Raw genomic sequence first — 56933 nt, forward strand, 5'->3', positions numbered from 1 at the left:
TCTTGGCGCAGTCCAGGGCCTTGTCCATACCGTCGCAGGCGGCGGCCAGGGGAAGGGCCAGGAGCAGCGAGAGCGCGGCGACCAGCGGGCGCGTCAACCTCTGGGGCATGTACGGGACTCCTCCCCGAGGGGCACGGCGAACTGCCCCGACCACTCTTGCACCGCTCACCTCGAACGGTACTCACGTCCGGGTTCCGAACGGCCGGAACGGGACATCTGCCGCCGCGACCCCTCAGGCACTCCCCTCGGCGATGAGGTCGTCCTCGGAGCTGCCGCGCTTCCAGTACCCCGTGAAGGTGATCGCCCGCCGGTTGATGCCGCGCTCGGACACCAGGTGGCGACGGAGCGCCTTGACCGTCCCCGACTCGCCCGCGATCCAGGCGTACGGCGTGCTCCCCGGCAGTTCCGCGGCGCGCACCGCCTCCAGGACGGGCGGCGCGTCGTCACCGATGAGCCAGGTCACCACGGTGTCGGCCCGGCTGGGCAGTTCGCGGCGGTCGTCCGCGTGCGGGATCTCGATCCAGACCTTCGCCGGCAGCTCGGGCGACAGCCGGGCCAGGATGCCTTCGACGGCCGGCAGAGCGGTGGCGTCGGCGGTGAGGACGATCGAGTCGGTGCCGGGCGGCGGCCGGAAGTCGACGCCCCCGTTGTCCTCCTCGACCGGACCGAGGATGGTGACGCGGTCGCCGGGGCGGGCGGTTTGCGCCCAACTGGAGGCCGGTCCGAGGTCACCGTGCAGGGCGAAGTCCACGTCCAGTTCGGCGGTCGCGTCCCCCGCGGCCCGCAGTTCCCGGACGGTGTAGGTGCGCATGATGCCGCGGACCGCCGGATCGAGGGCGCGCCAGGCCGCGAACCAGTCGGGGTCGGACGGGTCGGGCATGACGGGGGCGTCCTGGTCGCGCTGCGGCAGGAACAGCTTGAACCGCTGGTCCCGGCCGCCGGAGACGAGCAGGGTCGGCTCCGTGCCGCCGAAGGTGACCCGGACGAAGGTCGGTCCGATCCGGGCCGTCCGCAGGACCCGCAGCGCGAAGAAGCGGAAGGGCAGCGCGCTCACGCGACCTTCGCCGCCTTCTCGACCGCGGCGGCCAGCCGCTCGATCAGCGGGGCGGCGCCGGCGTAGGAGAAGCGCGGCTCGCTCGCCCACGGGGTGACCTGGCCGGCCTTGACGGCGGGGAGCTGGGCCCAGGTGGGCTTCGCGGCGAGGTCCTCGGGCTGCAGCGCGGACGAGCGGTCGTCGAGCAGGATCAGGTCGGCGGGGTACTTGTCGGCGTTCTCCCAGCTGAGGTTCTCGAAGAAGCCGCCGGTGACCTTGCCGGGCGTGATGACGTCCACACCGAGGGAGCGGAAGTAACTCAGGTCCGCGTAGACGCCGGGGGTCGAGACGTACAGCAGGTCGGCGCTGCCGGAGGCGGCGAGGACCTTGAGGCCGCCCTTGGCCTTGGCCGCGCGGCGCAGGGTCTCGGATGCCCTCTCGAAACGCGCCTTGGCGTCGGTGACCTTCGCGGCCTTCAGGTCGGCGCCGAGGGACGCGGCGAGTTCGGCGTAGCGCCGGATCGGCTCCGTGAGCGAGACGTCGGCGACGGTGAAGGCGATGCCGGGGGCCAGCGAGAGGATCTTCTTCTTGCTGTCGTCCGGCACGTACCACAGGGCGCCGGGCTGATACATGTTGGTGACCAGCAGGTCGGGGGCGAGCGCCGCGTACTTCTCGACGTTGAACTCGCCCCAGACGTTGCCCAGGACGGTGACCTTGGCGATGTCGATGTCCCCGGCCTGGGGGTCCGCCGTGCCGTCCTTGAGCTTGGTGGGTCCGAAGACCCCGACGCACTCGATGCCGAAGTCGTGCAGCGCGGCCGCGGCGGCGGTGAAGGCCACCACGCGTGCGGGAGTGCGGTCCGACTTCGCCGTCGTCCCGCGGTCGTCCGTGAAGCTCCACGGGCCCTTGGCGCCGGCCGGCTCCGAGGACGTCTTCCCGCCGCTCCCGCAGGCGGCGACGAGCGCTCCGAGGCCGAGGGCGCCTCCCGCGGTGAGCAGGGCGCGGCGGGACGGTGACGAGGAGCGGGGGGTGTGCATGACGAGGCAGCTTCTCTCTCGGGGAGGCGATGTGAGGTTAGGCTAACCTAACTACATGTTGGTAGACAGCCCCGCCCACGCACCGGCGGCCGAGAGGGCCGCGCCCCGGCGCCGTGACGCGACCCGCGCCGCCGGCCTGCTCGCGGCGACCGGCGTCCTGGCGCTGATCGCCCTCGCGAGCATCGCGACCGGCGCCAAACCGATCCCCCTCGACCAGGTCTGGCACGGGCTGTTCCACAGCACCGGCACGAGTACCGACGTCGTCATCCGTGATCTGCGAGTGCCGCGCACCCTGCTCGGTCTGCTGGTCGGCGCCGGGCTCGGGTTGGCGGGCGCCGTCATGCAGGCGCTGACCCGCAACCCGCTGGCCGACCCGGGCCTGCTCGGTGTCAATGCCGGCGCCTCCGCCGCCGTCGTCTCGGCCATCAGCTTCCTGGGCGTCACCTCACTGACGGGGTACGTCTGGTTCGCCTTCCTCGGCGCCGCGGCGGTGTCGGTCCTGGTGTACGCGCTCGGCGGCAGCCGCGGCGCGACCCCGGTGCGCCTGGCGCTGGCCGGCACCGCGCTCACCGCCGCGCTCTACGGCTACGTCAACGCCGTCGAGCTGCTGGACAGCGCGGCGCTGGACACCATGCGCTTCTGGACGGTCGGTTCCCTCGCGTCCGCGACGATGACCGTGGTCGGACAGGTCGCGCCGTTCATCGGCGCCGGAGTGCTACTCGCCCTCGCCCTGGCCCGCCCGCTCAACGCCGTCGCTCTCGGCGACGACACCGCGCGGGCCCTGGGCGCCTCGCTGACCCGTACCCGTGTGCTGGCGATGGCCGCCGTCACCCTGCTGTGCGGGGCGGCGACCGCCGCCTGCGGGCCGATCGTGTTCATCGGCCTGATGGTGCCGCACCTCGTCCGCTCGATCACCGGGCCCGACCTGCGCTGGACGCTTCCGTACGCGGCGGTCCTGTCGCCCGTGCTGCTGCTCGGCGCGGACATCGCCGGCCGGTTCGTCGCCCGGCCCGGCGAGTTGCAGGCCGGCATCATCACCGCCCTCATCGGCGGCCCCGTCTTCATCCACCTCGTACGCCGCCGAAGGATGGCCCAGCTGTGAGAGGTTCCGTACTGCGTACCCGGGGCGGTCTTTCGATCCGCCTCGACACCCGGGCCGCCGCCGTGGTGCTGCTGCTCCTCGCCGTCGCGGCGGTGCTCTCGGTGGCACTCATCGGCACCGGGGACTACCCGATGCCACCGGCCAGGTGCTCGCCACCCTGGCCGGTGGCGGCACCGCCGCCCAGGAGTTCATCGTCCACGACGTGCGGCTGCCGCGCGTCCTGGTCGGGCTGCTCGTCGGCGCCGCGCTGGCCACCGCCGGCGCGGTCTTCCAGAGCGTCTCCCGCAACCCCCTGGGCAGCCCCGACGTGATCGGCCTCGGTCAGGGCTCCGCCGCCGGCGCGCTCAGCGTCATCGTGCTCTTCCACGGCGGGACCTACGCCGTCACGGGCGGAGCCGCCGCCGGAGCGCTGGCCTCCGGGACCGCCGTCTACCTGCTGGCGTGGAGGCGCGGCATCCACGGCTACCGGCTCGTCCTCGTCGGCATCGGCGCGGCCGCCATGCTCGGCGCCGTCAACAGCTATCTGCTCACCCGGGCCGATTACGTCGACGCCGCCCGCGCCGTGGTCTGGCTGACCGGGTCGCTCGAAGGGCGCGACTGGAACCAGGTCTGGCCACTGGCCGTCGCCTGCGCGGTCCTCCTCCCGCTGGTCCTCGGCCACGGCCGGGCCCTGCGCATGATCGAGATGGGCGACGACGCCGCGTACGCGCTGGGAGTGCGGGTGGAACGCACCCGGCTGGTCCTGATGCTCGCCGCCGTCCTGCTCACCGCGGCCGCCACCGCCGCGGCGGGCCCGGTCGCCTTCGTCGCCCTCACCGCACCCCAGCTCGCCCGCCGGCTCACCCGCTCCCCCGGCCCCCATCTGCTGCCCGCCGCCTGCATGGGCGCCGTCCTGCTGGTCGGCGCCGACTGGGCCGCCCAGCGGCTGTTCGGCGACAGCGTGCTGCCGGCGGGTGTGGTGACCGGGATGCTCGGTGGCGGCTACCTGCTGTGGCTGCTGGTCAACGAACGCAAGGCGGGCCGGATATGACCCCCACGAAGAGCCCCGCCGACCGCCCCACAGGAAAGGACCCCATGCGGCACCGTGCCGGAGCCCCGCGGCTCACCGCCGAGGACCTCACCCTCGCCTACGACGAGCGCGTCATCGCCGAGCACCTCTCGGTCGCGATCCCCGACAGCTCCTTCACCGTCATCGTCGGCCCGAACGCCTGCGGCAAGTCCACCCTGTTGCGTGCGCTGTCGCGCATGCTCAAGCCCACCGCCGGCTCCGTACTCCTCGACGGGCAGGCGATCGGATCGCTCCCCGCGAAGAAGGCCGCGCGGATCCTCGGACTGCTGCCCCAGACCTCGGTCGCACCCGACGGCATCACCGTCGCCGACCTCGTCGCGCGTGGCCGCTATCCGCACCAGGGGCTGCTGCGGCAGTGGTCGCGGGAGGACGAGCGCGTCGTCGAGGAGTCGATGGCAGCCACCGCGGTCGGTGAGCTCGCCGACCGCTACGTCGACGAGCTCTCCGGCGGTCAGCGCCAACGCGTCTGGATCGCCATGGCACTCGCCCAGCAGACACCGCTGCTGCTGCTCGACGAACCGACGACGTACCTCGACATCCAGCACCAGATCGAGATCCTCGACCTCTGCGCCGATCTGCACGAGCAGCAGGGCCGCACACTCGTCGCCGTCCTGCACGACCTCAACCACGCCGCCCGCTACGCCACCCACCTGATCGCGCTGCGGGACGGTGAGGTCGTGGCCGAGGGCGCGCCGCGGGACATCGTCACCGCGGAACTGGTGGAACGGGTCTTCGGGCTGCGCTGCCAGGTCATCGACGACCCGGAGACCGGCACCCCCCTCGTCGTCCCCGCCGCGCGCCGCACCCGTAGGGCGGGTGCGGCGGTGAGCGGTTGAGTCAGCAGGGGTCGCTCCGCGGTGTCACTCGTCCGCGATCCAGCTGCCGTGGAAGCCGAGTGGCACCCGGGCCGGCAGATGGATTCGGGCGAGCGGCTTCCCGGTGAAGTCCTGCGCCGACAGGATCACCAGGTCGGACGCCCCGCGATCCGGATTGTGCACGTACGCCAGCGTGTAGCCGTCGTCCTCGGCCGCCGTCGGATGCGGGTCGCAGCCGTGCCGGGAGACGAAGACCGCCTCACTGGCCGCGGCGTTCTTCGGCAGCCGGTGCACTTGTGAGGTGCCCCGGAGCAGGTCCTGCTTGATGAGCGCGTTGCTGAAGGACTCGTCGGGCGGGACGCCGTCGACCGTCTCGTAGGCCGTGAACATCTCGGCGGCGGCGGCCGAGTATCCGTACCGGTGGCGCCGGGCGACCAGCGCTTCGTTGATCCGGGGGAACTCCTGCGGACGGTCGTCGAGCAGGGCGAACCGCACCTGGCCGCGCGTCAGGTCGATGGTCCACCGGTTCAGCGACGGTGTGCCGAACGACGAGGGGCCGCCGGTGCCCCGACCGCCGACGGAGAAGGGGGCCGGGAAGGTGGTGATGTCCACGACCACCGAGTCGCCTTCGTCGTACGCGTTGAGGGTGTGCGAGTAGAAGTACGGCGGCACCTCGAACCAGCGGATCCGCCCGCCGTCGCGCGGCAGCACCCCCACCCGTGACGGGTGGTCGTCGTTCCAGACGTACGGCACCAGCGCGCCCGCCTCGGCCGCCGCCGGGTCGAACGTGACGGGGATGTCGAAGACGATCACGTACTTCCTGGTGAGCGCGAAGTCGTGCATCATCGGGCTGTCCGCCACCGGGATCCGGGTGGTCCTGACGACACGTCCCGCGGGGTCGACGACGAGGTGCCGGACGTGGTCCCACGTCGGGTAGTACGTGATGGCGTGCAGTTCACCGGCGTGCGCGTCGTACTTGGTGTGTGCGGTGTACGGGCCGGTGAGCGTCCCGCCGAAGTCGTACGTGCCGACGGTGTTCAGCTCCTCGTCGAGCTCGTACGGCAGCGGTCCGCTCTCCTGCAGCGCCAGGACGCGGCCCCGGTGCGCGATCACGTGCGTGTTGTTCGCGAAGTCGTCCGGCGGCACCGGCCCGTGGTACGGCTCGCCCAGCTTCTTCGCCACGCCCGACGAGCGGATCCACCGGTTGCGGTACCACTCGGCGCGGCCGTCGCGCAGTCTGACACCGTGCACCATGCCCTCCCCGAGCATGTAGTGGTGCGCGCGGGGGTCCTCCAGACCCAGCACGTTCGGACCGTTCCGCAGGTAGCGGCCGTTCAGTTCGCGGGGGATGCGGCCGGTGACCGGCAGGTCGAAGGCCGTCACCTCCTTGGTCACCGGCGCGAAGGCCCCGTGCAGGAACGGGAACCGGTGGTCCCCGCCGCCCCCGCCCGTGGCCGCGCCGGCCGGTGTCAGGCCGGCGGCCCCGCCGCCCACCATCTGCGCCGCGAACCCTCCCGCGGCCACGATCGCCGCGCTGCGCACTACTTCCCGTCGCGTGTGACCCGTCATCGCTGAACTCCCCGTGCTCCGTCGGTACGAACTGGCATGCACGAGTCTGCGACGGGAGGGACGGCCAGGTCAGTGGGGTTGGGCACCCGGCGATGGTGGTGCCAGGCCCCCTATCGGGGAGGGCGGCCGGTCACGCGCCGCCGTGGGCGCGCAGGTCCCGCTTCGAAACCTTGCCGATGCCGGTCTGCGGGAACGCGTCGACGAACTCGACGTGGTCGGGGACGGCGCCGGTGACCAAAGCCGTACGGCCGGCCAGTTCTTGATACTGCACGGGTCGCTCCCCACCCCGCCCGACCAATGCTGAGGCCTCCATAGATGATGTGGGGCCCGGGTGGGCGCCTGCGGACGGAACGCGGGACCGCGATCAGGCGGCGCGGCCGGGTGGGACCGTCGCCCGGTCCCGCGGCACCGCGGGCGCGACATCGGACGGCTGCAGCGACCGGGTGCCCAGGATGTCGGCGACGACGTCCACGGACGACCGCATGACGTCGGCGGTGAACCGGCCGCGCCGCACGCCGAGATGGCGCAGCGCCGGACCGTGGTCCCAGACGACGACGGCGGTGGCGCCGAGCAGCAGCAGCCGCCAGCCGGCCAGGACCAGGACGCGCAGCGCCCCGGGCAGCGCGCCGAGCGCCTCCCGCAGCCGCAGGCAGTGGAAGGGGACGTGCCGCCGCTCGTCGGCCAGGATCCGCGCCGCGACCTCGCTCACCAGCGGGTCCTCGGTGCCCTCGGCGACAGCCCGGTAGTACCGCAGGGCCACCACCTCGGCGATCATCAGGACCAGCAACTCCAAGCGCAGGCCGAGCAGCCGGCGCAGCCGCACGAAGGCCGAGTCGCTCCAGTGGGCCGCGATGGTCGGCATCCCGCCCGCGCCGAGCAGCAGCGCGAGCAGCCGGGCGTGGTTCTGCTCCTCGGCCACGAACAGCCGGACCGCCGCGGCGTACTCCGGGTCTCCGGCCTCGTCGGCCTTGCGGATCAGGTTCGCACCGTCGCCGTCCTCACCGACCTGGAAGCGCTGCAGACTGCGGGCGAGGGGGCCCGCCAGGCGCGCACCGCCCGCCCAGTCCGGCTCGCCCCGCGCGCTCCGGCGCCCGACCTCGGCCTCGAACGCCCGTGTCCAGCCGGCGAATGTGTGCATGCTCATGCCGCCCCCACCTCGTACGTGTCCCTGGTGCGATGACGGAGAACATAACATTGAACGTGTTCAAATCCTATGCCCGCGCAACGGACGCGCCCGGGCCCGGCCGCATGTCGGCGGCCGGGCCCGGGGAGGCGACCACCGGGGGGAGGTGGTCGCCGAGGAGGGAGAGCGGATCAGGTGCCGTAGACCTCGAACTCGTAGATACGGGTGGCGGTGTCGGTGTTCTGGGTGGGCGTGATGACGGCGAGACGGGCGTAGCGGGCGGTGGCGGTGAACGAGTCGCTGGTGACGTCGGAGGTGTTGCCGCGCACCTGCGCCACCGTGGACCAGGTGGTGCCGTCCGTGGAGACCTGCAGATCGAAGTCCTTGGTGTCCCAGCCGGCCGACTCCCCGCCCGCGCCGGCGTGCCGCACGGTGATGGAGCTGAGCGCGTGCGACGCGCCGAGGTCGACCTGGAGGGTCTTGGTCCCGGCGGCGCCCGAGCACCACTTGTCGGTGTTGCCCCCGGAGACGCTGCCGTTGACCGCCTTGTCAGGTGTCTCGGTGGTGGTGCAGGAAGCGGATCCGGTGGCGGGCCGGTTCAGCGCCAGGTTGCTCGGACCGCCGCTGCCGCCCCCGTAGACCTCCAGTTCGTAGATGCGCGTCGCGGTCGCCCCGGTGTTCCCCGGCGTGTTGACGGTGAGCCGGACGTAGCGCGCCTGCCGGGCGGAGACGGCGTTGTACGTCCTGCTGGACCGGGAGCCGGTGACGGTCGCCGCGGCGGTCCACGTCGTGCCGTCGGTGCTGGTCTGGATCGTGTAGGCACCGGTGTTCCAGCCGGTGTTCTCACCGCCGAGACCGGCGTGCTTGACGACGAAGGAGTCGACCGACTGCGCGGAGCCGAGATCGACCTGCACCGTCGGCGGCGCCGTGTTGGTGCACCACTTGCTGTTGGTCCGCAGCGTGCCGTCGACGGCCTTGTCCGCCGACTCCGCCGCCGCGCAGGGGGTCGCGGAGGTGGTCACCGGCTTGCCCAGGGCGAGATTCGCGCCCAGTTCGGGAGCGGCCGGCACCGAGGTCCCGCCGTCCTGGAACGACGGCGGCACGTCGCCCGCGCCGGTGCCGTAGGTGGCGCTCGGCGTGCCGCCCATCGTGTAGTTCAGCGTCCCGCCCCCCGCCACGTCCGGGTAGCGCAGGTAGCTGTGACTGGTGGCGGCGCCGTTGACACTCAGGCCCTGGACGTAGCTGCCGGAGCCCGAGGAGTTGATGGTGATGTCCCCGGCGGCCCGCTGGATCGTGATCGAGGGGAACGTCGGACCGTGCACGGCGAGCGTGTCGGCGCCCGGGGTGGCGGGGTACATGCCGAGCGCGGCCCAGACGTACCAGGCGGAGGTCGCGCCCAGGTCGTCGTTGCCGGGCAGTCCGCCCGGTCCCGTGGTGAACGACTCGGTCATCACCTTGCGCACCGCGTCCGAGGCGCCGGACGGGTGCCGGGCGAAGTCGTACGCCCACGGCACACCGTGCTCCGGCTCGTTGCCGATGTAGTAGTACGGCCGGCTCTGCCCGGCGTTGACCTCGGTGAAGTGGTGGTCCAGACGCTGTACGGCGGTCTGCCGGCCGCCCATCGAGTTGATGAGGTCGGCGAAGTCGTAGGTGACCATCCACGTGTACTGGGCGGCGTTGCCCTCGGTGAAGGTGGACTGGCTGGCCGGGTCCAGCGGCCAGGGCCAGCTGCCGTCGCTGTTGCGCGGGTGCACGAAGGCCGACTCGGTGTTGTACGTGTTGCGCCACCACTGGGCGCGCGTCATGTGCGTGTTGTAGCTGCTCGTGTTGCCCAGCGACTTGGCGAACTGCGCCGTGGCGAAGTCGGAGGCCGAGTACTCCAGCGAGTCCGACGGGTCCCCGTTGATGTAGTGCAGGCTGGTGAACGTGGACTGCCGGCCGCGGATCGCGGTGCCCTGGATGGTGCCGCCGTTGGAGGACTTCTCCATCAGCGTCAGCGCGGCGGCGGTGTCGAAGTCCCGCGCGCCGAACGCGTACATGCTGCTCACGATGATCGGGCCGGGATCGCCCGTCATCACGAAGTCCTCGTTGGTCTGCTGCGACCACTTGGGCAGCAGACCGCCCTGCTGGCCGTCGAGGACCATGGACTTGGCGATGTCACTCGCCTCGGTCGGCGCGATGAGCGCGATCAGCGCCGCCCAGGAGCGGTAGATGTCCCAGCCGGAGTAGTTCTGGTAGACCGGGCGGGTGGAGTTGTGCACCGCACCGTCGAAGCCGCGGTAGTCGCCGTTGACGTCGCTGGAGATGTTCGGGCTCTGGAAGACGTGGTAGAGCGCGGTGTAGAACTTCAGCAGCTCGGTGGCTCCGCCGCTGGGGATCTGGACCCGGTTCAGGATCTGGTTCCAGGAGGTGTCCGCCGCGGTGCGCACGGCGTTGAAGTCCCAGCCGTTGTTCTCGGTGGTGAGGTTGGTCTTCGCGTTCGCGACGCTGACGTAGGACAGCGCGACCTTGAACTGCACGCTCTGGGCGGCCGTGGTGTCGAAGGTGACGTAGGCGCCGGTGTTGGTGCCGTTGGCGCTCGCCGAGCCTGCGGTCACCGTGCCGCCGCTCCAGGTGCCGAAGCCGGTGGGCGCCTTGTCGAAGCGGATGTCGAAGTAGATCTGGTACGTCTTCGACGAGCCGCAGAAGCCGCCCGCGGTGACGCTGCCGGAGACTTCCGAGCCGCTGATCTGGACTGACCCGCTGCGGTTGCCGGTGGCGCTGCGACTGGTGTTGATCAGCAGCTTCGAGGCGGTGCCGGCGGGGTAGGTGAGCTTACCCATGCCGGTGCGGGTGGTCGCGGTCAGCTCGACGTTGGTGGCGTACTTGTCCAGCCGGGTCTTGTAGTAGCCGGGCGCCGCGGACTCGTTCGCCTTGGTGTAGCCGGACGCGTAACCGGTCCAGCCGGTGCCCGGCGAGGTACCCAGCGTGCCCGTGACCGGGAGCATCGGCAGGTCCTCGTTGTTCGAGCAGCCCGCACCGTCGAAGTGGGTCGCGCTGAAGTCCTCGATGGTGGTGTCGGAGGCGCGGTAGCCGGACGGCGAGGCGGTCGGGGTGTCCGGGCTCAGCTGGACCCCGCCGAACGGGACCACCGCGCCCGGATAGGTGCTCCCGCCGGCGCCGCCCGGCACCGGGTTGGGCGCGGTGCTGTCATCGGTGCCGATGAACGGATCGACGTACTGGGTCGGGTTGGACACCGCCGCGTGCGCGGGGGGTGCGGCGAGGGCGACCGCGCCCACCGCGGTCAGCAGCAGACAGGAGAGGGCCACACCGAGTCTCGGCAACGGGGCAGCCGAGCGGGGAGGCGGATGGACGGCGGGGGCACCGCGGTGCCGGACGGAATGCGATCGGAGCACGGAGGACCACCTTGTCGTGGGGGAGGCCGCTCGCCCGCGAGGCCAGCGTCCTGAAGGCACGGAGGATGCTCGAAGTGCATGTGAACGTTATCAATCGAAACAGGATTCTTGAGGTGTCCCTGACTGCCTGTCAAGAGTGCCCGCAGAGCCGCGGAACCCGGGATTTCCCGGCCCTGGACGGCTGAAAGGCGGCCTTGCGCGGAGTATTGACACATCATCAGGCCAGGCCCACAATCCGGGAATCGCTGCGAACGTTACCAAGGCACGGGGAGGTTTCCCGATGGCAGAACCACTCCTGGAGGCGCGGGGGGTGACCAAGCACTTCGGTCATGTTCAGGCCCTCCAGGGTGCTGATTTCACCGCCTGGCCCGGTGAGGTCGTCGCACTCATCGGCGACAACGGCGCCGGAAAGAGCACTCTGGTCAAGACGTTGTCCGGCACCATCAGACCGGACGGCGGGCAGATCCTGGTGGACGGCGCGCCGGTGCGGCTGACCAGCCCCCTGGACGCACGCCGGTACGGCATCGAGACCGTCTACCAGGACCTGGCGCTCGCGCCGGATCTGGACGCGGCGGCCAATCTGCATCTGGGCCGGGAACTGTTCCGCGGCGGCCTGCTCGGACGGCTCCACGTGCTCGACCGGGGGGCGATGCGCCGCTCGGCCGTCCGGGCCTTCGCCGAACTCGGGGTCGATCTGCAGGACGTGGACGTCCCCGTCGCCTCCCTGTCGGGCGGGCAGCGCCAGTCGGTCGCAGTGGCCCGGGCGGTCGCCTTCGCCAATCGGATCATCTTCATGGACGAGCCCACCGCCGCACTGGGGGTGGTGCAGCGCGGGCGGGTGCTCGACACCATCCGGCGCGTCCGGGACCGCGGTATCGCCGTCGTCCTGATCAGCCACAACATGCCCGAGGTGCTGTCGGTGGCCGACCGCGTCGAGGTACTGCGGCTGGGCCGCCGGGTCGCGCGGTTCACCGCCGCGCAGTCCTCGGTCGAGGAACTGGTCGGTGCGATGACCGGGGCACTGGACCCGGCGGTGAACGGGGGCGGGGCGTGAAGCGGGAGACGGCGGGTCAGGACGTGGCGGGACGCGACATGACGGAACCGGACGGGCCGCGGCTGGAGAAGGCGGCGGCGGACCCGGTACCCGCTCCGGACGCCTCGCCCGCTCGGACGCGGATCACCCTGCCGGGATGGGCCAGGCGCGTCGCGGCGGTCAACGAGGCCTGGACGTTCGGCGTCCTGGTCATCCTGGTCGCCTTCTTCACCATCGCCGCGCCGAACACCTTCCTCACCACGTACGACATCACCCAGATAGCCACCAACGCCGCGATCTACCTGGTGCTCGGCGTCGGCATGACCTTCGTCATCATCGTCGCCGGGATCGACCTGTCCGTCGGCTCGGTGCTCGTCCTGGCCGCCGTGCTGTCCGGCGAGTACACCGTGCACCACGGGGGTGCCGCGTCGGGCTGGGGCACCATCACCGTCAGCGCGCTGATAGCGCTGGCCACCGGCCTGGTGTGGGGCGCCGTGCAGGGGCTGTTGGTGGCCAAGGCCAAGGTGCCCCCGCTGATCGTCACGCTCGGCGGTTTCGGCGCGGCCCTGGGCCTCGCCCAGATCATCACCGGGGGGCAGGACCTCACGGGGGCCGTCTCGGGCAAGCTGCAACGCTCCATTGGGTTCGGCAAGCTCTTCGGGCAGATCCCCTGGCTCGTGGTCATCGCGTTCGGTGCCACCGTCCTGTTCGGGCCTGGTGCTCGCCTACACCCGGTTCGGCCGCTACACGTACGCGATCGGCTCCAACGCGGAGGGTGCCCGCCGGGTGGGCATCGCGGTGGACCGCCACCTCGTCCTGGTCTACGCCCTGGCCGGGCTGCTGGCGGGGCTCGGCAGCGTGATGTGGTTGGCCTACTTCGGCACCACGTCCATCGCCGGCCACTCCACGGACAACCTCAAGGTCATCACCGCGGTGGTGCTCGGCGGCGCCAGCCTCTTCGGTGGCCGCGGATCGGTACTCGGCACGGTGATCGGTGTCTTCATCCCGGCGGTCCTGACCACCGGCCTGATCATCATCGGCGTCCAGCAGTACTGGCAGGACGTCGCCATCGGCGTGGTCCTGGTCCTCGCCGTCTACCTCGACCAGTTCCGCAGGCGCAGCCGCGACCGCGGCTGACCGCGACCCCCACGTACGCCCTCCGCTCCCCCGCTCGGGCCGAACCCTCACAGAAGGATCTCCGCCATGCACAGAGCCACGAAGTTCGCCGGATGCTGCGCGGTGCTGGCCGTGTTGGCCACCACCGCCGGCTGCAGCGACGACAACGGGTCAGCCGGTTCCGGGAAGAAGACCCTCCAACTGATCACCGGCGTCAAGAGCGACCCCTTCTACATCACGATGGCGTGCGCCGCCCAGGCCGAGGCCGCGAAGGTCGGCGTCAACCTCAAGATCAACGGTTCGGCGCAGTGGGACGTCGCGGTGCAGCGGCCGATCATCGACTCCGTCGCCGCCACCCACCCGGACGGCCTGCTGATATCCCCGGTCGACAGCACCGCGCTGACCCCTTCGCTCCAGCAGATCCAGGGCGCGGGCACCAAGGTCGTGCTGGTGGACACCTCGGTCACCGAGGCCTCGGTGGGCGTCTCCAGGATCTCCTCCGACAACGAGGCCGGTGGAAAGGTCGCGGCCAAGGCCCTCGCCCAGCTGATGGGCGACAAGGGCTCGGCCATCGTCATCAGCGTCAAGCCCGGTGTCTCCACCACCGACGCCCGCATCAAGGGCTTCACCGAGGAGATACGGAGCAACCACTCCGGGATCACGCTGCTCCCCGTGCTGTACGACAACGACCTGCCCGCCACGGCCGCGTCGCAGATCCAGGCGACCCTCGCCGCCCACCCCGACCTCGGCGGCGTCTTCGCCGGCAACACCAACACCGCCCAGGGGGTCTCCACCGGACTGCAGGCCGCCGGCAAGCAGGGCAAGGTCAAGGTCGCCGCGTTCGACGCCGAACCCGACGAGATCACGGCGCTGCAGAACGGCACCCTGGACGTCCTGGTCGCTCAGGACCCGGGCGGCATCGGCACCCAGGGCGTCGACCAGGTGCTGGCCGCGATCGACGGCAAGAAAGTGACCGCGCAGATCGGCACCCCCATGGTCGCCATCACCAAGGCGAACATGACCGACCCGGCCATCACCAAGTACTTCTACAAGTCCGCCTGCTGACCGCCGGGCCGGGAGCGGGCGCGACGGTGACGACCGGGTCGAGCCCGGTCCCGCCCCCGGCCCGGACGGCAGGGGTGGGTAACGTTGGCGCCGCCGGTGCCCGGACCGCACGCGGGGAGTGCGGAGGGTCCCGCCGGCCATCAACCACGCGTCGGATACCGGCACCGCACCGGGACCCGTCGATGAGGAGGCCCGTGAAGCGCCCGACGATGAAGGACGTGGCCCGCGCCGCGGGAGTGAGCCCCATGACGGTCTCCCGTGTCATATCCGGCGAGTCGGCCGTGTCCCCGGACACCACGGCGCGGGTCGAGCAGGCGGTGCGGAAGCTGGGCTACCAACGCAACGACAACGCCCGGAACCTGCGGTCGAAGAACCTGGGGACGTCCACCATCGGACTGGTGGTGGACGATCTGGCGAACCCGTTCTACGCCCTGATGGCCCGCTCCGTGGAGGACGAGGCACACCGGCGCGGCTATCTGGTCCTGGTCGGCAGCACCAACGACGAGCCGCGCAGGGAGCAGGAGGTCGTCGCGGCGTTCTGCGCGCGGCAGGTCGACGGGCTGATCCTCGTGCCGACCATCGGCAGTCACGGATTCCTCAAGCAGCCCATGGAAGGCGGCACCCGGGTCGTGTGCGTCGACCGCCCGGCCAAGGGCCTGGCGGTCGACACCGTCACCGTCGACAACCGTGACGGGGCGAACCGGGCCGTCACCCATCTGCTGGACCACGGGCACACCCGGATCGCCTACCTCGGCGACCGGTTGGGCATCTGGACCCAGCGCGAGCGCTACACCGGCTACCGGGAGGCCCTGGCGGCCCGGGGCGTGGCGGAGGACCCCGAACTGGTCCGGCACGAGCTGCGCTCCCAGCCCGACGCGGCCGCGGCACTGGCGCAGCTGCGTGCCCTGAGCCGGCCGCCGACCGCGCTGTTCACCAGCAACGACCTGATCACCATCGGCGTCATGGACGGTCTCGGTCAGGCCGAGGGCAGTCTCTTCGAACGGATCGCGATCGTCGGCTTCGACGACTTCCCGCTCGCCGAGCGGCTCAGCCCACCGCTGACCGTGGTGAGTCAGGATCCGGTGGCACTCGGCAGCACCGCGGCCAACCTGCTGTTCTCGCGGATCGACGGCGACCGCTCCGCACCGCGTTCGGTGATCCTGCTGACCCGTTTCATCGTCCGCGGTTCCGGCGAGACGCCGGGGGCCGGGGCCGACTGACCTATCGGGTGGGCAGCGGGGCCGGCTCCGCCGGGCGGAACCCCCTGGCCACGAGCCAGACCGCCAGGCTCATCTCGTAGAGGAACACCGGAAGCGCGCACGCCGCTCCCCAGACGGAGAGCTGCTCGTACACACCGAACACCACCAGCACCGCCGAGCCGAGGATCAGCGGTCCCGCAACGATGCCCAGGGCCCCGATCCAGCGCGGGACGAGTCGCGACCGGTACAGGAACCAGCCCATCATCAGCGTGCTCGGGCCCAGCGCCAGATTGGGCCCGAAGAGGAACGTCCAGTCGTGCTGCGCCACCAGCAGTCTGCTCGCGGTCAGATACGCGGCGGTGTCGGGTGACTCGGCTTCCGCGAATTCCTGATGCAGCGTCACCACCGAGAGCAGGCTGATGATGCCGATGATGATGATCGCGGCTTCGAGCAGGCGGAAGCAGACGTATCCGAGCGCCGCGACCTCACTGCGCCTGCGCACGATGGGGAACATGAGGATCGCGATGCCGATGACGGAGAAGGCACACGTCACCTCGAGCACCGCCCCCGACGCCACCCTGGCCGTCTGCGCGGACCCCTCGATGACGTATCCGGTGTGATCCAGGATCGGTGCGTACTGCAGAAGGCCGATGATGGACGTGACCGCCGCCAGGATGAACAGCACCCCGGTCGCCGTCGCCGTCCGTCTGTACGTACTCATATGCCCACTCCTCGGCCGCATGGCTGTTTCGGTATGGGCAACACTGCTGTCACCCCGCGCCGCGAACCTCCCCTCCGGGTCCCGAGGCCCTCCACCCCGGGGTGGAGACGAACGAGCCTTTCGGGGGGTCCGCGGTCGCCGAAGGGCCCCTACTCTGAGCCCATGACCACACCACCGCCCCCACGGCAGGACCAGGCGAAGGTACGCCCGCGCTTCGGTCCGCGGGCCCCGGTATGGCGGTTCCTGCTCGCGGCAGGCCTCGGAGGCGCCGCCTGGATCACGCAGGCCGCCGTGCTGCTGTCCGAGCCGCTGAGCCCGGCGCGCACGGACCGCGTGGGCGCCGCGCTCTTCCTGGACCTCCTGCTGGGCGCGGTGGCGCTGGCACTGCTGCCGCTGCGGCGCCGGTACCCGCCGGCGGTCGCGTGCCTGCTGGTCGCCCTGGCGCCGCTCTCGGTGTCCGGTCTGGGGGCGATGACGATGGCCGTCGTCTCGATGGCCACCTTCCGGCGGCGGGGATGGATCGCTCTGGTCGGGGCGCTCGCGGCGGTCGGCGCGGCGGTGGCCGCGGGCCTGTACCGCCCCTGGCTGTCCCCTGCCGTGGACAGCGGCGCGTACTCCGTGGCGGGCAACGTCGTGGTGACCCTGCTGATCTTCGCGGCCGCCGTGGCCACCGGGTACTACGCCGCGGCCCGGCGCGAGCTCCTCGCGTCACTGCGCGAGCGGGCGCTGACCGCGGAACGGGAGCGGGCGCTGGCCGCACAGGCGGCCCGCGACGCCGAACGGACCCGGATCGCCCGCGAGATGCACGACGATCTGGCGCACCGGATCTCGCTGGTGGCCCTGCACGCGGGGGCACTGACGTTCCGCGAGGACCTCAGCCGGGCCGAGACCGCGGCCACCGCCCAGACCATCCAGACCAACGCGCAGCTGGCTCTGACCGAGCTGCGGCAGGTGCTGGGTGTGCTGCGGTCCGGGCAGTCGACGGGCGCCGAGCGGTCCCAGCCGACGCTCGCCGAGTTGCCGGCGCTGCTGGCCGACGCCCGGGAGGCCGGCTCGGTCGTCCAACTCGACACCTCGGGGCTGCCCGGGGGGACCGGCCCCGACCTGTCCGCCATCACGGGTTCGCTGTCGCTCACGTCCTTCCGGATCGTGCAGGAGGCCCTGACCAACGCCCGTAAGCACGCCCCGGGCGCGCCGGTCGCCGTGCGGCTGGCGGGGATGCCCGGCGAGCAGTTGCGCATCGAGGTCCGCAATCCGGTCGGGCTCCCGGCCGGCGCACCGCTGCCCTCGGCCGGGGTCGGCCTGGTGGGCCTGGGCGAGCGCGCCGAGCTGGTGGGCGGGGCGCTGCGCTTCGGGGTCGAGGAGGGCGGGGACTTCGCCGTCCGGGCGAGGCTCCCGTGGCCGGCGTGAGCACGGTGCGGACCAGGGTGCTGATCGTGGACGACGATCCGCTGGTGCGGGCCGGCCTGCGGATGATCCTGGGCGGAGCGCCGGACCTGGAACTGGTCGCGGAGGCCGCCGACGGGCAGGAGGCGCTCGACGCGGTCGCCCGGGAGCTGCCCGACGTCGTCCTGATGGACATCCGGATGCCGCGGATGGACGGGCTGGCCGCCACCCGCAGGCTGCGGGAGCTGGGCAGCGGCGCGCGAATCGTCATCCTGACCACGTTCGACACCGACGAGATGGTCCTGACGGCGTTGCGGCACGGCGCCGTGGGGTTCCTGCTGAAGGACACCCCGCCGGCCGAGCTGGTACTCGCGGTCCGGCGGGTCGCCCGTGGGGAGCCGAGCCTGTCCGCCAGCGTGACCACCCGCCTCATCGCCGCCGTCACCACGGCGCCGGACGACTCCCGGCAGCGTGCCGCGCTCGCCCTGCTGCAACGGCTGACCGCCCGCGAACGGGAGGTGGCGATGGCGGTCAGTGAGGGCCTGACGAACACGGAGATCGCGCGAGCGCTCTACATGGGCGTGGCCACCGTCAAGACCCACGTCGGCAGCGTGTTCGCCAAGCTGGAGGTCTCCAACCGGGTCCAGGTCGCGCGCTGTGTGCACGATGCGGGGGCGGGGCCGGGAACGGACCCCGGATCATCCGGCCCCGGGCCCGGCTAGGCCGTGTCTGACACATCCCGCCTGGCCCTCCGGGCGGACGCCGGTATGTGTCAGACACGGCCTAGGACTCGTGGGTGTAGAAGACGTAGTACGAGGCGGCGGTGGCCGCCGCCGCGAAGCAGAGGCCCACTCCGGCGCACCTGAGGACGCTCTCGTCGGTCAGACTGTGCAGGAAGCCCGCCGAGGTCCCCGCCAGCACCCCGTAGGCCGCGGCCCGCAGCTCTCGGGGCAGCGCCTGCTGCGTCCTGCCGAGCAGGAAGGACAGCGCCGCCATCACGGCACCGGCGATCACACCGAGCCAGATCTGGGCGGCGGTGAGCTCCCCGCTGTCGCGTGCGGCGAAGCCCGCCCAGAAGCCGTAGATCACGCCCAGCGTCAAGGGCAGCGCGAGCCCGAGCGAGCCGTGGTGCCGTGCCTGTACCGGCATCGCTGAGGAAGTGGCCATGACGGAACTCCTTCCGCTGTCTCCTTCCAGGTCACACCCGCGCACTCCGCACGGCAAGTGGATCTCAGGGCTGTCCCGTAATCCCTGGTGGATCAGCGCGCGGCGTCAGGTGCGGTGCATCGCACGGCGGGGGAGCGCCCGCATACTGGACGTATGCGGGCGTTCAGACGACGCGGCGAGGTGCCGTAACTGTCGTCGGGCGCCCGCCAGGGATTGCCGGACAGCCCTTAGGGCCTGTCCGTGTCGTCCTTACGCGCCGGCCGGCGCCGGCGCGTGCGCGGCCGGGTTGCGCTCCCGGCCGCCCGGGTGGCGGTGCCGCCAGACGGTGAAGACCGTCACGGCCGCCAGACTCCAGGCGGCGAGCACCAGGTACGGGAAGACGGACTGGTCTCCCCCGAAGTAGATGGCGTTGTGCTGAGCGTTGACCGAGGCGCCCGGTGGCAGCCACCGGCCGATGTGCCCGAGCGGGGACGGCAGCAGGGGCCAGGACACCGCGCCTCCCGACGACGGGTTGCCGAGCAGCACCATCAACCCCCAGGTCGGGATCATCGCCCAGCGGCCGAAGAGCGTGTTGAACATGGTGAAGACCATGCCCGAGGTGAACATCGTCAGGGCGAGGATCATCCAGGACTGCACGAACGGCAGGTCGAGCACGCCGAGCAGCCAGTCCACCACCGCGCAGATGACGAAGCCGCCGAAGACCGAGTAGACCACCGTGAAGGCGATCCGTTCCCCCGCGTTGAGTGCCCTGGCGTGCACGCTCAGCTGGATCGCCCCGACGAAGCCGATGATGACCGCGGCCAGCGAGATGTAGAACAGCGCGAGCCCCTGCGGGTCGGTGGGCTGCAGGGGTTTGATGTCCCGCACCGCGACCGGGATGTGCAGCGCGGCGCCGACCTTCGGCGCGGCCGTCGTCAGCACCCGGGCGACCGACGCACCGGCCGCCCCCGCCGTGTTGAGCCGCACCGCGGTGGGACCGAGTTCAATGATCGCGAAGGCCTGCTGGTCGTCGATTGCCTCGACCGCCCGGTCGTACGTCGGATAGCGCCGCACGACGAGCGAGGCGCCGAGCGCCTTCTCCATCCCGGCCACGAACGCCTCACCCTGGTCGGAGTCCCCCGTCACCGCCGTGGGGATCCGGTGCGGAGTGGGGTTGGCCATGGCATAGCAGTAGGAGCCCGCGAAGAGGCCGGCCGCCGCACCGAGGATGAGGACCAGCACCACGGCGGGCAGGAAGGGCGACTGCTTGAACGCCCCCCAGTGCTCCGAAGGTGAACGCCGCCTGACGTGGGCACCGTGCTGGTCTGCCATACCGCCACGCTAGGCGCGACCGGCACCGGACCACCCGCTGGAGTGGGCCATGCGGAGTCTCCGTCACACGGGCGCGCGGCGCAGCCGGTGGAACGGGCGCGGTAGGCCGTTCGGGTCACCGCCGGCGGGTGGGGTGCGCCGCAACGGCCGCGGCCTGCGAACCCCGCCTACAGCACGCTCTTCCCCTCGTGCCAGCCCGGCAGGGCGGAGCCGGCCGCCCACGTCGAGTGCGTCCCGCTGGAGATCCGTTCCGGCAGCCGTACCCGGGCGATCGGCCCGTCGGTGACGCGTGCGGCGTCGAAGACCAGGCACTCGGAACGGTCGGCGTTCATGTCGGTCGTGAGCGTGACGAGGTAGCCGTCGTCCTCCGCGGTCGCGCCGGGGCGCGGGGCCATGGCGGTCTCGCTGCCGTACACCCCTTCCGGCAGCGCGTACCGCTGCTCGCCGCCGGTGCGCAGATCGTGCTTGACGATGCCGTCGAAGAGGAACCAGCCGGGGCGCTGGGTGGCGGCGTACGTGTACCGGTACGGCTGTCCGCCGAGGTTCGGGTTGATCATCCCGAACTCGGTGAACCGCTCGCTGAGCCGTTCCTCCTTCACCTGCCCGGTGACCAGGTTCAGCCGCCAGCGGTGCAGCCGGGTTTCCATCCGTTCCAGCGCCAGGAAGCGGAACATCCGCTGGTGGACGCCCTGCCCGCGGGGGTCGGCCGGTTCGGGGCAGCCCTGGTGGAAGCCGTCGACGACGATCTCGTCGCCGTCCTCGTAGGCGTTGACGAAGTGCAGGACGTACGTCGGGTCGGCCTCGAACCAGCGGACCTCGCTGCCGTGGCGGGGGACGACCCCGAAGCGGCTCGGCAGGTCGCGGTGGAAGCGCGAGGCGTACTTGCCCTGGGCGATCAGGGCCGGGTCCCAGAACAGCGGGAAGTCGTTGAGGATGGCGTAGTTCTCGGTGAACGCCATGTCGTGCGGCAGCCGCGGGCCGGGCAGCGGGATGTCGGTGAGGTGCCTGAGTCGGTTGTCCGGGCCGACCACCCCGTAGCGCAGATAGGGCGCCTCGGTGGAGTAGCTGAAGAAGAGCAGTTCGCCGGTGCGGTCGTCGACCTTGGTGTGCGCGGAGACACCCCAGTCCGGCGCCCAGGGTGATGTGCCGAGGGTCTCCAGGGTGAGCGGGTCCAGCCGGTAGAGGTCCCCGCACTGCCAGAAGCTGCTCAGCGCCTGGCCTGCGTGGACGACGATGTCGGTGCTGGAGGCGTCCTTCATCCGGGTCCGCGCGCCCCAGCCGTCGGCGCGCCGGGACAGCGCGGGCCGCTCGGCGATGCCCGCCCACAGCGCCTTTCCTGCCTCCTGTTCGGCGGTGAAGCCGGCGGTGCGCACGAAGCGGTTGCGGTAGAAGGCCTTTCCGTCCCGGAAGCCCACCACGTGGATCATGCCGTCGCCGTCGAAGGGGTGGTACAGCGAGATCGCCGGATGTACCGGGTTCTCCGTGTTGCGCAGGTAGACGCCTTCGAGGTCGGCCGGGATCTCACCGGTCACCTCCAGGTCGTCCGCCCGCCATTCGGTGGTCTGCGGGCGCCAGGGGCCGGTGCGGTACGGATGGTCGTCGTCCTCCGGCAGCGTCGACAGGGCGCGTCCGACGATCTCAACGTCCATGGGATTCCTCCTCCACGAGGGAAGCGCGCAGGACCCGTTTGAGCACCTTGCCCACGGGGTTGCGCGGCAGTTCGTCGCGCAGCTCGAGCCGTTCCGGCAGTTTGTACGAGGCGATGTGCCGCTCCTTGAGATAGCCGACCAGGTCGTCCAGCGCGAGCGGGGACCGGGCGACGACCACCGCGCAGAGCTTCTCGTCCAGCACCTCGTCGGGATAGCCCACGACCGCGACCTCCGCCACCGCGGGGTGCCCGGCGATGAGATCTTCCAGCTCGGCGGGGGCGATGTTCATCCCACCGCGGATCACCACGTCCTTCGCCCGGTCCACGTACTTCAGGAACTGCCCGCGCTCCCCCGCGATCTCGAAGAGGTCGCCGGTCATGAGGTACCCCTGGTCGTCGAAGGGGGTGGGCAGGTCCGTGCCGCCCAGATAGCCCGCGAAGACCTGCGGGCTCTTGATCCGCAACTCCCCCGGCCGGTCCGGCTCGTCGATGTCCTGTCCGGTAACGGTGTCCACGATCCGCACCTTCGTCCAGCGGGCGCCGCGGGTGGACCACTCGACGCCGGGCACGCCGTACCGGGGGAAGTAGCGCGCCCGCTCCTCCGGATCCGGCACGTCGTACGGGTCGGTGAGCATCCCCGTGCCCTCGTTCGACCCGAAGAAGTTGATGACTCCGATCCCGTACCGCTCCTGCCAGCCGCGCACCATCGCCGGGGCGAGCGGCGCCGAGCCGGAGCCGATCCGGGTGAGCGACGAGAGGTCGGTGCTCGCGAGGAGTTCCTCCCTGGCGTTCAGCATGGACAGCAGCGCCGGGGGCGCGACGGTGTAGGTGACGTGCTCCTCGGCGATCTGGCGGAGGAACACCGGCAGATCGAACGGGTGGTGCTGGACCAGGACGCACCCGATCCGCAGCCACGGCAGGAACAACCCTCCGAGACCGGCCATGTTGACCATCGGGAAGGGGTTGAGGAGCACATCGTCCGCCGTCATCCTCGGCGCTTCCAGACACGTCCAGGCGATGGCCAGCCAGTCGTTGTGGCAGCGCGGCACGCCCTTCGGGATGCTCTCGGTGCCCGAGGTCCAGCAGATGGTGACGCAGTCGTTCGGATCCACGGGATGCTCACGGGTGTACGCCGCGACACCGGCCGGGTCGTACGGCGACCGCAGTTCGGCGTCGAGCGCGATGGCGCCGGTCGGGAGCCGAGCGCCGTCGGCCGCTTCGTACGCGAACAGGTGCCGCAGCCGCGGCAGCCGGTCCCGCAGGCCGTCGACCTCGGCGGCGAGCTCCCGCTCGCCGACCCGCACCGCGGTGATGAACGCGGTGAACTCCGCCAGCCCGCCCAGCAGCACCACCTCGTGCTCGCGGTACTGCACCGGCAGCGGGGAGACGATCACGCCGATCCGCCAGCACGCGAGATAGACGCACACCAGCTCGACGATGTTGGGCAGCTGCACCCCCACCACGTCGCCCTGGCCGATGCCGTGTCGCAGCAGGACCGCCGCCAAACGGTCCACGTCCGCGTCGAGTTCCGTCCAGCTCGGCCTGCGGACCGGCCTGCCCACCAGATCCGCCTTGTTCAGCGGATCGACGACCGCGAGCCGTTCGGGATGCGACCGCACCCGCTCACGCAGCAGCGAGTCCGTGGTCTCGCCGTCCCACCAGCCCGCCGCGGTGTACTCGGCGACCCGTTCGGCCGGATGCAGTCTCCAAGCGCCCATGCATGCCCTCCCCCTCGAACGACGCCGCTACCGGTCCCGCAGCAGGGCGAGCGTCCGCTCGCCTCCCGGGTCGGCGTCCGTGCTCGACGCGACGACCGCGATCTCGTCCACCCCCGCCGCCGCGTACTCCGCGAGCCTGGCCCGTACCGCGTCCGGATCGCCCACCAGCCCGACCGCGGCCATCAGTTCCGCCGGGACCGCCGCGAGCAGCTCCCGCGGATGCGGCCGGGACCGTGCGAACTCCACGACCTCCCCGAAACCGGCCTCCACGAACATCTCCGCGTAGCCGGGCGCCGCGAGGTAGCCGACCACGCCGCGCCGCAGCTGCTCGACCGCCGCCGGGGACGGGTCGACGGCGGCCGTCACCCAGGCGGCCACCCGCGGCGACGGCCGTCCCAGCGCCCCGGCCTCCGCCCGCATCCGTCCGATCAGCGTCGCCGCGGAGGCCGGGGTGAGGAGGTTCAGCACCATCCGGTCCGCGAGCGCGGCCGCCGTGCGGACCGCGGCGGGACCGAAGGCGGCCACCGTCAGCTGCGACTTCGGGGCCGGCAGCCGCAGCCGGAACCCGCTGCTGCGCACGACCTCCCCCGCCGCCGTGGCCCGCTCCCCGTCCAGCAACTGCCGCAGTGCCGTCGCCGACTCCCGCAGCGCCACCCCGCTGCGCCGGTGCGAGCGGCCGTGCCACTGCTCGACGACGATCGGGCTGGAACTGCCGATCGCCACATCCACCCGCCGCCCGGTGAGGGCGGCCACCGAGGCGACCCCACGGGCGATCGTCATCGGGTCGCGTACGGCCACGGCGAGCGGGCCCACGGTCAGCGGGATGCTCCGGGTGCGCAGTGCGACGGCGGTGGCGAGGGCGAACACGTCATAGGTGGCCATCTCACCGAGCCACAGCTCCTCGTACCCGTGCCGCTCGGCGGCGGCCGCCGTCAGCAGCGCCTCCTCGGGCGGCCGGTCCTGCCAATAGCCCAGCGACACCGACAGCTTCACGTGCTTCCAGCCTCCCGACCGCGGGGCACGAGCCCCAAGGATCCACGATACGCCGACGCTACAACAGGCGGCGTCACCGAAGGACGGCATTGGATCGGTCGCCACCACCGGACAACCATCGGGGCCCGGGGCCCGTCCTACTCGGCAGTACTCCCCGACGACGAGGCCGCCACCCATGCCCTTCGCCCGCACGACCACGACGACGACCCTGCTCGGCGCCGCCCTGCTCCTGGCCGCCGCCCCGTACGCGCTCGCGGACTCCGGCTTGTCGCTCTCCGTCGACCCCGGCGCCAGCCGCCAGCGGGGCCGCGAGGCCACGTTCACCGTCGCCGCCGACGAAGCGGACCTGAGCCACGGCAAGGGGACGTTCACCCTCGCGTCCCGCGCCTTCGTCGCACCGGTCACCGTCACCAGGCAGCGGTTCCACGACGGCAAGGGCGGCCAACTGTACGCGAAGGCCACGGCGACGGTGCTCTGCGACATCGAACCCGGTCCGTACACGGTGGAGTTGAAGGCCGGTGCCGGTGACCAGGCCGTGGCGGCGGTGACGCTGACGGTCGTGCCCGAGATGGATCCCGGGAACCGGACGTTCTGCGACGATCCCTCGACCGGCTACGACTCCGCCGCCGACCGGACGAGCGAAGCGGCGGCCGACGACAACGTGGGCCATGACGGCATCGGCGTCGGCACCGTCATCGCCGGGGGCGTGGGAATCGGCCTCGTCAGCTCGCTGGCGACGGGCTTCGTCCTCACCCGTCGGCAGCGCCGGGCGGAGCGCTCATGACAGCGGCCATGTGCGCTGTGCCTCAAGGGTGTGGCGAAAGTCCCGCCTGGCCCGCGACGCCTGGCACGCACGCCTGCCGCGTTGCCGGGCTCGTCCAGGTACGTCCAGTACGAGGACGACCCTCCGCCGTGCCGTCGCACGCACCAGACACCGCGGACCCCGCCCTCACGGGCGAACGGCGCTCCTTTCGCAACACCCTTGAGGATGACGAGTACGACATCGCACGCCGGTCACCGGCCGGGTGAGGCGCGGAGGTGTCTGTGAGGTGTCTTTTGGAGGCATTCCACTGTGTCAGTCGAGTTGAACCACACCATCGTCTTCGCCCGGGACAATCGGGCGTCCGCCGCATTCCTCGCCGACATCCTGGGGCTGGAGGCCGGAGCGCCATGGGGGCCCTTCGTGCCCGTCACGACGGGCAACGGCGTCACGCTGGACTTCGCGAGCGTCGGCACGGAGAAGATCTCCCCGCAGCACTACGCCTTCCTGGTGTCCGAGGAGGAGTTCACCGCGAGCTTCGAGCGGATCCGGCAGGCCGGGCTCACGTACTACGCGGACCCGGGTCTGAAGAAGCCGGGCGAGATCAACCACAACGACGGCGGTCGCGGCGTGTACTTCCTCGATCCGGACGGCCACGGGATGGAGCTCATCACCCGCCCGTACGGCAGCGGCGGCCAGTAGCCGCAACGACCCCTCACGACAGGTGACGCACGTCATACGGGCCAATGACGTTTGCCGTCGCCGGACCCGGGCAGCCGACTCTTCAGAGGCCCCCCTTACCTCGTAGTCTCGGCCCGGTCAGCTCTCCCCCCCTGCTGGCCGGGCCGAACTGCGTCCGCAGCCGCCCGGCCCGGCCGGCGTATCTCAGGAGGGGACCCGCTGGCCCTTGCCCAGGGCCACTATTCCGCCGGCGGAGACGGTGTAGTGCCGGGCGTCGTGGTCGAAGTTCACGCCGATGGTCGCGCCCGGGGGGACGACGACGTTCTTGTCGAGGATCGCGCGGCGGACGACCGCGCCGCGGCCGACCCGGACGCCCTCCAACAGGACGGACTCCTGCACGACGGCGCCCTGTTCCACGATCACCCCGGGGGCCAGTACGGATCCGGTGACCTGGCCGCTGATGATGCAGCCCGTGCTGACCATCGACTCGCCGGCGATCCCGCCGGCGACGAACTTCGCCGGCGGCCGCTGGGCCTGGTTGGTGAAGATGGGCCACTGCCGGTTGTAGAGGTTGAAGACCGGTTGAATCGATATGAGATCCATATGGGCCTCGTAGTAGGCGTCCAGGGTCCCCACGTCCCGCCAGTAGCCGTGGTCCCGTTCCGTCTCGCCCGGCACCTGGTTGTCGTCGAAGTCGTAGACCTGCGCCTGGCCGCGCTCGGTAAGCATCGGCAGGATGCTGCCGCCCATGTCGTGCACGGAGCTCTCGTCCTCGGCGTCCTGGTGGAGCGCGTCGATGAGGACCTTGGTGGTGAAGATGTAGTTGCCCATCGAGGCGAAGACGCTGTCCGGGTCGTCCGCGAGACCGGGCGGATCGGTGGGCTTCTCCAGGAAGCCGTCGATCTGTGTGCTGCGGTGCGCGGTGGTGATAACGCCGAAGGAGGACGCCTGCTCCCGCGGTACCCGTATGCCGGCGACCGTCACCCCGGCCCCCGCTTCGATGTGCCGGTCGAGCATGTGCCGTGGATCCATGCGGTACACGTGGTCGGCGCCGAAGACCACGATGTAGTCGGGCTGCTCGTCGTGCACGAGGTTGAGCGACTGGTAGATGGCGTCCGCGCTGCCGAGGTACCAACGGGGACCGAGTCGCTGCTGTGCCGGGACGGGTGTGACGTAGTCACCCAGCAGACCGGTCATCCGCCAGGTGGTCGACACATGCCGGTCCAGTGAGTGTGATTTGTACTGCGTGAGCACGCAGATGCGGTGGATGCCGCCGTTCACCAGGTTCGACAGGACGAAGTCCACCAGCCGGTAGACGCCGCCGAATGGCACCGCGGGTTTGGCCCGGTCCGCGGTCAGCGGCATCAGCCGCTTGCCTTCGCCCCCTGCGAGGACGATGCCCAGCACGTTCGGTCGTCCGCTCACCCTGACCCCCTTCGTCTCCGGCCCGCCCGCTGGCAGCCGGTCACTCCAGTGCCGCCGGTCCTCCGATGGAGCCGGTCACTCCAGTACCGACGCGTAGACCTCCACGGTCCGGCGTGCCACGGCGTCCCAGCCGAACTCCGTCACGGCGCGCCGCCGCCCCGCCTCGCCCATCGCCCGAGCCCGCGCCCCGTCGGTGACGACCTCGTTGACGGCGGCCGCCAGGGCGGCCTCGAAGCCGCGCGGATCGGCCTCCTCGTACGGCACCAGGAGCCCCGTGCGGCCGTGCTCCACCACCTCGGGGATGCCACCGACGGCGGAGGCGACCACCGCCGTACCGCAGGCCATGGCCTCCAGGTTGACGATGCCGAGCGGTTCGTAGACCGAGGGGCAGACGAACACCGCCGCGTGGGTGAGGAGTTGCACGACGTCGGGGCGGGGCAGCATCTGCGGGATCCACACCACGCCGTCGCGTCGTTCCCGCAGCTCGCCGACCAGGGAGCGGAACTCCGCGTCCAGCTCCGGGGTGTCCGGTGACCCCGCGCACAGCACGACCTGCGTACCGGGGGCGAACTCGCGGGCCGCGCGCACCAGGTGCGGGACACCCTTCTGCCGGGTGATCCGACCGACGAACAGCACGAACGGCCGCGCCGGGTCGATGCCGAGGCGCTCCACGACGTCGGTCCCCGGGTCGGGCCGGTACAGGGCGGTGTCGATGCCGTTGTGCACCACGTGGACCCGGCCGGGATCCACCCGCGGGTAGCAGGCCAGCACATCGGCGCGCATGCCGTGGGACACCGCGATCACCGCGTCCGCCGCCTCGACGGCGGTGCGCTCGGCCCAGCAGGAGACCGCGTAGCCGCCGCCCAGCTGCTCGGCCTTCCAGGGGCGCAGCGGTTCCAGGGAGTGGGCGGTCATCACATGGGGGACGCCGTGCAGGAGTTTGGCGAGGTGGCCCGCCATGTTGGCGTACCAGGTGTGCGAGTGGACAAGGTCGACGCCGGTCACCGCGGCCGCGATGGACAGGTCCACCGACAGCGTCCTGAGCGCGTTGTTGGCGCCGTCCAGTCCGGCGGCGGTCCGGTGCCGCACGAGGCCGGAGGCCTTGTCCGCGACCTCGTCGCCGGTGTCGGTGTCCGAGGTGCTCCAGCTGTGGACGCTGAGGTCGACGAGCCCGCGCAGTTCCCGCGCGAGGAACTCGGCGTGCACTCCGGCTCCGCCGTACACGTCCGGTGGGTACTCGCGCGTTAACAGCCCGACCTTCACCGTGTTCCACCTCTCCGCTGATCACCCGGCGTCCGCGGCATTGCCCTCCCGGCCCGTTCGGCTCCGGCGTCAGCGGGGCCGGCCCGGGGCGCGGAGATCGGTGCAGGCCTCGTGACCCTCTTCTGTACCGGATCGTCCGGCGGCAAACGTCACGGAGCCCCCGGCTGCCCGCCACACGGCGGCTTGTCCCGCGACACGGCAATGGTCCGCGGCCCCGGGAGTGCGCCCTCTCGCGCCGGGCACGGAGAATGGGAACAATGCCGAACGACGCGGAACGTCCCACACCACGGGCACCCGCCCACGGTGGCGGACGGACCCGCACCCGGAGGAGACCGAGATGCCGCACGAGCGCGCCGGACAGCCCGCACAGCCCGCCGACCTGGTCGACGTGGCCCGGTTGGTGACCGCGTACTACACGCTCCGTCCCGACCCGGGCGAGGTGGGGCAGCGGGTCGCGTTCGGGACCTCGGGACACCGCGGTTCCTCACTGGCGGTCGCGTTCAACGAGGACCACATCGCCGCCACCAGCCAGGCGATCGCCGAGTACCGGGCCGGGCGGGGAACCGACGGGCCGCTCTTCCTGGGGGCGGACACGCATGCGCTGTCCGAACCGGCGCGGGCCACCGCGCTGGAGGTGTTCGCCGCCAACGACGTCACCGTGCTGATCGACACCGCGGACGGCTACACCCCGACCCCGGCGGTCTCGCACGCCATCCTGGTCCACAACCGCGGCCGCACGTCGGGGCTCGCGGACGGTGTGGTCGTCACGCCCTCGCACAATCCGCCGGCCGACGGCGGCTTCAAGTACAACCCGCCGAACGGCGGCCCCGCCGGCTCGGAGGCCACCTCCTGGATCCAGGACCGGGCGAACGAACTGATCGCGGGCGGCCTCAAGGACGTCCGGCGGATCCCCTACGCCCGCGCGCTGGCCGCCGGCACCACGGACCGCTACGACTTCCTCACCCACTACACCGACGATCTGCCCGCGGTCGTCGACCTGGAGGCCGTCCGGGCGGCCGGAGTGCGGATCGGCGCGGACCCGCTGGGCGGCGCGTCGGTCGCGTACTGGGGACGGATCGCCGAGCGGCACGGGCTCGATCTGACGGTCGTCAACCCGTACTCCGACCCGACGTGGCGCTTCATGACGCTGGACTGGGACGGCAGGATCCGGATGGACTGCTCGTCACCGCACGCCATGGCCTCGCTCATCGCGCGGCGCGACGACTTCCAGGTGTCCACCGGCAATGACGCGGACGCAGACCGCCACGGCATCGTGACTCCGGACGCCGGACTGATGAACCCCAACCACTACCTCGCCGTCGCCATCTCGTACCTGTACGAGCACCGCGGGCAGTGGCCGGCGGACGCCGGGATCGGCAAGACGCTGGTCTCCTCGTCGATGATCGACAAGGTGGCGGCGGGCCTCGGCCGGAAGCTGGTGGAAGTGCCGGTCGGCTTCAAGTGGTTCGTGGACGGGCTGCTGGACGGCTCGCTGGGCTTCGGCGGCGAGGAGTCCGCCGGCGCTTCCTTCCTGCGCCGGGACGGCTCGGTGTGGACCACCGACAAGGACGGCATCCTGCTCGCGCTGCTGGCGGCCGAAATCATCGCGGTCACCGGCCGCAGCCCGTCGCAGCACTACGCCGATCTCACCGCACGATTCGGCGAGCCCGCCTACGCCCGCATCGACGCGCCCGCGACCCGCGAACAGAAGGCCGTCCTCGCCTCGCTCTCCCCCGAACAGGTCCCGGCGGGTGAGCTGGCCGGGGAGCCGGTCACCTCGGTCCTCACCGCGGCGCCCGGCAACGGCGCGTCGCTGGGCGGGCTGAAGGTCTCCTCCGACAACGCCTGGTTCGCCGCCCGGCCGTCCGGTACCGAGGACGTGTACAAGATCTACGCCGAGTCCTTCCACGGGCCCGAGCACCTCGCCCGTGTGCAGGAGGAGGCGAAGGCGATCGTGTCGAAGGCCCTGGGCGACGCGTCGGCCAAGGCCTGACACACCGGCTCCGAAGCGCGTCCCGTCCTGACCGGCCCGCCGGCGCTCATCCACCGGCTGACGAAGGGAACCACCCTTGAGCGGCAGCGGACTGTCCGGCGAACGCCTCGACCGGATGCGCGACGTCATGTCCGGCCACGTCGAACGCGGTGACGTACCGGGACTCGTGACGCTGGTGTACCGGCGCGGTGAGGCACGGGTCGAGGCGCTCGGGACGATGGCCGCCGGTGGCACGGTTCCGATGCGCCGTGACTCCATCTTCCGGATCGCGTCGCTGACCAAGCCCATCACCGCGGTCGCCGCGATGATCCTGGTCGAGGAGTGCGTACTGCGACTGGACGAACCGGTGGACCAGCTGCTGCCGGAACTCGCCGGCCGCAGGGTGCTGCGGCGACTCGACGGGCCCCTCGACGACACCGTGCCGGCGCGCCGGTCGATCACCCTGCGGGATCTGCTGACGTTCCGGCTGGGCATCGGATCGGTACTCGCGCCCCGGGGGACCCACCCGATCCAGCGGGCGATGGACGAGGCCGGCCTCACTCCCAGCCCCAACCCGCCGTCGATCGGTCCCGACGAGTGGATGAAACGGCTCGGCGCCCTGCCGCTGGTGCACCAGCCGGGCGAACAGTGGATGTACCACACGGGTTCCGAGGTCCTCGGGGTGCTGATCGCACGCGCCGCCGGCCAGTCGTTCGCGTCCTTCCTCAGCGACCGGATCTTCGATCCGCTCGGCATGCGGGACACCGCGTTCCACGTGCCGCCGGAGAAGCTGGACCGACTGCCACCCAGCTACCGGATGCGTCCCCGCACCGCGGAACTCGCCCTGCACGACGATCCCGCCGACAGTCGCTGGGGCCGCCCGGTGGCGTTCCCGTCCGGCGGTGGCGGGCTCGTCTCGACGGCCGACGACTACCTGGCCTTCTGCCGGATGATGCTGGACGGGGGGCGGCACGGCAGCGAACGAGTGCTGTCCCGGCCCTCGGTCGAGGTCATGACCAGCAACCACCTGTCGGCGGAGCAGAGGCCGGGAACCCACAGCTTCCTCGGTCCCGACGAGGGCTGGGGCTTCGGCCTCTCCGTCTCCGTCCGGCGCTTCGACCTGGCGACGACCCCGGGGCGGTTCGGGTGGAACGGCGGCACGGGTACCTCCGCCTACACGGACCCGGGGGAAGGCCTCGTCGGCATCCTGCTGACCCAGCGCCACATGGATTCCACCGCTCCTCCCCCTGTCTTCCAGGACTTCTGGACCTCGGCGTACCGGGCGATCGACGACTGAGCCGCGGGGTCGTCACCCCGCAGCCGCGCCGGCCCTCCGCTTGCTCACTCAGTACCTGGCCGACGTGGGCAGCCGGGGCCTACTGGGTGACGGACTCGCTCTGCTGCGGGGCCTCGGCGGCTGCGGTGACGGCGGTCGCGGACGGGACTGCCTCGTAGTAGACCGAACGGGACTGCTTGGAGCGCAGGGCCGCGGACTTGCGGACCAGACCCTCGAGCGCGGTGCGCACGCTCATGATGGTGACAGCGCGCTCCGGCGTCGAGATGGCCGTGGCGACCTCTGCGGCCGAGGCCGGGGCACCCTGCTTGAGCAGGTAGTTCTCCACGACCTTCACGAGCTTGTCCGCCTTGGGGGCGGCCGCCTTGGTGTCGGCCGCCTTCGGGGTGGCGGTCTTGGCCGTGGCGGTCTTCGCCGGCTTCGCGGTCGCGGACTTGGCCGTGGAGGCCTTCTCCGTCGCGGCCTTCGCCGGCTTCTCGGCGACGGTCTTGGTCGCGGTGGCCTTCGTCGCGGTGGCCTTGGTCGCGGTGGCCTTCGTCGCGGTGGCCTTCGTCGTCGCCTTGGCGGGCGCCTTGGCAGCGTGCGCGGCATCGGCCACCGCGCTCTTCGCGTCGGTCTTGCGGCCGCGGCCGGCACGGCCCTGGGTCGGAACCGCCTTGCGGGCGGTACGACGGCGGGCGCCGGGCACCTTCGCCGACTTCGCGTGCGGGGTGACGTGGGCTTCCGGCTCGCTGATCTGCGCTTCGCCCGGCTCGGAGGGGGACTGCTTCGTCGCGCCGACGGCGCTCTGCATGCTCAGCAGCATCTCCCGGTCCTGGACGAGGATCTCCAGCTCCTTCTGGAGCGCGTCGATCTGCGCGAGGACGCGGTCGCGGTCGCCTTCGTTCTGCCGGAGATCGGCGGCGACGCGGGCCTCGTACTCGCCCTGCAGACCCTGGTTCTTTGACATGACGTCCGACATGGACTCGCCTTTCGTTGCTCACTTCGCGTCGTTGATGACGGTGATGGTAGCCATCAACGTATGAGGGGATATTCGAAACGGACGCTCACATCACGTCCCCGTGGTCCGGTCCGGACCGAGCTGCACCGACATCCGTATGAGTAAGACCATCCCAGTCAACGTCCGCGAAAGCCAACTCGGTTCCCGGGATCCCGTCCGGGAGGTTACATCTTTCGGGCGCGCGAGGATAGGAGCAGTGCCCGCCGTTGACCTGGAAGTGCGCCCGTCCGGACGGCGAATTCCATTCACAGCGCGCGGAGTTGCCCCACTCGCCCGTGGACCGGCCGGACGCCTCCGCAGTGCCCGGTGTTCGCGGTGCGCGGGAGAAACTCGGCGAACAGTTCGAGTTCGCTCCCGCTCTCCCCGCGGCGGATCCCACCGTCCCGCACTCGCTTTCCTGGACCGTTGCCGCCGTCTCCGGCACGGCGCGATCCTGGAGTGACGCGAGTGAATGGGCACATCGTGTTCGAGTCTTCGCGGGACTTCCGGGAAGCGGGGCGGTACGACCGGACGGAAAAGGATCCGCCGCCCGACCCCGAACGGCAATCCTGCGGACGGTAGGAGTTGTTCGGCCCGGACGGGCAAGAAGCCGCCTATGAGACCAAGCGACGAAGTGGCCGTGCGACGCATCGGCGTGCTGCTCGTGATGCAGGGCGTGCTGTTGATCGGCTTCGGCCTGTTGCTCACCAAGTGGCTGGTGAAGGTGCCCCCCTTCACCTCGGAGGACGGAATCAACCGGGCTTTCGCCGCGCACCGGTCGGCGGACTGGAACAGCATCACCTACTGGGTGTCCCAGGCGGGCAACACCCAGGCCGTCGTGCTGGTCACGACGGTGGCGCTGGCCCTGCTCCTGCTGCCGGTGCTCGGCGACCGGTACCAGCGCGAAGCCCTGTTCCTGGCCGCGTCGGTGGCCCTGCAGTCACTCGTCTTCCTCACGGTGACGGCGGCCGTCGACCGGGCCCGGCCGGACGTGGCGCACCTGGACGTCGCCCCGCCGACGTCCAGTTTCCCCTCGGGACACACCGGTGCGGCGACGGCGCTGTACGGCGGTCTCGCCGTTCTCGCCCTCCTCCGGTTCCGCGGCGGCCGGCGCTACGTAATCGCCACCGTGCTGTTCGCCGTTCCCGTCCTGGTCGCGGCGGCACGCCTGTACCGCGGGATGCACTATCCGACCGATGTGCTCTGCGGCCTGTTGAACGGCTCCGGAATCCTGCTGATCATGGGGCGTTCGCTCCTGTCGGCACGGGCCCGCCCGCAGCGGCCGGGGCAGGCGGCGCGATCGGACACCACCCATGACGCACCGGCCGCCCGGCGCGAACAGCGGGCCGCGGTCGTGCTGAACCCGTCCGTGGTGGACGACGCGCTGCACGACGCGATCCGCCGCACCCTGGAGCGGTACGGCTTCCAGGACGTGTCCTGGCACATGACCTCGGAAGAGGATCCGGGCAGGGGCGCCGCACGGCGGGCCACGCAGCGCGAGCCCGATCTGATCGTCGTGTGCGGTGGGGACGGCACGGTGATGGCCTGCGCCGGCGCCTTGGCGCACAACGGGATCCCGACCGCCGTCCTGCCCTGCGGCACCGGCAACCTGCTGGCACGCAACCTCGGCTACCCGGTCGATCCCCTCGCCGCACTCGTCGCCGCGCTGGAGGGCACCGCGCGACCCGTCGACCTCGGGATCGCCGAGGGCGACGGCATCTCCGAAGGGCGGTTCGCCGCCATGGCCGGCGCCGGGTTCGACGCCGCCGTGGTCCAGGACGCGTCCTCCCGCATGAAGGCGGGCATCGGCTGGGCCGCCTATCTGGTCTCGGGGGCACGCCATCTGCGCGATCCCGGGATGCGGCTGACCCTGCGGCTCGACGACGGACCGGAACTCGACCGCCGGGCACGCATGGTGCTGGTGGGCAACGTCGGCACCCTGCAGGGCGGCGTTCCCCTGCTCCCGGCCGCACAGCCGGACGACGGCCTGTTCGAGGTCGTGCTGCTCAACCCGACGGGACCGCTCGGCTGGCTGCGCGCCGCCACTCACGTATTGAAGCGGCAGCACCGGGAGAGCGCACCGCGGTCGCCCGGCGGCGGCGAGCGGTTCGCCCACGGCACCCTGGAGTACTTCACCGCGCGGCGTATCGAGATGGCCTTCGAACGACCCCAGGAACGGGAGTTGGACGGCGAACCGGTCGGCCCCGGCACCCGGCTGGCGATCGAGGTCGATCCGGGCGCCCTGCTGATGCAACTGCCGGCGACAGCGCCGGCGGCCTCATCACCGGCGCCGACAGGCACCGGGAAACCGGCAGTTTTGACAGGAGCACACGATGGGTACGGCAACCCGAGTTCCGCAGACCCGGGACATCAAGGGGGAAGAGCTCTCGGGCGATGAGGCATGGCTCACCCTGCGCCGCTACGGCGGATGGAAACTGGTCCGCGACGCCTTCATGCGGTTCCGGTACGCCGACGGCTTCAGCCACGCACGCGCGCTGGCCCTGCAGACGGTCCTGTCACTGGTGCCGCTCGCCATCGCCCTGATCGGCCTGTCCACCGCGGTACACGCGGAAGGCATCGGACGGGTGGCCGAACTCACCGTGCTGCGCATCTCCAGCGGCCCGAGCTCCGACGTCGTCAAGAACGCCCTCGCCGACAGCCGCCGTCACGCCGACCAGGGCGGGCAGCTGGCGTTGTGGTTCGGCCTGCTGTTCGCGCTGGTGAACGTCACCACCGCGATGGCCCAGGTCGAGCGCGGCGCCAATCGCATCTACGGCGTGGAGCGCGACCGGCCCTTCCACCTGAAGTACCGGCGCGGTCTGCTGATGATGCTGCTCGCCGGAGTGCCCTTGGGCATGGGCTCCGTTCTCATGGTCAGCGGCGCCGACATCGCCGGGGCGGCGGCCGAGGTGTACCACTGGACGCCGCACCAGACGACGGCCTGGAACGTGCTGCGCCGGCCGGTGGGCATCCTCCTCGCCCTGTTCTCGACCTCCGTCATCTTCCGCAGCTCACCGCGGCGCCGGCAGCCCGGCTACACCTGGCTGGCATTCGGCGCGGCCGTCTATCTGGCGCTGTGGACCCTGCTGACCTGGCTGCTCAGCCTGTACGTCGAGTTCAGCAGTTCGTTCAACTCCGTGTACGGTCCGCTGAGCGCCTTCATCTCGCTGCTGCTGTGGTCCTACCTCACGGCGATGGCGCTGTTCCTGGGCATCGCGTTCGCCGCTCAACTGGAGGCGGTGCGTGCCCGGGTCAAAAGGCCGATCCTGAAGGATCCGGGGGTCTGAACCGTGCTCAGCCGTGACGCGGCCGGCCAAACACCTCGGCCCCGGACTGATGATTATCCGCCGGAGCGGGTAGCTGTCACCGGCATGACGGCACTGTCGCGAATTCCCGGAAACCTGATCCACCGGCTGCGCGGCCCGGACGAGCGCCTCGGCGTACGGCTGCTGCTCACAGCTGTCGCGTTCGCCGCCGCCGCCGTGCCCTTCGCCCTCGTGCTGGTCCTCGTGGAGGGCCACTGGGGTCCCCTGCACCGCGCGGACCGCGGCGCGGCCGAGAACCTGCACCGGGCGGCACTGGAGCACCCGGCCTGGGTGACGGTACTGCGCTTCCTCACCAATGGGCCGTGGTCGCCCACGGTGATGCGTCTGCTGGTGGCCGCGGTCGTGGTGTGGCTGCTGTACCGCCGCGCCTGGCGGCTGGCGGCCTGGGCCGCGGTCACGTCCGCCCTCAGCTCCTCGATCGGCGTGCTGGTCAAGACGGCCGTCGAGCGCGCCCGCCCGCAACTGCCGGACCCGGTGGCCCACGCACCGGGCTACTCGTTCCCCTCCGGCCACGCGATGACGGCCACGACGTCCTGCGGAATCCTCCTGCTCGTCCTGCTGCCCCTGGTCCCCCGCAGGTGGCGGGCCCTGCCGTGGACGTTGGCGGTGGTGTCGGTGGTGGGCGTCGGGTACACCCGGGTCGCCCTGGGCGTGCACTGGGCGAGCGACGTGGTGGGCGGCTGGCTGCTCGGGCTGGCCCTGCTCACCGCCACCACCGCCGCGTTCCAGACCTGGCGCCAGGAGGCGGGACTCGCCCACACCTCACCGTCCCACGAGGGCCTGGAACCCGAACTGGACACGCCCGACACCGCCCCCGAGCCGGCGCTCGACCTCGGCCACCACGACCACACGGCGCCCCCGGCGGGGCACGACCGGCGGTCATGAGCGCGGTCGTCACCGGCCGGCTCCGCGGGGGCGGCGCAGCACTTCCAACTGCCCGTCGAGGCGGCCCGCGCCGGCGGACGCCGGCCGCGCGGGGCTCGGGCGCCGCGGCGATCGGATCGGGACAACAGGGCGGGTCCCGGCATCCGGCGGGGGGCTCGCGTAGGGTCACGGAGTGGCCTTGATCAGTATCGAGCGCTCTTCCCCGCTGCCCTCCGACGAGGTGTGGCGGCGGCTCACCCGCTGGGAGCGGCACGCCGCCCATGTGCCGCTGACCCGCATCGTCGTCACGACCCCGCCCCCGACCCGGCCGGGCACCGTGTTCGTGGCGCGTACGGGGGTGGGGCCGGTCGGGTTCGACGACCCGATGGAGGTCGTGCGCTGGGAACCGCCGACGCCCGGTGGCACCGGCCGTTGCCGACTGGAGAAGCACGGCACGCTCGTCCTGGGATGGGCCGAGATCGAAGTGAGCGCGCACGGCACCGGATCGCGCGTCACCTGGCACGAGGAGCTGCGGGTACGGGGGCTGCCCCGGCTCTTCGACGGCCTGACGGCGCGCTCCGGCCGACTGATGTTCGGCCGGGCGATCACCGGACTGCTCGCGGAGGCATGACCGGCGCGCCGGGGCCACCCGGTCGCGTCGACGACAAGGACGGCGGAGAGCGGCGATGGACGAACGACTGGTCGTGGTCGGCAGCCTCAACATGGACCTGTCGGTCACGGTGCCCCGTCTCCCCGGGCCGGGCGAGACGGTCTCCGGCGCCGACGTCGTGCGCGGGCCCGGCGGAAAGGGCGGAAACCAGGCGGTCGCCGCGGCGCGCCTGGGCGCACGGGTCCGCATGGTCGGGCTGCTCGGGGATGACGCCCACGGCGGGGAACTGCGGGCCGCCCTGGTGGCGGAGGGCATCGACGACGGCGCGGTGGGCACCCTTCCCGGCGCCGCTTCCGGACTGGCGCTGATCGTGGTGCAGGACGACGGCGAGAACACCATCACCCTCTCCCCCGGCGCCAACGACCGCCTCGACGAGAGCATGCTGCGGGCCCTCACCGACGGGACCGTCGCCAACCGCGCCGACACCGTCCTGCTCCAACTCGAGGTGCCGCTGCCCACCGTGCTGGCCGCGGCCCGCGAGGCCCGCGCCGCGGGGGCGCTGACCGTGCTCAACGCCGCTCCGCTGCCCGCCCCCGGGCCGTTGCTGACCGAGCTGTTGCGGGAGGTCGACGTCCTCGTCGTCAACGAGACCGAGGCGGCCGGACTGCTGCGCCTGCCTGACGTATCCTCCGTGGCCCGGGACGAGAGCTGGACGGCACGCGCGGAGCGGCTGCGCCTGCTGGGACCGGGGACCGTCGTGGTCACCCTGGGCGCCGCCGGCGCGGCGGCCGCCGATGGCCGTTGCCGACTCACCGAACCGGGGTTCCCCATCGACGCGATGGACACCGTCGGCGCCGGTGACGCCTTCTGCGCCCAACTCGCCCTCGCTCTCGGTCCGGGCCGCCCGCTCGCACCCGCCCTCCGCAGGGCCTGCGCGGCCGGCGCCGTCGCCGCCACCCGGCGCGGCGCACAGCAGGCGCTGCCCACCCGGGCCGAGGTCGACGCGCTGGTTTCGCGGGATCCCGTGTGATCGCGGTTCAGGGGAAACGGTCTCGTGCTCTGGCCGGAAGGGTTTGCCTGGTGCGCGGCGTCCGGCACGGTGCGTCGCACGGCGGAGGATCGTCCTCGTACCGGGCGTACTCGGACGACTCCGACAACGCAGCGACGTACCGTGCCGGGTGTCGCGAACCGGTGAACCTTTCCGGCCAGAGCACTAGCCTGAGGCGGGTCGGTGTTCCCGAACGAAGGAAGAACATGAACGGCGCGACCCGATTCGCCGGTGTCTCCCCGACCACGCTCGCCGACATACTCGGGCGTGAGCAGGTCATGGACATCGGCATCCGCCCCCTGTGGCCCTCCCCCCGAGTCGCCGGCCCGGCCTTCACCGTGCGGTGCCCGCCCGGTGACAACCTGATGCTGCACGCGGCCATCCACCGTGCCGAGCCCGGCTCGGTCATCGTCGTCGAATCCGGGGACGTGGACTACGCGCTCGCCGGCGGAAACGTCTGCGCGGTGGCTCAGCGCCGGGGCATCGCGGCGTTCGTGGTCGACGGCGTGATCCGCGACCTCGCCGAGGTGCGCGAGATGGGTTTCCCCGTCTTCGCCAGGGGCGTGATCCCCATCCCGGGAACCAAGACCGCGGTCGAGCCGCTGGGCGCCCCGGTGCGGTGCGGCGGCGTGCTGGTGAGCGCCGGGGACGTGGTGGTCGCCGACGAGGAGGGCATCGTCGTCACTCCCGCCGCCCGTCAGCAGCAGGTGCTCTTCGACGCCCTCGCGAAGGCGGCCAAGGAGGCCGGTGAGTCACTCGATGACTGGGAGGCCGCGCACCGTGCCCGCATCGACGGGACGCTGGCCGAGCACGGCTTCGCCCCCTGACCCGACCCGTCGGCTCAGGGGGCTTCGTGCCGCCGCGCGCCGGGGAAGGTCCGGTCCGGTTGGCGGGTGCGGTGCCTGCGGTTCCAGTGCGGGCGGTGGACGGTGGCGACGGCGGCTCGGCGCGTCAGAGCTCCGAGAGCGATCAGCGTCACCGTCCAGGTGCCGACGAAGGTGTAGATCAGGACCGGTGCGTCCGCCCGTACCGCTTCGATCAGCAGGACCAGCGATCCTGCGGCCAGACAGCTCACGAGCGCCACCAGCCAGCGGACCGGTGTACGCCGCGACCGTCGTAGGGCGGCGGCGGTCCAGCCGGCCAGTCTGCGCAGCAGCCGGCCCTCCCGGCGGAAGTTGACTTCCATGCCGGCGAGGATCCGGCGCTCTTCGTCGGTGAGTTCTACAGCGTCCATGGGCCATCTCCGCGATGTCTGGCCCCCAGGGCGGAGGCCGCCTCCTGCGCTTTGCGTCAACGCCGGCCGCGCTCGCGGCCGGAAGTGGCGCCGTACTCCGCACCTTGCCGTCGCACACCTCGTGATGGCAGGTTCTCCGGCCGGTTCAGCTTCGCGCGGGGGCGAAGGTCCGCCGGCCGGCCGGAGAACTCTGTACTGAAGCCGCTTCCCCCACCAACGGACGGCAAACGCGCGGGACATGAGAGTACTCCCGCGGTCCACGGGGACCCGAGCCCACCCCGACGCACCGCGGACCGGCTCGTGGCACGCCAGGGATCCCCTGGCGTGCCACGAGCCGGTCCACGGCGGACGGGTGGGAGAGCGGGCGGGCGGTCAGAGCCCCGGCTGGGTCTGGGGGATGCGTTCCAGCAGTCCGCGCAGGTCGTCCGCGTGCTCCTCCTCCTGCGAGAGGAGGTCCTCGAACACCCGCCGGGTGGTCGGGTCACCGTCACCGAGCCACTTGGCGATCTCGGTGTAGGAGGCGATGGCGACCCGTTCCGCCACCAGGTCCTCCTTGATCATGTCGATCAGGTCGAGGCTCTCGTCGTACTGGGCGTGCGACCGCTTGGTGAGGGTGTCCGGATTGAAGTCCGGCTCCCCGCCCAACTGGACGATCCGCTTCGCCAGCTTGTCCGCGTGCTCCTGCTCCTCCCCCGCGTGCTCGAGGAACTCGGCCGCGACGGGCTCGGAGTACAGGCCGCCGGCCGTGTAGTAGTGGCGCTTGTAACGCAGCACGCACACGAGCTCGGTGGCCAGCGCCTCGTTCAGCACCTGAAGGACCCTGTCCAGGTCCGCGCCGTACGCGTCGGTCACCGGACCCTTCTCCATCTCCAGGCGCGCCCGGCTCCGGAGCGTTTCGATGTCGGTCAGGAACTCCGCCATGTCGTAACTACCGTCCTTCGTGATCTGCGGCCAAGACGAACGGGAGACCCGTCCACGCGCTGCGCGTACCCGGCCGTTCCCCCTCGTACGCCCGCCACTGCCGCCCATCAGCCGCCCGGCCCCGCCGCATCCGGTGCCGGAAGGTCATTCGGCGCGGTCCCGCACCGCGCCGCTGAACCAGACGCAGGTGTCCCCCGGCACCAGCTCCGAGCCGGAAGGACCGGACGCGAGCGGTCCGCTGCCGAGCAGGACGGCACTGCCGGAGGGCAGTGCCACGAGCGCCGGGGAGAGGTTCACCAGGCAGCGGAAACCGCCCTCCCGCGCGAAGGAGACGACTCCGTCACCGGCCGCCGTCCATTCCAGTGTCTCCGCCAGTCCGGTCAGCCGCTCCGGGCGCAGTGCGAGCCCGGCCCGGTAGAGCGCCGGCGTCGAATCCGAGTCGGCGTCCTGCGCCTCGGCGGTGAGGTGCTCCCGCTCGCCCTGGGCCGCCGTTGCCCGTGCACATGGGCGGGTACGGGGTAGCAGACCTACATGGGATCGGAGTCGGCTCCCGCGACCCGCCGCTCGGCGCACTCCGGCTCGGACGAGCGCCCGCCCGGCCGGGGGCCGAAGCTTGTGCGGGTGGCGCGCAGGACGTGGCGGCGGGGCGTCGAGATCGAGTTGATGCACCGGTCGATGGGCTTCGCCGCACTCGGCCTGGTGACGCTGATTCCGCTGCTGATCGTCGTGGCGGCGGCTCTCGGGCACAACGGCCCGGGGTTCGTGGCGTGGGTGCGGGACGCGCTCGGGGTGCGGGGCAGCTCCGCGCAGGCGGTGGAGAGCCTGTTCGGCTCCCCGGCGCGAGTGCTGAGTACGACGACCGCACTCAGCCTCGCGTCCCTGGCGGTCTTCGGGCTGTCCTTCATCGCCGCGATCCAGACCACCTACGAGCGCATCTGGGACCTGCCGTCCGCGCCCTGGCACGCCACCTGGCGGCGGGCGCTGGCGCTCGCCGTCCTGGTCGGCTACCTGCTGACGGCCGAGTACTCCGACCACGTCCAGGAGGGCACACCGCTGCAGCCCTTCGTCGGCATCCTGGTGACGGGAGGCGGGGGCGTGGCGTTCTTCTGGTGGATCCAGCACTTCCTGCTCTGCGGCCGCGTCGGTAAGCGGCTCCTGCTGCCCGGCGCCCTGCTGACCGTGGCCGGCCTGGTGGGGCTCCGGTTCTTCTCGGTCACCGTCTTCTCACCGCTGATCGTCAGCAGCGCGGTCTCCTACGGACCCATCGGAACCGTCCTGATCGTGCAGTCCTGGCTGATCGGCATCGGATTTGTCATCTATGCGGGAGCTCTGGCGGGGCAGGGGTTGTACGAGCGCAAACGTCCCCAGTGACGTGACGCGCGACCATACGACCGCCTGGGAGGCGACAGTGGAGCGTTGGCAGTACGGCTTTCTGTACATCGGGTACTACGGACCCCAGGGGGCGGAGAAGGTCTACGAGCTGGTGGTCACCAGCGCGGGCGCGGAGATCGTCGCCCTGGAGGACTCGACGCTCCAGACGCCCGCTCTGATCCTGGCCCGGCTCGACCGGCTGGGCGGCGAGGGCTGGCTGCTGGAGGCGCGTGGCGAGGCCGAGTACAACGCGAAAGGCATGGCGCCCGCCTGGATGCTCGACAAGGTCAGGGAACTGGACCCCGCGGGCCACATGGGCACGTACTCCATCTACACGATGCGGCGGCTGCTCGGCTGACGGCCGTCAGCCGTTGTCGCACTCGCGGGCGGTCAGCGGCGGGCCGTCCACCGCGCAGTGCATACGCGGCGCGGGCGGCCCCTCGCCCCGGGGAGCCGCCGGCGCTTCGGCCGGCCGCGGGGGTGTGTTCCGGATCGTGGCGGCGGCCAGGGCGGCGCCCGCCGCCAGCAGGGACGCGGCGATGACCAGCGAGACGTGGAATCCGTGTGAAAACGCCTCGGGGTCGTCGTAGCTGCGGCCGGACAGGCCGGCGACGGCCGGCAGCGCGGCGACGGCGATGAGGCCGGCCGCGCGGGCGACGGCGTTGTTGACCCCCGACGCCACACCGGCGTGCTCGGCGCCGACGGCGTCCAGGACCGTGGCGGTGAGCGGGGCGACCAGGACGGCCAGGCCGAAGCCCAGCACGACAACGGCGGGCAGCACGTCCCGGACGTAGTCGGCGCCCGGCCCGACGCGGAACATCAGCAGGACCGCGCCCGCGCAGATCAGCGGTCCGACCGTCATGGGCAGCCGGGGCCCGATGCGCTGCGACAGCCGGCCGAAGCGCGCGGAGAGCAGCAGCATCATGATCGTGATCGGCAGCATCGCCGTCCCGGCGGCGAGCGGCGAGAAACCCGCGACGACCTGCAGCTGGACGGCGAGCAGGAAGAACACTCCGCCGAAGGCTCCGTAGACGGCGAACGTGACGCCGTTCGCGGCGCTGAACTGGCGGACGGAGAACATGCTCAACGGCAGCATCGGGTGTTCCTGGCGGGCCTCCGCGACGAGGAAGCCCGCCAGCGCGGCCACCCCCAGCACGCCGCTGACGAGCACCGTCGCCGACCCGGCGCCGTGCTCGGGGGCCGCGATGATCGCGTAGGTGACGCCCGCCAGTCCGGCACAGCTCAGGGCCGCGCCCAGCACGTCGATCCGTCCGGCGGCCGCCGGATCGCGGGTCTCGGGTACGTGCCGCCGCGAGATGAGGACGACGACGACGGCGAGCGGGGCGTTGATGAGGAACACCCAGCGCCAGGAGGCCGCCTGCACGAGCCAGCCGCCGAGGAACGGGCCGACCGCGGTCGCGACGCCGCCGAAGGCGGACCACGCGCCGATCGCCCGTGCCCGGTCGTCCGGGTGGAAGGACGCCTGGATCATGGCCAGGCTGCCGGGCATCAGCAGCGCTCCCCCGACGCCCTGCAGGGCCCTGGCGGCCAGCAGCCAGCCGGCCGAGGGCGCCAGCCCGCAGAGCAGTGACGCGGCGGCGAACCACAGGACGCCGACGTTGAAGATCCGGCGCCGGGCCGTACCGGTCGCCCAGCGCTCCGCCCAGCAGGATGAGCGAGGCCAGCGCGACGGTGTACGCGGTCACCGCCCACTGCAGGGTGCCGAATCCGGCACCGAAGTCCCGGCCGATCGCGGGCAGGGCGATGTTGACGACGGTGGCGTCGATCCCGGCCAGCGCCGACCCGAGGATGGAGGCCGCCAGCACCCACCGTCCGGCGGCCGACGCGACGTGGATCTCCCCGGCTCCGCCCGCCTGCCGTCCCGCCTCGCGCGGTTCGCGCCGGGCCGCCTGCGACTTCGAGAACATGCGCGCCTACCGTCCTGATCCGAGCGGCCGGGACCGCCGGGGGCCCGGCCGGCACGACTCACGCTAGGCGCGCCGATCTCCGACGGCAAGCGGTCCGAAGCGCCTCGACTCCCCCGCGCGTCAGACGTCGATGTCCCGCAGGCGCTCCATCTCCCGCCGGTCCCGCTTGGTCGGGCGGCCCGTGCCGCGGTCGCGGCGGCCGATCGCCAGGATGTCCTCACGGGCGGGCGGCGGCGGGCTGTTGTCGACGAAGCACTCCGCGGCGATCGGCGCCCCGACGCGCTTGCGCACGATGCGCGAGACGATCACGATCCGCTCGGCACCCTCCCCGCGCAGCCGGACCTCGTCCCCCGACCGTACGGTCTGGGCCGGTTTCGCCCGCTCGCCGTTGACCCTGACGTGGCCGGCGCGGCACGCCGCGGCGGCCATCGACCGGGTCTTCGTCAGCCGTACGGACCAGATCCAACTGTCGACCCGTACGGTCCCCTCGTCTGCAGCCATGACACGACCTTAAACCGGGGGCCGGCCCCGGACGGTGTCAGTTTCCGCCGACGGCCCCGCTCTCCAGGGGCGCCGGGCGCGGTCCGGCTCGGTGGCCGTCCGAGAGGGCGGCCCGGCGGGGCGGGATCGCCGCGCGCCACAGCCGCACGCACGACAGCACCGTCGCCGCCGCCAGCAGGCTGTTGCGCGCCGCCAGGACGGCGACGCCCTGCCAGGAACTGTTCAGCACCGCGCCGAAGAACAGCGGGAAGTCCACGGAGGTGACGGCGGTGGCGAGGAGCAGCAGCACCGCCACCGGGCGCTGCGTGGTGCCGCGCACCGTCAGGCACACCGCGGACAGGGCGATCAGCCAGATCAGGTACTGCGGGCTGATCACCCGGCTGGTGGAGGTGAACAGCAGCACCGCCGTCAGGGCCGCGTCATACACGGTGGCCTCGCTCCAGACGCGGGCGCGCCAGCGCCACAGCAGCAGCCATCCGAACGCCACCGCGGTCAGCAGCAGGGAGCCGCGGGCGACGGTGGAGACGTACGGGCCGAGGAACTCGAAGGAGCCGTAGTGCAGCCTGACGTGCCCCGGCCAGCCGCCCAGCCGGGCCAGGTGCAGCAGGGTGCCGCCCATCGACTCGACCTCCACACCCCGGTTGCCCTGCGAGGACAGGAAGCCGAACGTCCCGCGGAAGCCGACCGCCAGGATCGCCAGCAGGACCGCCGCGGACGCCAGCACCGCGCTCCAGGCCTGGCGGGTGGACCGGCCCCTGGGGGTGCCGAGCACGACCAGCGCCGGCCACACCTTGATCATCGCCGCGATCCCGGCGAGGGCGCCGCCGAGCCACGGCCGCCGGTCGATCACCAGGAGGGAAACGACGGCCAGCGCGGCGACCGCCACGTCGAACCGTGCGAAGGGCAGGGCGAGCAGCAGGGGCAGGCCGCCCGCCCACAGCCAGGCACCGGCCGCGCTGCCGCGCCCGCCGCGCGCGGCACGTACCAGGACCAGCACCACCACGGCGTCGGCCAGCACCATCAACGCGACGAAGCCCTGCAGGTACGACATCAGGGGCAGCAGGGCGGGGGCGAGCATGAGCAGCCCCGCGCCCGGCGGGTACTGCCAGGTGACGTCCCCGGTCGGGAACGATCCGGCCTCCAGCTCGCCGGCCCAGCGCGCGTACAGCCGGTGCACCTCCGAGGCGATGTCCCCGTGTCCGGTGCGCAGCATGGCCAGCATCACCAGCCGCGAGGCCACCCAGTACACCGCCAGTGGCCACCAGCGGGACCGGCTGCCGTCAGCGGCGCCGCCTGCCCCGCACGCGCATCCCGTGCACCCGGCCTCACCGCACGACGCCACCCGAACCTCCACCGTCCACGTCACCCGCCGACCACACCACCCCTGACGCTAAAACACTGGAAACCCGACAAATTGACCAACACGCAGAAACGTTCACCAAAGCTCAGGTCGGCCGAACCGGTCGGTGCTCGACCGGGTCTTCGGAAGCGCTCGGCTACGCGTCCGCCACCAGGCGTTCCAGGAGCGCGACGGCATGGGCGGGACCGGGCAGGGCGGCGATCTCGTCCCGCAGGCGCTCTGCCGCCAGCCGGTAGGACGCGTCCGCCAGCACCTCGACGACCGCCTCGCGGACATGGTCCGGCGTGGCCTTGACCGCGTCGAGCACGCGGGAGACGCCCAGGGCGGCACAACGGGCCGCGTTCTGGGGCTGATCGGCCCCCATCGGGATCAGCACTGACGGCAGACCGTACGCCAGCGCGCCGATCACGCTCCCGGAGCCGCCGTGGGAGACCACCACGTCGCAGTGCGGCAGCAGCGCCGCCTGCGGGATGAACCGCTCGACGCGCACATGCCCGGGCTGGGGTCCGAGCTCCGCGGGGTCGACGTCCCTGCCGACGGTCACGACCACGTTGACCGGCAGTTCCCGCAACCCCGCCAGCACCCGCGCGAAGAGGTCCCCCGACTCGGCGTTGAACACGGTGCCGAGGGTGAAGTAGACGGTCGGCACGTCGCCCAGTTCCCCGATCCACTCCGGTACGTCCGTCTTCGCCGCGGCGTCCGGACCGCGCGGGCGAAGTGCCTGCCCGGTGGGCGGCAGCGGGAAGTCCGGGTGCCGGAAGCCGGGCGGGAAGGGTGCGAGCACGAGGTGGCGGCCGAGCATGTCGAGCCCCGGATCGGCGGGCAGCCCGTGCGCGGCGCGCAACTCGCCCAGCGGCTCGGCGATCAGGTGGTGCCGTACGAAGGAGCCCTCGGCGATCACGAGCACCCGAGCGTACGGCAGTCCCAGCCGCTCGGCCGCGACCACGCTGCCGAAGTCCATCTCCTCGCACACCAGCAGATCGGGGCGCCAGGCGGCGAACAGGTCGAGCCCGTCGGCGGCGCGCTCACGCGCCATGTGACCGGCGAAGGCCTCCCGCAGGATCCGGTCCTCGCGCGCCGCGCTGACCGCGAGCAGCGGACGCCGACCCGCGTGCCCGTCGTGGTCGGTGTCCGGCCCCAGGACGTCGAATCCGGCCGCCGCCACCGCCCGCGCCATGCCGGGGCGGCAGGTGAACGCGATGGTGTGGCCGGCTTCCCGTGCGGCGTCCGCGATCGGGACCAGTGGTTCGAAGTGGCCGTTTCCTCCGACGAAGGTGAACAGAATGCGCACCGTGGCGTCCCCTCTCGCTCGCGAAGCCCGCCATCATGCCATCGCCACGCGAGCGGGCGGCCGGCCTCCGGCCCCGCTCCGTCATTCGGCGGGATCGGTCTCCACCAGCAGGCGGGCGTAGTTGGCCGCGGAGCGCTGGTAGCGGGGCAGATGGCCGGCCAGCGCCGTCAGCGCGACCGACACCGCCTCACGCTCGCGACCGGTGTCCGCCAGGGCGAGGGCGAGGAAGACGGCGACCGCGTCGTCCAGGTGGTCCGAGCCGGCATCCCGCTCGGCGGTCAGCAGGGCGACGCTCTCCGGCGCGCGACCGAGGTTGCGCAGTGAGCTGGCCAGCTGGATCACGGCCCGGCGGCGCCGTTCACCCGTCAGCCCGAGGTCGAGCGCCCGCCGGTACAGCGGGACGGCGAGGTCGGAGTGGCCGGTCGAGTCGAACGCGGCGGCCCGTTCGAACAGCGCCGCCGGATGGTCCGGAGGCAGCTCGGCGGCGAGTTTCCCGATCCGGGCGCGGAAGTCCTCCTCGCCGTGGCTGTCGATGGCCGCCCACAGCTCCGCGGTCCGCCGCTCCCACCCTGCGTCCGTCGCACCGGCCGCGTTCGTCGCACCGGCCGCGTCCGTCGTGTCGTTCATGTCGTGCTCCCCTCACGGTGGCGCCGCCGGGCGGCGGCGCTGCTCACGGGGATCATCCTGCGAGCCTTGCTACGCTCCCCACCAGTCATTCGGCCCGGACCGAATCACTCATCGGTACGCCCGACCCGCGCGGGGAGCACAGCATCGCCGTCACTCTGCGGTTCAGCCCCGCCGACCTGCGGCGATGCCGCTTCGCGGTCTCCCCGGCGCTGGAGACCCTGGCCGCGATCCGCGTCGCCACCGGCGAGCAGGGCCGGGCCGCGATGCGGCGCCACACCTGGGTGCCGGGCCTGCTCATCTCCCGGCCGTCACTGGGCCCGAACGCCCTGCGCGTCACCGAGTACTTCCTCGGCGCGATGGAGCCCACAGGCCTGGACGGTCCCGCGATGATGGAGGCGTTCACCCTGCTCAACGGTTTCGTCTGCCAGTTCGCCGAGTGGGAGCACGCGAGCAGCGGGCAGAGCGGGGGCGGCGAGGACGCGGCCGGCGCCCCGTGGGCCGCCGAAGTGGTCGCCTATCTGCAGGGCGTCGCGCTGAGCGGCCGCTATCCGCGGTTGACCCGGGCGCTCGCCGGCAGCGGTCCGCCGCCGGACGCCGACACCGTCTTCGAGCGCTCACTCGACCGGCTGCTGACCGTGCTGACGCAGCCCCCGGGGTGACACCGGCGGGTCCGCGACGGCGACTCAGGCCGTGGGGCGCTCGTACAGTCCGTCGAGACGGTGGTCGAGCGCCACCAGGTCCGGGTGGCGGGCGACGAAGCGCTTGCCGCGCTCCCGTTCCCGGACGGCGTCGCGCACGCTGCGCCGGGCGGCCCGGTGCAGGGCCGCGGCGAACCGGGCGGCCGGTTGCCCGGCGGCGGCCAGCTCCGCGGCCACGGCGCGGAACTCCGCGTCGACCTCGGCGAGATGGGGGCCGCGCCGGTCGGCCGCGTCCTCGACCGCGATCCGGGCCTCGGCCCGGTCGATGCCCAGGCGGGCGGCAAGCCGGAACGCGATCGTGTCCAGAACACGCTGCTGCTCGGGCGTCATGGATCCAGTGTCGCGCACGGACCCCCATCGCGACAGCGTGTCGGGTCCACTCGTCAGTCCTGCGACTCGTCGCCCCGCGGGTGGAGCCGGTGGGAGTCCTGCGCGCGGCGGCGCAACGTGTTGCGCCGGTATCCGACCACGGCGATCAACAGGCCCGCGGCGAGACTCACGCCGACCCACAGGCCCAGCCACTCCAGAACGGTGATCGCCAGCGCCGTCACCTCCCCTGCCTCGCGAACCGCGCAGGGCAGCCGACGGCAAGTGGGACGAGCCTGTCAACACGACGAAATGGTCCCGGATCATGCCTAACCACCCTTAGTGGAGTGTCCCACCCGGGATGGCTCACGAGGACGACTTCCCGGAACGGTCACCCCTGCGGGGGAAGTTGTGCCGTCAAACCCCTCAACCCCTCAGCCCCTCGGACCGCTCAGACCTCCGCGCCGTACTCCACTCCCGACCGTTCCTCCTCGTACCGCTCCCGCAGCTGGCCGGCGTAACGGCGCAGGCTGTCGGGGCTCAGCGCCTGACCGGTGCGGCCGGTGACGTTGTACTTGACGAAGAGGATCTTCGCGAGGTCGTCGAAGGTCGGGTACTGGCCCAGGGCGTCGGTCAGTTCGACGAACGCCGCGTAGAGGGTGTCGAGACGGGAGGCCGCGCCGGTCGGACCCGCGGGTGCGGCGACCGTCCGCTCCGGCACCGCCACCGGTTCCGACCCGGGCACCTCATCAGGCGCCGGGTACGGGTCGGGCGCGCCGGACTCGTCCGCCGGCAGCACCGGGACCGGGGTGAACCAGAGGTTCTCGTACCCCTCGTCGGCGGTGGGCTGCCCGGGATGCGCCCGGCCTTCGACGCCGTCCGGGGCGGCGGACTGCTCGTGGTGCGCGGCATCGGTGTCCGCGCCCGCCGTCGCGCTGTCCGGTCCCTCGGGCCCGGCGGTGACGGCCGCCACGACGGGAACGGTGATGCCGGCGGCGGCGAGGCCGAGGGGGGCGGTTTCGGCCAGGGGGATGCCGTAGCGGGCCAGGCGTAGCGGCATGAGGGCTTCGACGGGGGCTTTGCGGCGCCAGGCGCGTCCGTAGCGGGCCTGGAGGCGGGCCTGGTAGACGAGGCGGTCCTGTTCGAGGCGGATGACCTGGTCGTAGGAGCGCAGTTCCCACAGTTTCATGCGGCGCCACAGCTTGAAGGTGGGGAAGGGGGCGAGCAGCCAGCGGGTGAGGCGGACCGATTCCATGTGCTTGTCGGCGGTAAGGTCCGCGACGCGGCCCACGGCGTGGCGGGCGGCCTCGACGCAGACGACGAACAGCACGGGGATGATGCCGTGCATGCCGACGCCGATCGGGTCGGGCCAGGCGGCCGCTCCGTTGAAGGCGATGGTGGCGGCGGTCAGCAGCCAGGCGGTCTGGCGCAGCAGCGGGAACGGGATCCGCATCCACGTCAGCAGCAGGTCCAGCGCCAGCAGCACCACGATGCCGGCGTCCACGCCGATCGGAAAGACGTTCGCGAACCAGCCGAAGCCCTTGTTCTGCGCGAGCTCGCGCACCGCGGCGTACGATCCCGCGAACCCGATCGCGGCGATCACCACCGCACCGGCGACCACCACACCGACAAGGATCCGATGCGTCCGGGTCATGCGTATCGCGGGCACCCGCGACCCCTCCTGTAGGTTTCGTACATCAGTTCAGCGGTGCCCAGAGTCTCATGGGCGGGGTCCGCCGGAACTGACACCCCTGGAAGAGCCGCGCGCCACTCCGCGCGCCCGGGCCTCGAGTCGGCTCGAAGCCCGGGCGAAACGCCGTTACCGCGGAACGGAGAGCGACAGCCCGAACCGGCCGTCCGCGTCCGTCCACCAGTGGCGCAGGTCGAGGCCGGCGGCTTCGAGTTCCCCGCGCAGGCCCTCCTGGCGGAACTTCGCCGAGATCTCCGTGCGCATCTCCTCGCCCGGCTCGAAGGCGACCGCGAGGTCCAGCTCCGGGATCTTCACCGTCTGGTGGGAGCGGGCCCGCAACCGCATCTCGATCCACTCGTTCTGCCGGTCCCACAGGGCCAGGTGGTCGAACTCGGCCGGGTCGAAGTCGGCACCGAGTTCGCGGTTGATCACGTGCAGCACGTTCTTGTTGAACTCCGCGGTCACCCCGGCCGCGTCGTCGTAGGCGGCGACGAGGGTCCCCTCGTCCTTGACCAGGTCCGTGCCCATCAGCAGCGCGTCGCCCGGCGCGAGTCCGGCGCGGACGGCGGCCAGGAAGACAGCGCGTTCGGCGGGCAGCAGGTTGCCGAGGGTGCCGCCGAGGAAGGCCACCAGCCGCGGCCCCTCGGCCCCGGGCACGCGCAGGTCGCCCTGGAAGTCCCCGATGAGCGCGTCGACGCGCAGCTCGGGGTACTCCTTGAGCAGCGCTTCTCCGGCCTGCTGCAGGGCGGCCTCACTGACGTCCACGGGCGTGTACGCCTTCAGCGTCCCGGCGGCGAGCAGGGCGTCCAGCAGCAGCCGGGTCTTGTCGGACGACCCCGAGCCGAGCTCGATGAGGGTGGCAGCTCCCGTGGCGGCGGCGATCTCACCCGCCCTGGTCTGCAGGATCTCCCGCTCCGCGCGAGTCGGGTAGTACTCGGGGAGCACGGTGATCTCCTCGAAGAGCTCGCTGCCGCGGGCGTCGTAGAACCACTTGGGCGGCAGCCACTTGGGCTCCGCGGTGAGTCCTTCGCGTACGTCGGCGCGCAGGGCGTCGGCGGTGGCGTCGGCGGGCAGGCGGCGGGTGAGCGTGAAGGTACTCAACGGTTCGGCTCCTTGAGCGTGGTGAGCTGGATCTCGTCGACAGTGGCGACGAGCAGGGTCCGGTCGGGGACCCTGACCCAGGTGTCCTCGTCGTCGTGGGGTTCCGAGACGACGAGGACCGAACGGCCCGGTTCATGGCGGTAGTAGAGGGTGTCGCCCCAGGCGGTGGCGGCGATGACGGCCCCGTCGGTGAGCAGGAGGTTCAGCCGCCCCTGGTCGGGCGGGACGAGGTCGGCGATGGTGCCCGCGAGTGCGTCGCCCGGCGGCTCCCCGGCCCGCAGCCGGTGCAGCGCGAGGGCCCAGACGAAGGCGGAGTCGCAGCGCGCGTCCAGGGACAGCAGTTCCGCGGCGGAGAGCCGCGCGGCGGCCTGCTCCAGGGCCGCCGGCCAGCCGGTGAGCGCCCCGTTGTGGCTGAAGAGCCAGCGGTCGGCGGCGAAGGGCGCCGCCGCGTTCTCCCCGGCCGCACCGCCCTCGGTCGCGGAGCGGACGGCGGCCAGCAGCGCACCGGTGGTGATGACGCGGGCCAGGTCGGGGAAGGACGCGTCGGCCCAGATCGGTCCGGCGCGGCGGTAGCGGGCGGGCACCGGATCGCGGTCCGCGTACCAGCCGACGCCGAATCCGTCGGCGTTGACGGTGCCGTGCAGTTGCTCGCGCGGTGCCCAGGACTGCCGGTACAGGCTGTGCTCCGGCTCGGTGAGCACGGTGCGCAGCGTGATGGGCGGGCCGAGGTAGGCGAGGTGCCGGCACATCAGCGGCCGTCCTGGGATCGGGCGGTGCGGAAGCCGGAGAATATCTGCCGGCGGACGGGGTGGTCCCAGTTGCGGAAGGTGCCGCGACAGGCGACCTGGTCGACGGCGAACGCGCCACCGCGCAGCACCTTGTAGTCGCCGCCGTAGAAGACCTCGCTGTACTCGGGGTAGGGGTACGCGATGAAGCCGGGATAGGCCAGGAAGTCGCTCGACGTCCACTCCCAGACGTCGCCGATGAGCTGGCGCACGCCCAGCGGGGACGCTCCGGCGGGGTAGCTGCCGGCGGGGGCGGGCCGCAGGTGCCGCTGACCGAGGTTGGCGTGCTCAGGCCCCGGGTCCTCGTCCCCCCACGGGTAGCGCCGGGAGCGGTCGGTGGCCGGGTCGTGGCGGGCGGCCTTCTCCCACTCGGCCTCCGTGGGCAGCCGGCGGCCGGCCCAGCGGGCGTAGGCGTCGGCCTCGTACCAGGACACGTGCAGGACCGGCTCGTCCGCGGGGACCGGTTCGGTGACGCCGAAGTGCCGGCGCAGCCACTGGCCGCCCTCCCGGCTCCAGTACAGCGGCGCGTGCAGGCCCGCCCGCTGCCGGTGCTCCCAGCCGGGGCCGGTCCACCAGCGCGGGTCGTCGTAGCCGCCGTCCGCGATGAACTCCAGGTAGGCGCCGTTGGTGACCGGCGTGGTGTCGATGTGGAAGGCGTCGACGTGGACGCGGTGGGCAGGGCGTTCGTTGTCCAGCGCCCAGGGTTCCGCGGAGGTGCCCATGCTGAACGGCCCGCCGGGCACCAGTACCTCGCGCGGCAGCGTGGCGGCGTCGGCGGGCGCGGCGGGGGGCGCGGGCGCGGTGAGGACCACGGGGCCGGTCCGCAGCTGATGGGTGATGAGCATCGTCTCGTCGTGCTGCTGTTCGTGCTGAGCGACCATGCCGAAGGCGAATCCGGCGTCGAGCAGCCCGCTGCCGTGCAGCGGGGTCTTCTCGATGAGGTCCATGACCCGGCCGCGGACCTCGTGGTTGTATCCGCGCGCCTCACCGGGCGGCAGCAGGGGCAGCCGGGGTCGCTCGGCGCGCGGGTGCTCGAAGGCGTCGTAGAGGGAGTTGATCTCGGTGGGGAAGATCGGCTCATGGCCGCCGACGGTGCGCAGCAGCCACAGCTCCTCCTGGTTGCCGATGTGCGCGAGGTCCCAGACCAGGGGCGACATCAACGGTGAGTGCTGGGCGGCGAGGTCCGCGTCGTCGACGCATTCGGTCAGGGTCCGCGTGCGGGCACGCGCGGTGGTCAGGGCCGCCGCGATGCGGTCGCGCAGCGCGTCCTCATCCTGCCCGGGGGCGGTGCTGTCGTTCACGCGCGGTCCTCCTTGGTCTGCGTGCCGGTCCTGCCCGGCGGGCTGCCCGCCGCGGAGCGGTGCTGGTCGATCAGGTCGTCGGCCGGACATCGGCCGCGCGCGATGTACCGCTCGGCGAACTCGGTGACGGTGTCCTGTACGTGTCCGGGAGCGCCGATCCGCGGCAGCGCGTCCAGGGCGGCCCGGAAGCAGGCGTCGGCCGCCCTGCGCAGGGCGGGGTCGGTCAGGCCGCGGCGGGCCGCGCGGACCCACAGCGGATTGCGCGGGGCGGCCGGACCGCCCGCGCCGAGCGGCAGGACGGCCCGCAGCGCGGCCTGGTGGGCGACCGGGTCGTCGAACAGGGCGGTGACCACGGCCAGCGGCACGATCCAGCCGTCCTCACCGGGCTGCGCGTCGATCATGCGCAGTTCGAGGTGACCCTGCGGGCGGACGGGCGGGAACAAGGTGGTCAGGTGGTAGCGCAGATCGTCGAGGGTGGGTGCGGAGCCGGCCGGACCGCCGTGCTCGATCCAGTCGCGGAAGGTGAGTTCGGTGGGTGTGGTCCAGGGCGTGCCGTCCTGCTGCCGGATGCACATCACGGGCGCGTCGAGGGCGTACCGGGCCCAGGCGGCCCGTGGTTCACGGTCCAGCGGCGGGGCGAGGGTGCGGGCGGTGTCCATCAGGGACCACACGGCCTGGCGGGTGGAGCGCCAGCCGCTGGGGGCGCCCTGGCGCAGCGGCGAGTTGGCGAACGCGGCGACCAGGACGGGGCCCAGCAGGTGGGCCAGCCGCCAGCGGGAACGGATGCCGTGCGGGCCGGGGGTGTCGGTACCCGCGTCCACGCAGACCTGCACGGAGGCGGTGCTGCACATCATGGAACGGCCCGCGGTGCCCGCGCGGTCGAAGTACTCCTCCATCGCGACGTAGCGCGGGAGGTCCAGGATGCGGCGTGGTGTGCGGTAGGGGTCGTGGCCGTGGCCCGCGGCGACGAGGCCCTTCGCCTTGAGATGGCCGCGGACGGCGGCCAGGTCGGCCGAGGTCTCCTCGACGCATTGCGCGAGGGAGTGGGCGGGGCGCGAGCTGAGTTCTATCTGGCCGCCCGGCTCACGGGTGAGCCCTGCGTTCAGCGGGAGCTGCTCCAGGCCGCTGACGGCTTCTGCCAGCCGGCCGGGGTCGATGTGGAGGGCCGGGTCGTGCGCGTCGTACAGGAACCATTCGAGCTCGGTGCCGACCCTGGTCGGTGGTCCGGTCTTGAAGCAGATGCCGTGTATGAACAGCTCGGCCTCTGCCTCGGTGACCGGGCCCGCGGATCCGGGCTGCCGCCGGGCCGGTCGCCTGGCGGTGCCTGCCATGTCATGGCGCATGGTGATGTCTCCCATCAGGCCGCTGTGGCGGCCGCTAACCAATGTGCCTCACCACGGCCGATTGCGCTCGCTATTTCTTACGGTTTGTTCGAATATGTTAACTTTTTGGCCAGTTCCCGGATACCCACACGTCACCGGCGCGCGGACCGCCTTCCCGGTGCCTTTTCGGCGAAACGGGCGATCCGGTCGGCCGCTTCGGCGAGCACCGGCTCCGGCAGCGCGAAGTTCAGGCGTGCGTAGCCCTCCCCGGCCGCTCCGAAAGCGGAGCCGTCCGTCAGCTCCACCCCGCAGGCCGCCAGCAGCACCTCACGGATCCCGGCGTCCGGCGCGACTCCCTCCGGCCGGGCACCGTCGAAAGCCGCCCCACTGAGCCACAGCAGGAACGACGCCTCCGGCACACAGTCGACCGATCCGGGAACCGCCTCCGCCAACCGGGTGACGATCAGGTCCCGCCGGTGCGTCAGCCCGGCAGTCAGTGAACGCAGCCACGGCCCGCCGTGTTCCAACGCGATCTCCTGGGCGAGCGCGCCGAGCAGCCGTCCGCCCTCGAAGAAGCCGAAGCCCTCCAGGGTGGCGACGACGCGTCGCCGCAGGTCGGCGTCGGGTACGAGGAGGAAAGCGTCCGCCAGGCCGCTGACGTTGAACGCCTTGCCCACCGAGTGGACGACGACGGTGTTCCGGGCGAACTCCCCCGCGGCGTGCACGGCGGTGACGTGCCGGCGCCCCGGATGCACGATCTCGCAGTGCACCTCGTCGCTGATCAGCACTCCGCCGCAGCCGGCGGCCGCCGCGGCGAGCGCGTGCAGCTCCGCCGCGCCCCACACCCGGCCGGTGGGATTGTGCGGACTGCTCAGCGCCACCACGGCGCCCGGTGCGCGGCGGCAGGCGCCGGCCAACTCGTCGACGGGCAGGCCGTATACGCCTCCGGTCCGGTCGAGCGGGATCTCTCGGACGGCCCGGCCGGCGGCCCCGGCGACGGCCGCGAAACCGCCGTACTCCGGCGTCGGCGTCAGCACCGGGCCGCGCGGTGCCGGGCCGGCCGCCGCGGCGTCGAGCACCACACGGACCGCGGTGCGGGGACCGAACGGCAGCAGCACCACCCAGTCGGGATCGATGTCGGCCGCGTGGCGGCGGGCGTACCAGCGCGCGACCCGTTCACGGGCGGCGGGATCGGCCCGGGTGTAGCCCAGTGCGTGGTGATCCAGCCGGTCCCGCAGCGCCGCGAAGAGGGCGGGAAAGCCCGGCAGGTCCATGTCGGCGACGCCCAGCGGGATCCGCCCGGCGTGTTGCCCGACGCCCGCGGTCAGCCACTTCACGCTCCGGGTGCCCGTCCGGTCCAGGCCGTCTCCGCCGTCCATCCCGTCTCCCCTCGTCGCGTGAACCAGTCCCGCACCTGCCTCCCCACCCGTCCCTTTGAAGTAAACAGCGATTATCGCTTGCCTCTCCGATCGAGAGGAGTAATTTCTATTACATGATTACATCAAAGGATCGTGCGGCGGTGCGCGGCTGGTTCGCCGGGCGCCTGCCGGAAGGACTGTTCACCGAGCTCCTGGACGTCACCGTCGACCGGGAGGAGATCACCGTCGTGGGCCGCATCCCCGAGCCCGAACTCGCCGCGGACGCCTCAGCGGCGGAGCGGGACGCCGCCCGGGAGGGGCGCATCGCGGAGTTCCGCGGACGCACCCGGTCCGCCCGCATGGAGGTGGGCCCGCGAGGCCGAGGAGAAGTACGGGCGCAAGGTGTCGTGGGGCGTG

54 protein-coding genes and 4 pseudogenes (2 of these 58 cut by a window edge) are annotated in these 56933 nt (G+C 72.0%); 25 read left to right on the forward strand and 33 right to left on the reverse strand.

What is annotated here, in order from left to right:
• The 3 genes from M2266_RS02125 to M2266_RS02135 form a co-directional block, all read right to left on the reverse strand.
• Window positions 1–109, reverse strand: partial view of a hypothetical protein gene (locus M2266_RS02125; protein WP_277436533.1) — the beginning only. Its footprint begins 290 nt before the window's first position; 109 of the gene's 399 nt are visible here — the first part of the coding sequence; its start codon is at window positions 107–109; its stop codon lies off the left edge, out of view.
• Window positions 110–232: 123 nt separating this feature from the next.
• On the reverse strand, window positions 233–1054 hold the full coding sequence (locus tag M2266_RS02130) for a siderophore-interacting protein (protein ID WP_277436534.1): 822 nt from the start codon (window positions 1052–1054) through the stop codon (window positions 233–235).
• Entirely contained in the window at window positions 1051–2070 is a 1020-nt protein-coding gene (locus M2266_RS02135) for an ABC transporter substrate-binding protein (protein ID WP_277436535.1), read from the reverse strand. Before M2266_RS02135 ends, M2266_RS02130 begins: the two co-directional genes overlap by 4 nt.
• Before the next feature lie 55 nt (window positions 2071–2125).
• Here M2266_RS02135 and M2266_RS02140 point away from each other — a divergent pair, with 55 nt between their 5' ends.
• The 3 genes and pseudogenes from M2266_RS02140 to M2266_RS02150 all read left to right on the forward strand — a co-directional run bounded on the left by M2266_RS02140 (window position 2126) and on the right by M2266_RS02150 (window position 5077).
• The gene (locus M2266_RS02140) at window positions 2126–3172 is read left to right on the forward strand and encodes an iron chelate uptake ABC transporter family permease subunit (protein WP_277436536.1); all 1047 of its coding nucleotides are present in this window, start codon (window positions 2126–2128) and stop codon (window positions 3170–3172) included.
• A pseudogene (locus M2266_RS02145) lies at window positions 3169–4202 on the forward strand (iron chelate uptake ABC transporter family permease subunit). Before M2266_RS02140 ends, M2266_RS02145 begins: the two are co-directional and overlap by 4 nt.
• Before the next feature lie 44 nt (window positions 4203–4246).
• Window positions 4247–5077 (forward strand): ABC transporter ATP-binding protein, encoded by an 831-nt coding sequence (locus M2266_RS02150; RefSeq protein WP_277441037.1) that lies wholly within the window; start codon window positions 4247–4249, stop codon window positions 5075–5077.
• 24 nt (window positions 5078–5101) lie between these two features.
• On the opposite strand, the gene M2266_RS02155 is transcribed toward M2266_RS02150, so the two are convergent.
• The 4 genes from M2266_RS02155 to M2266_RS02170 form a co-directional block, all read right to left on the reverse strand.
• Window positions 5102–6625 (reverse strand): carotenoid oxygenase family protein, encoded by a 1524-nt coding sequence (locus tag M2266_RS02155; protein ID WP_277436537.1) that lies wholly within the window; start codon window positions 6623–6625, stop codon window positions 5102–5104.
• A 130-nt stretch (window positions 6626–6755) separates the two neighbouring features.
• Window positions 6756–6896, reverse strand: coding sequence for a hypothetical protein (locus M2266_RS02160; protein ID WP_277441422.1), 141 nt, complete (start codon window positions 6894–6896; stop codon window positions 6756–6758).
• Window positions 6897–6989: 93 nt separating this feature from the next.
• Window positions 6990–7769 (reverse strand): ferritin-like domain-containing protein, encoded by a 780-nt coding sequence (locus tag M2266_RS02165; RefSeq protein WP_277436538.1) that lies wholly within the window; start codon window positions 7767–7769, stop codon window positions 6990–6992.
• A 170-nt stretch (window positions 7770–7939) separates the two neighbouring features.
• Window positions 7940–11056 carry a GH92 family glycosyl hydrolase gene (locus M2266_RS02170; protein WP_277436539.1) on the reverse strand — a complete coding sequence of 1039 codons (3117 nt, stop codon included), beginning with the start codon at window positions 11054–11056 and terminating at the stop codon, window positions 7940–7942.
• 367 nt (window positions 11057–11423) lie between these two features.
• Here M2266_RS02170 and M2266_RS02175 point away from each other — a divergent pair, with 367 nt between their 5' ends.
• The gene (locus tag M2266_RS02175; protein ID WP_277436540.1) at window positions 11424–12197 is read left to right on the forward strand and encodes an ATP-binding cassette domain-containing protein; all 774 of its coding nucleotides are present in this window, start codon (window positions 11424–11426) and stop codon (window positions 12195–12197) included.
• 16 nt (window positions 12198–12213) lie between these two features.
• Here the strand turns inward: M2266_RS02175 and M2266_RS02180 are convergent, their stop codons facing one another.
• Window positions 12214–12462 carry a hypothetical protein gene (locus tag M2266_RS02180; RefSeq protein ID WP_277436541.1) on the reverse strand — a complete coding sequence of 83 codons (249 nt, stop codon included), beginning with the start codon at window positions 12460–12462 and terminating at the stop codon, window positions 12214–12216.
• Between the two features lie 34 nt (window positions 12463–12496).
• Here M2266_RS02180 and M2266_RS02185 point away from each other — a divergent pair.
• From M2266_RS02185 to M2266_RS02200, 4 genes and pseudogenes are all read left to right on the forward strand, one after another.
• Window positions 12497–12730, forward strand: a pseudogene (locus M2266_RS02185) (ABC transporter permease); the annotation flags it as partial.
• Between the two features lie 163 nt (window positions 12731–12893).
• Complete coding sequence (locus M2266_RS02190) at window positions 12894–13313, forward strand: hypothetical protein (RefSeq protein WP_277436542.1); 420 nt, start codon at window positions 12894–12896, stop codon at window positions 13311–13313.
• A 66-nt stretch (window positions 13314–13379) separates the two neighbouring features.
• Window positions 13380–14357, forward strand: coding sequence for an ABC transporter substrate-binding protein (locus M2266_RS02195; protein WP_277436543.1), 978 nt, complete (start codon window positions 13380–13382; stop codon window positions 14355–14357).
• Between the two features lie 194 nt (window positions 14358–14551).
• Window positions 14552–15577, forward strand: a complete 1026-nt coding sequence (locus M2266_RS02200) for a LacI family DNA-binding transcriptional regulator (RefSeq protein ID WP_277441038.1) — start codon at window positions 14552–14554, stop codon at window positions 15575–15577.
• 1 nt (window position 15578) lies between these two features.
• On the opposite strand, the gene M2266_RS02205 is transcribed toward M2266_RS02200, so the two are convergent.
• A complete protein-coding gene (locus M2266_RS02205) occupies window positions 15579–16277 on the reverse strand; it encodes a DUF4386 domain-containing protein (protein ID WP_277436544.1) in 699 nt (232 codons plus the stop codon).
• Between the two features lie 162 nt (window positions 16278–16439).
• On the opposite strand from M2266_RS02205, the gene M2266_RS02210 reads away from it, so the two are divergent.
• Window positions 16440–17687 carry a histidine kinase gene (locus M2266_RS02210; protein ID WP_277436545.1) on the forward strand — a complete coding sequence of 416 codons (1248 nt, stop codon included), beginning with the start codon at window positions 16440–16442 and terminating at the stop codon, window positions 17685–17687.
• Window positions 17684–18385 (forward strand): response regulator transcription factor, encoded by a 702-nt coding sequence (locus tag M2266_RS02215; RefSeq protein ID WP_346780861.1) that lies wholly within the window; start codon window positions 17684–17686, stop codon window positions 18383–18385. The genes M2266_RS02210 and M2266_RS02215 overlap by 4 nt, the downstream gene beginning before the upstream one ends.
• 61 nt (window positions 18386–18446) lie before the next feature.
• On the opposite strand, the gene M2266_RS02220 is transcribed toward M2266_RS02215, so the two are convergent.
• The 5 genes from M2266_RS02220 to M2266_RS02240 form a co-directional block, all read right to left on the reverse strand.
• The gene (locus tag M2266_RS02220; protein WP_277436546.1) at window positions 18447–18830 is read right to left on the reverse strand and encodes a hypothetical protein; all 384 of its coding nucleotides are present in this window, start codon (window positions 18828–18830) and stop codon (window positions 18447–18449) included.
• A 249-nt stretch (window positions 18831–19079) separates the two neighbouring features.
• Window positions 19080–20141, reverse strand: coding sequence for an ABC transporter permease (locus M2266_RS02225; RefSeq protein ID WP_277436547.1), 1062 nt, complete (start codon window positions 20139–20141; stop codon window positions 19080–19082).
• A gap of 167 nt (window positions 20142–20308) precedes the next feature.
• Entirely contained in the window at window positions 20309–21790 is a 1482-nt protein-coding gene (locus M2266_RS02230; RefSeq protein ID WP_277436548.1) for a carotenoid oxygenase family protein, read from the reverse strand.
• Window positions 21780–23507 carry a class I adenylate-forming enzyme family protein gene (locus M2266_RS02235; protein WP_277436549.1) on the reverse strand — a complete coding sequence of 576 codons (1728 nt, stop codon included), beginning with the start codon at window positions 23505–23507 and terminating at the stop codon, window positions 21780–21782. The genes M2266_RS02230 and M2266_RS02235 overlap by 11 nt, the downstream gene beginning before the upstream one ends.
• A gap of 27 nt (window positions 23508–23534) precedes the next feature.
• Window positions 23535–24500: an LLM class F420-dependent oxidoreductase gene (locus tag M2266_RS02240; protein ID WP_277436550.1), complete on the reverse strand. Its 966-nt coding sequence runs from the start codon at window positions 24498–24500 to the stop codon at window positions 23535–23537.
• A gap of 175 nt (window positions 24501–24675) precedes the next feature.
• Between M2266_RS02240 and M2266_RS02245 the strand changes: the two genes are divergently transcribed.
• On the forward strand, window positions 24676–25284 hold the full coding sequence (locus M2266_RS02245; RefSeq protein ID WP_277436551.1) for a hypothetical protein: 609 nt from the start codon (window positions 24676–24678) through the stop codon (window positions 25282–25284).
• 288 nt (window positions 25285–25572) lie between these two features.
• Window positions 25573–25962 (forward strand): VOC family protein, encoded by a 390-nt coding sequence (locus M2266_RS02250; RefSeq protein WP_277436552.1) that lies wholly within the window; start codon window positions 25573–25575, stop codon window positions 25960–25962.
• A gap of 183 nt (window positions 25963–26145) precedes the next feature.
• Here M2266_RS02250 and glgC read toward each other — a convergent pair whose 3' ends face one another.
• Complete coding sequence (glgC, locus tag M2266_RS02255; RefSeq protein ID WP_277436553.1) at window positions 26146–27366, reverse strand: glucose-1-phosphate adenylyltransferase; 1221 nt, start codon at window positions 27364–27366, stop codon at window positions 26146–26148.
• A gap of 75 nt (window positions 27367–27441) precedes the next feature.
• Entirely contained in the window at window positions 27442–28629 is a 1188-nt protein-coding gene (gene glgA, locus M2266_RS02260; protein ID WP_277436554.1) for a glycogen synthase, read from the reverse strand.
• A 337-nt stretch (window positions 28630–28966) separates the two neighbouring features.
• Here glgA and pgm point away from each other — a divergent pair, with 337 nt between their 5' ends.
• A complete protein-coding gene (gene pgm, locus M2266_RS02265) occupies window positions 28967–30622 on the forward strand; it encodes a phosphoglucomutase (alpha-D-glucose-1,6-bisphosphate-dependent) (protein WP_277436555.1) in 1656 nt (551 codons plus the stop codon).
• 76 nt (window positions 30623–30698) lie between these two features.
• Window positions 30699–31898, forward strand: a complete 1200-nt coding sequence (locus M2266_RS02270) for a serine hydrolase domain-containing protein (protein ID WP_277436556.1) — start codon at window positions 30699–30701, stop codon at window positions 31896–31898.
• Window positions 31899–31977: 79 nt separating this feature from the next.
• Here the strand turns inward: M2266_RS02270 and M2266_RS02275 are convergent, their stop codons facing one another.
• A complete protein-coding gene (locus M2266_RS02275; RefSeq protein ID WP_277436557.1) occupies window positions 31978–32844 on the reverse strand; it encodes a hypothetical protein in 867 nt (288 codons plus the stop codon).
• A 646-nt stretch (window positions 32845–33490) separates the two neighbouring features.
• Here M2266_RS02275 and M2266_RS02280 point away from each other — a divergent pair.
• From M2266_RS02280 to M2266_RS02305, 6 genes are all read left to right on the forward strand, one after another.
• Window positions 33491–35272, forward strand: coding sequence for a diacylglycerol kinase family protein (locus tag M2266_RS02280; RefSeq protein WP_277436558.1), 1782 nt, complete (start codon window positions 33491–33493; stop codon window positions 35270–35272).
• A complete protein-coding gene (locus M2266_RS02285; protein ID WP_277436559.1) occupies window positions 35208–36161 on the forward strand; it encodes a YihY/virulence factor BrkB family protein in 954 nt (317 codons plus the stop codon). Before M2266_RS02280 ends, M2266_RS02285 begins: the two co-directional genes overlap by 65 nt.
• 84 nt (window positions 36162–36245) lie before the next feature.
• The gene (locus M2266_RS02290) at window positions 36246–37085 is read left to right on the forward strand and encodes a phosphatase PAP2 family protein (protein ID WP_277436560.1); all 840 of its coding nucleotides are present in this window, start codon (window positions 36246–36248) and stop codon (window positions 37083–37085) included.
• Window positions 37086–37257: 172 nt separating this feature from the next.
• On the forward strand, window positions 37258–37695 hold the full coding sequence (locus M2266_RS02295) for an SRPBCC family protein (protein WP_277436561.1): 438 nt from the start codon (window positions 37258–37260) through the stop codon (window positions 37693–37695).
• A 55-nt stretch (window positions 37696–37750) separates the two neighbouring features.
• Window positions 37751–38704 carry a ribokinase gene (locus M2266_RS02300; protein WP_277436562.1) on the forward strand — a complete coding sequence of 318 codons (954 nt, stop codon included), beginning with the start codon at window positions 37751–37753 and terminating at the stop codon, window positions 38702–38704.
• A 224-nt stretch (window positions 38705–38928) separates the two neighbouring features.
• The gene (locus tag M2266_RS02305) at window positions 38929–39549 is read left to right on the forward strand and encodes an RraA family protein (protein ID WP_277436563.1); all 621 of its coding nucleotides are present in this window, start codon (window positions 38929–38931) and stop codon (window positions 39547–39549) included.
• Window positions 39550–39563: 14 nt separating this feature from the next.
• Here M2266_RS02305 and M2266_RS02310 read toward each other — a convergent pair whose 3' ends face one another.
• From M2266_RS02310 to M2266_RS02320, 3 genes are all read right to left on the reverse strand, one after another.
• Complete coding sequence (locus tag M2266_RS02310; RefSeq protein WP_277436564.1) at window positions 39564–39956, reverse strand: hypothetical protein; 393 nt, start codon at window positions 39954–39956, stop codon at window positions 39564–39566.
• Window positions 39957–40328: 372 nt separating this feature from the next.
• Window positions 40329–40877 carry a ferritin-like domain-containing protein gene (locus tag M2266_RS02315; RefSeq protein WP_277436565.1) on the reverse strand — a complete coding sequence of 183 codons (549 nt, stop codon included), beginning with the start codon at window positions 40875–40877 and terminating at the stop codon, window positions 40329–40331.
• 144 nt (window positions 40878–41021) lie between these two features.
• On the reverse strand, window positions 41022–41450 hold the full coding sequence (locus tag M2266_RS02320; protein WP_277436566.1) for a DUF3459 domain-containing protein: 429 nt from the start codon (window positions 41448–41450) through the stop codon (window positions 41022–41024).
• Window positions 41451–41498: 48 nt separating this feature from the next.
• On the opposite strand from M2266_RS02320, the gene M2266_RS02325 reads away from it, so the two are divergent.
• Together M2266_RS02325 and M2266_RS02330 are read left to right on the forward strand one after the other, a co-directional pair.
• Window positions 41499–42248, forward strand: coding sequence for a YhjD/YihY/BrkB family envelope integrity protein (locus tag M2266_RS02325; protein WP_277436567.1), 750 nt, complete (start codon window positions 41499–41501; stop codon window positions 42246–42248).
• A gap of 1 nt (window position 42249) precedes the next feature.
• A complete protein-coding gene (locus M2266_RS02330; protein ID WP_277436568.1) occupies window positions 42250–42606 on the forward strand; it encodes a hypothetical protein in 357 nt (118 codons plus the stop codon).
• A gap of 6 nt (window positions 42607–42612) precedes the next feature.
• Here M2266_RS02330 and M2266_RS02335 read toward each other — a convergent pair.
• The 3 genes and pseudogenes from M2266_RS02335 to M2266_RS02345 form a co-directional block, all read right to left on the reverse strand.
• Window positions 42613–44176: pseudogene (locus tag M2266_RS02335) on the reverse strand (MFS transporter).
• Between the two features lie 120 nt (window positions 44177–44296).
• On the reverse strand, window positions 44297–44677 hold the full coding sequence (locus tag M2266_RS02340; RefSeq protein WP_277436569.1) for an RNA-binding S4 domain-containing protein: 381 nt from the start codon (window positions 44675–44677) through the stop codon (window positions 44297–44299).
• Window positions 44678–44714: 37 nt separating this feature from the next.
• Window positions 44715–45890 carry a glycosyltransferase 87 family protein gene (locus M2266_RS02345; protein ID WP_277436570.1) on the reverse strand — a complete coding sequence of 392 codons (1176 nt, stop codon included), beginning with the start codon at window positions 45888–45890 and terminating at the stop codon, window positions 44715–44717.
• On the opposite strand from M2266_RS02345, the gene M2266_RS02350 reads away from it, so the two are divergent.
• A complete protein-coding gene (locus tag M2266_RS02350; protein WP_277436571.1) occupies window positions 45889–46065 on the forward strand; it encodes a hypothetical protein in 177 nt (58 codons plus the stop codon). The genes M2266_RS02345 and M2266_RS02350 overlap by 2 nt on opposite strands.
• 108 nt (window positions 46066–46173) lie before the next feature.
• On the opposite strand, the gene M2266_RS02355 is transcribed toward M2266_RS02350, so the two are convergent.
• Window positions 46174–47328, reverse strand: coding sequence for a glycosyltransferase (locus tag M2266_RS02355; RefSeq protein WP_277436572.1), 1155 nt, complete (start codon window positions 47326–47328; stop codon window positions 46174–46176).
• Window positions 47329–47409: 81 nt separating this feature from the next.
• Window positions 47410–47955 (reverse strand): tetratricopeptide repeat protein, encoded by a 546-nt coding sequence (locus M2266_RS02360; protein ID WP_277436573.1) that lies wholly within the window; start codon window positions 47953–47955, stop codon window positions 47410–47412.
• A gap of 17 nt (window positions 47956–47972) precedes the next feature.
• On the opposite strand from M2266_RS02360, the gene M2266_RS02365 reads away from it, so the two are divergent.
• Entirely contained in the window at window positions 47973–48614 is a 642-nt protein-coding gene (locus M2266_RS02365) for a TetR/AcrR family transcriptional regulator C-terminal domain-containing protein (protein WP_277436574.1), read from the forward strand.
• Between the two features lie 24 nt (window positions 48615–48638).
• On the opposite strand, the gene M2266_RS02370 is transcribed toward M2266_RS02365, so the two are convergent.
• From M2266_RS02370 to M2266_RS02405, 8 genes are all read right to left on the reverse strand, one after another.
• Window positions 48639–48983, reverse strand: a complete 345-nt coding sequence (locus tag M2266_RS02370) for a hypothetical protein (protein WP_277436575.1) — start codon at window positions 48981–48983, stop codon at window positions 48639–48641.
• 53 nt (window positions 48984–49036) lie between these two features.
• Window positions 49037–49204 carry a hypothetical protein gene (locus tag M2266_RS02375; RefSeq protein WP_277436576.1) on the reverse strand — a complete coding sequence of 56 codons (168 nt, stop codon included), beginning with the start codon at window positions 49202–49204 and terminating at the stop codon, window positions 49037–49039.
• A gap of 206 nt (window positions 49205–49410) precedes the next feature.
• Window positions 49411–50613 (reverse strand): DUF2637 domain-containing protein, encoded by a 1203-nt coding sequence (locus M2266_RS02380; protein WP_277441040.1) that lies wholly within the window; start codon window positions 50611–50613, stop codon window positions 49411–49413.
• 165 nt (window positions 50614–50778) lie between these two features.
• Window positions 50779–51750, reverse strand: coding sequence for an L-histidine N(alpha)-methyltransferase (gene egtD / locus M2266_RS02385; RefSeq protein WP_277436577.1), 972 nt, complete (start codon window positions 51748–51750; stop codon window positions 50779–50781).
• Window positions 51747–52499, reverse strand: a complete 753-nt coding sequence (gene egtC / locus M2266_RS02390) for an ergothioneine biosynthesis protein EgtC (RefSeq protein ID WP_277436578.1) — start codon at window positions 52497–52499, stop codon at window positions 51747–51749. Before egtC ends, egtD begins: the two co-directional genes overlap by 4 nt.
• Window positions 52499–53836 (reverse strand): ergothioneine biosynthesis protein EgtB, encoded by a 1338-nt coding sequence (egtB, locus tag M2266_RS02395; RefSeq protein ID WP_277436579.1) that lies wholly within the window; start codon window positions 53834–53836, stop codon window positions 52499–52501. The genes egtC and egtB overlap by 1 nt, the downstream gene beginning before the upstream one ends.
• Window positions 53833–55167: an ergothioneine biosynthesis glutamate--cysteine ligase EgtA gene (gene egtA / locus M2266_RS02400; protein WP_277441041.1), complete on the reverse strand. Its 1335-nt coding sequence runs from the start codon at window positions 55165–55167 to the stop codon at window positions 53833–53835. Before egtA ends, egtB begins: the two co-directional genes overlap by 4 nt.
• A 143-nt stretch (window positions 55168–55310) precedes the next feature.
• On the reverse strand, window positions 55311–56537 hold the full coding sequence (locus tag M2266_RS02405) for an aminotransferase class I/II-fold pyridoxal phosphate-dependent enzyme (RefSeq protein ID WP_277436580.1): 1227 nt from the start codon (window positions 56535–56537) through the stop codon (window positions 55311–55313).
• A 113-nt stretch (window positions 56538–56650) separates the two neighbouring features.
• Between M2266_RS02405 and M2266_RS02410 the strand changes: the two are divergent.
• Window positions 56651–56933: pseudogene (locus M2266_RS02410) on the forward strand (hypothetical protein); it runs 243 nt beyond the window's last position.

This window comes from Streptomyces sp. SPB162 (assembly GCF_029504575.1).
Lineage (GTDB): Bacteria > Actinomycetota > Actinomycetes > Streptomycetales > Streptomycetaceae > Actinacidiphila.

Bases quoted from the DNA above. Each gene is read 5' to 3' on its own strand.
- M2266_RS02135 (WP_277436535.1), bottom strand. From the start codon at position 2,070: ATGCACACCCCCCGCTCCTCGTCACCGTCCCGCCGCGCCCTGCTCACC.
- M2266_RS02140 (WP_277436536.1), top strand. From the start codon at position 2,126: ATGTTGGTAGACAGCCCCGCCCACGCACCGGCGGCCGAGAGGGCCGCG.
- M2266_RS02150 (WP_277441037.1), top strand. From the start codon at position 4,247: ATGCGGCACCGTGCCGGAGCCCCGCGGCTCACCGCCGAGGACCTCACC.
- M2266_RS02155 (WP_277436537.1), bottom strand. From the start codon at position 6,625: ATGACGGGTCACACGCGACGGGAAGTAGTGCGCAGCGCGGCGATCGTG.
- M2266_RS02165 (WP_277436538.1), bottom strand. From the start codon at position 7,769: ATGAGCATGCACACATTCGCCGGCTGGACACGGGCGTTCGAGGCCGAG.
- M2266_RS02175 (WP_277436540.1), top strand. From the start codon at position 11,424: ATGGCAGAACCACTCCTGGAGGCGCGGGGGGTGACCAAGCACTTCGGT.
- M2266_RS02195 (WP_277436543.1), top strand. From the start codon at position 13,380: ATGCACAGAGCCACGAAGTTCGCCGGATGCTGCGCGGTGCTGGCCGTG.
- M2266_RS02205 (WP_277436544.1), bottom strand. From the start codon at position 16,277: ATGAGTACGTACAGACGGACGGCGACGGCGACCGGGGTGCTGTTCATC.
- M2266_RS02210 (WP_277436545.1), top strand. From the start codon at position 16,440: ATGACCACACCACCGCCCCCACGGCAGGACCAGGCGAAGGTACGCCCG.
- M2266_RS02220 (WP_277436546.1), bottom strand. From the start codon at position 18,830: ATGGCCACTTCCTCAGCGATGCCGGTACAGGCACGGCACCACGGCTCG.
- M2266_RS02225 (WP_277436547.1), bottom strand. From the start codon at position 20,141: ATGGCAGACCAGCACGGTGCCCACGTCAGGCGGCGTTCACCTTCGGAG.
- M2266_RS02230 (WP_277436548.1), bottom strand. From the start codon at position 21,790: ATGGACGTTGAGATCGTCGGACGCGCCCTGTCGACGCTGCCGGAGGAC.
- M2266_RS02235 (WP_277436549.1), bottom strand. From the start codon at position 23,507: ATGGGCGCTTGGAGACTGCATCCGGCCGAACGGGTCGCCGAGTACACC.
- M2266_RS02245 (WP_277436551.1), top strand. From the start codon at position 24,676: ATGCCCTTCGCCCGCACGACCACGACGACGACCCTGCTCGGCGCCGCC.
- pgm (WP_277436555.1), top strand. From the start codon at position 28,967: ATGCCGCACGAGCGCGCCGGACAGCCCGCACAGCCCGCCGACCTGGTC.
- M2266_RS02275 (WP_277436557.1), bottom strand. From the start codon at position 32,844: ATGTCAAAGAACCAGGGTCTGCAGGGCGAGTACGAGGCCCGCGTCGCC.
- M2266_RS02280 (WP_277436558.1), top strand. From the start codon at position 33,491: ATGAGACCAAGCGACGAAGTGGCCGTGCGACGCATCGGCGTGCTGCTC.
- M2266_RS02285 (WP_277436559.1), top strand. From the start codon at position 35,208: ATGGGTACGGCAACCCGAGTTCCGCAGACCCGGGACATCAAGGGGGAA.
- M2266_RS02290 (WP_277436560.1), top strand. From the start codon at position 36,246: ATGACGGCACTGTCGCGAATTCCCGGAAACCTGATCCACCGGCTGCGC.
- M2266_RS02300 (WP_277436562.1), top strand. From the start codon at position 37,751: ATGGACGAACGACTGGTCGTGGTCGGCAGCCTCAACATGGACCTGTCG.
- M2266_RS02305 (WP_277436563.1), top strand. From the start codon at position 38,929: ATGAACGGCGCGACCCGATTCGCCGGTGTCTCCCCGACCACGCTCGCC.
- M2266_RS02310 (WP_277436564.1), bottom strand. From the start codon at position 39,956: ATGGACGCTGTAGAACTCACCGACGAAGAGCGCCGGATCCTCGCCGGC.
- M2266_RS02315 (WP_277436565.1), bottom strand. From the start codon at position 40,877: ATGGCGGAGTTCCTGACCGACATCGAAACGCTCCGGAGCCGGGCGCGC.
- M2266_RS02340 (WP_277436569.1), bottom strand. From the start codon at position 44,677: ATGGCTGCAGACGAGGGGACCGTACGGGTCGACAGTTGGATCTGGTCC.
- M2266_RS02350 (WP_277436571.1), top strand. From the start codon at position 45,889: ATGGCCAGCATCACCAGCCGCGAGGCCACCCAGTACACCGCCAGTGGC.
- M2266_RS02345 (WP_277436570.1), bottom strand. From the start codon at position 45,890: ATGCTGCGCACCGGACACGGGGACATCGCCTCGGAGGTGCACCGGCTG.
- M2266_RS02360 (WP_277436573.1), bottom strand. From the start codon at position 47,955: ATGAACGACACGACGGACGCGGCCGGTGCGACGAACGCGGCCGGTGCG.
- M2266_RS02370 (WP_277436575.1), bottom strand. From the start codon at position 48,983: ATGACGCCCGAGCAGCAGCGTGTTCTGGACACGATCGCGTTCCGGCTT.
- M2266_RS02380 (WP_277441040.1), bottom strand. From the start codon at position 50,613: ATGACCCGGACGCATCGGATCCTTGTCGGTGTGGTGGTCGCCGGTGCG.
- egtC (WP_277436578.1), bottom strand. From the start codon at position 52,499: ATGTGCCGGCACCTCGCCTACCTCGGCCCGCCCATCACGCTGCGCACC.
- egtA (WP_277441041.1), bottom strand. From the start codon at position 55,167: ATGGCAGGCACCGCCAGGCGACCGGCCCGGCGGCAGCCCGGATCCGCG.
- M2266_RS02405 (WP_277436580.1), bottom strand. From the start codon at position 56,537: ATGGACGGCGGAGACGGCCTGGACCGGACGGGCACCCGGAGCGTGAAG.